Annotated in this window: 63 protein-coding genes and 1 other RNA gene (2 of these 64 cut by a window edge); 9 read left to right on the top strand and 55 right to left on the bottom strand. The window is 40.6% G+C overall.

From position 1 onward, the window contains the following. Positions 1-298, bottom strand: the 5' end (the start) of a protein-coding gene (locus ACTWPM_RS04955) for a gamma-glutamylcyclotransferase (protein WP_443131957.1). The gene continues 575 nt to the left of window position 1, outside the view; the window shows 298 of its 873 coding nt (coding positions 1-298); its start codon is at positions 296-298; the stop codon falls past the left edge of the window. Positions 299-333: 35 nt separating this feature from the next. Then, positions 334-1275, bottom strand: coding sequence for a P1 family peptidase (locus tag ACTWPM_RS04960; RefSeq protein ID WP_443131958.1), 942 nt, complete (start codon positions 1273-1275; stop codon positions 334-336). A gap of 79 nt (positions 1276-1354) precedes the next feature. Here ACTWPM_RS04960 and ACTWPM_RS04965 point away from each other — a divergent pair, with 79 nt between their 5' ends. Continuing rightward, positions 1355-1627 (top strand): acylphosphatase, encoded by a 273-nt coding sequence (locus tag ACTWPM_RS04965; protein WP_443131959.1) that lies wholly within the window; start codon positions 1355-1357, stop codon positions 1625-1627. A 47-nt stretch (positions 1628-1674) separates the two neighbouring features. Here ACTWPM_RS04965 and ACTWPM_RS04970 read toward each other — a convergent pair whose 3' ends face one another. The 7 genes from ACTWPM_RS04970 to ACTWPM_RS05000 all read right to left on the bottom strand — a co-directional run bounded on the left by ACTWPM_RS04970 (position 1675) and on the right by ACTWPM_RS05000 (position 7307). Continuing rightward, positions 1675-2415: an SDR family oxidoreductase gene (locus ACTWPM_RS04970; protein WP_443131960.1), complete on the bottom strand. Its 741-nt coding sequence runs from the start codon at positions 2413-2415 to the stop codon at positions 1675-1677. A gap of 137 nt (positions 2416-2552) precedes the next feature. Continuing rightward, complete coding sequence (locus ACTWPM_RS04975) at positions 2553-2792, bottom strand: indolepyruvate ferredoxin oxidoreductase subunit alpha (protein WP_014643438.1); 240 nt, start codon at positions 2790-2792, stop codon at positions 2553-2555. A gap of 153 nt (positions 2793-2945) precedes the next feature. Then, on the bottom strand, positions 2946-3500 hold the full coding sequence (locus tag ACTWPM_RS04980) for a histidine phosphatase family protein (protein ID WP_443131961.1): 555 nt from the start codon (positions 3498-3500) through the stop codon (positions 2946-2948). Between the two features lie 84 nt (positions 3501-3584). Further along, positions 3585-5180, bottom strand: coding sequence for an amidohydrolase (locus tag ACTWPM_RS04985; RefSeq protein ID WP_443131962.1), 1596 nt, complete (start codon positions 5178-5180; stop codon positions 3585-3587). Between the two features lie 103 nt (positions 5181-5283). Beyond that, on the bottom strand, positions 5284-5487 hold the full coding sequence (locus ACTWPM_RS04990) for a DUF6501 family protein (protein ID WP_443131963.1): 204 nt from the start codon (positions 5485-5487) through the stop codon (positions 5284-5286). An 85-nt stretch (positions 5488-5572) separates the two neighbouring features. Next, positions 5573-6181: an alpha/beta hydrolase gene (locus ACTWPM_RS04995; protein ID WP_443132035.1), complete on the bottom strand. Its 609-nt coding sequence runs from the start codon at positions 6179-6181 to the stop codon at positions 5573-5575. Positions 6182-6278: 97 nt separating this feature from the next. Further along, positions 6279-7307: an AbrB family transcriptional regulator gene (locus tag ACTWPM_RS05000; RefSeq protein WP_443132036.1), complete on the bottom strand. Its 1029-nt coding sequence runs from the start codon at positions 7305-7307 to the stop codon at positions 6279-6281. Positions 7308-7401: 94 nt separating this feature from the next. On the opposite strand from ACTWPM_RS05000, the gene ACTWPM_RS05005 reads away from it, so the two are divergent. Then, positions 7402-8070, top strand: coding sequence for a GNAT family N-acetyltransferase (locus tag ACTWPM_RS05005; RefSeq protein WP_443131964.1), 669 nt, complete (start codon positions 7402-7404; stop codon positions 8068-8070). Between the two features lie 45 nt (positions 8071-8115). Here ACTWPM_RS05005 and ACTWPM_RS05010 read toward each other — a convergent pair whose 3' ends face one another. From ACTWPM_RS05010 to ACTWPM_RS05090, 17 genes are all read right to left on the bottom strand, one after another. Next, a complete protein-coding gene (locus ACTWPM_RS05010) occupies positions 8116-8697 on the bottom strand; it encodes a TetR/AcrR family transcriptional regulator (RefSeq protein WP_443131966.1) in 582 nt (193 codons plus the stop codon). Positions 8698-8805: 108 nt separating this feature from the next. Then, positions 8806-9765, bottom strand: a complete 960-nt coding sequence (gene msrB / locus ACTWPM_RS05015) for a peptide-methionine (R)-S-oxide reductase MsrB (RefSeq protein WP_443131967.1) — start codon at positions 9763-9765, stop codon at positions 8806-8808. 89 nt (positions 9766-9854) lie between these two features. Continuing rightward, the gene (gene vrrA / locus ACTWPM_RS05020; RefSeq protein WP_443131968.1) at positions 9855-10373 is read right to left on the bottom strand and encodes a VrrA/YqfQ family protein; all 519 of its coding nucleotides are present in this window, start codon (positions 10371-10373) and stop codon (positions 9855-9857) included. 63 nt (positions 10374-10436) lie between these two features. Further along, positions 10437-11123: a uracil-DNA glycosylase gene (locus ACTWPM_RS05025; protein WP_443131969.1), complete on the bottom strand. Its 687-nt coding sequence runs from the start codon at positions 11121-11123 to the stop codon at positions 10437-10439. A gap of 131 nt (positions 11124-11254) precedes the next feature. After that, on the bottom strand, positions 11255-11503 hold the full coding sequence (locus ACTWPM_RS05030; RefSeq protein WP_443131970.1) for a DUF2584 domain-containing protein: 249 nt from the start codon (positions 11501-11503) through the stop codon (positions 11255-11257). Between the two features lie 25 nt (positions 11504-11528). Beyond that, on the bottom strand, positions 11529-14645 hold the full coding sequence (locus ACTWPM_RS05035; RefSeq protein ID WP_443131971.1) for an AAA family ATPase: 3117 nt from the start codon (positions 14643-14645) through the stop codon (positions 11529-11531). Between the two features lie 3 nt (positions 14646-14648). After that, a complete protein-coding gene (locus tag ACTWPM_RS05040) occupies positions 14649-15803 on the bottom strand; it encodes an exonuclease SbcCD subunit D (protein ID WP_443131972.1) in 1155 nt (384 codons plus the stop codon). A gap of 39 nt (positions 15804-15842) precedes the next feature. Next, on the bottom strand, positions 15843-16064 hold the full coding sequence (locus ACTWPM_RS05045) for a YozE family protein (RefSeq protein WP_443131973.1): 222 nt from the start codon (positions 16062-16064) through the stop codon (positions 15843-15845). A gap of 116 nt (positions 16065-16180) precedes the next feature. Next, positions 16181-16939: a twin-arginine translocase subunit TatC gene (tatC, locus tag ACTWPM_RS05050; RefSeq protein WP_443131974.1), complete on the bottom strand. Its 759-nt coding sequence runs from the start codon at positions 16937-16939 to the stop codon at positions 16181-16183. An 80-nt stretch (positions 16940-17019) separates the two neighbouring features. Further along, positions 17020-17214 carry a twin-arginine translocase TatA/TatE family subunit gene (gene tatA / locus ACTWPM_RS05055; RefSeq protein WP_014643454.1) on the bottom strand — a complete coding sequence of 65 codons (195 nt, stop codon included), beginning with the start codon at positions 17212-17214 and terminating at the stop codon, positions 17020-17022. A 47-nt stretch (positions 17215-17261) separates the two neighbouring features. Next, the gene (locus ACTWPM_RS05060; RefSeq protein WP_443122193.1) at positions 17262-17447 is read right to left on the bottom strand and encodes a twin-arginine translocase TatA/TatE family subunit; all 186 of its coding nucleotides are present in this window, start codon (positions 17445-17447) and stop codon (positions 17262-17264) included. 129 nt (positions 17448-17576) lie between these two features. Further along, positions 17577-18173, bottom strand: coding sequence for a molybdenum cofactor guanylyltransferase (mobA, locus tag ACTWPM_RS05065; RefSeq protein ID WP_443131975.1), 597 nt, complete (start codon positions 18171-18173; stop codon positions 17577-17579). Then, the gene (locus tag ACTWPM_RS05070) at positions 18170-18664 is read right to left on the bottom strand and encodes a dihydrofolate reductase (protein ID WP_443131976.1); all 495 of its coding nucleotides are present in this window, start codon (positions 18662-18664) and stop codon (positions 18170-18172) included. Before ACTWPM_RS05070 ends, mobA begins: the two co-directional genes overlap by 4 nt. Positions 18665-18684: 20 nt before the next feature. Then, positions 18685-19644: a thymidylate synthase gene (locus ACTWPM_RS05075; RefSeq protein WP_443131977.1), complete on the bottom strand. Its 960-nt coding sequence runs from the start codon at positions 19642-19644 to the stop codon at positions 18685-18687. Further along, complete coding sequence (locus ACTWPM_RS05080; RefSeq protein WP_443131978.1) at positions 19644-20270, bottom strand: HD domain-containing protein; 627 nt, start codon at positions 20268-20270, stop codon at positions 19644-19646. The genes ACTWPM_RS05075 and ACTWPM_RS05080 overlap by 1 nt, the downstream gene beginning before the upstream one ends. Before the next feature lie 8 nt (positions 20271-20278). Then, positions 20279-21133: a DUF72 domain-containing protein gene (locus tag ACTWPM_RS05085; RefSeq protein ID WP_443131979.1), complete on the bottom strand. Its 855-nt coding sequence runs from the start codon at positions 21131-21133 to the stop codon at positions 20279-20281. 317 nt (positions 21134-21450) lie between these two features. Next, positions 21451-23121: a formate--tetrahydrofolate ligase gene (locus ACTWPM_RS05090; RefSeq protein ID WP_443131980.1), complete on the bottom strand. Its 1671-nt coding sequence runs from the start codon at positions 23119-23121 to the stop codon at positions 21451-21453. A 461-nt stretch (positions 23122-23582) separates the two neighbouring features. On the opposite strand from ACTWPM_RS05090, the gene ACTWPM_RS05095 reads away from it, so the two are divergent. The 3 genes from ACTWPM_RS05095 to ACTWPM_RS05105 all read left to right on the top strand — a co-directional run bounded on the left by ACTWPM_RS05095 (position 23583) and on the right by ACTWPM_RS05105 (position 25069). After that, positions 23583-23828 (top strand): cold-shock protein, encoded by a 246-nt coding sequence (locus tag ACTWPM_RS05095; protein ID WP_443131981.1) that lies wholly within the window; start codon positions 23583-23585, stop codon positions 23826-23828. A gap of 144 nt (positions 23829-23972) precedes the next feature. Continuing rightward, on the top strand, positions 23973-24653 hold the full coding sequence (locus ACTWPM_RS05100; RefSeq protein WP_443131982.1) for a queuosine precursor transporter: 681 nt from the start codon (positions 23973-23975) through the stop codon (positions 24651-24653). 14 nt (positions 24654-24667) lie between these two features. Further along, on the top strand, positions 24668-25069 hold the full coding sequence (locus ACTWPM_RS05105) for a ribonuclease HI family protein (protein WP_443131983.1): 402 nt from the start codon (positions 24668-24670) through the stop codon (positions 25067-25069). Positions 25070-25380: 311 nt separating this feature from the next. Here ACTWPM_RS05105 and ACTWPM_RS05110 read toward each other — a convergent pair whose 3' ends face one another. The 4 genes from ACTWPM_RS05110 to ACTWPM_RS05125 form a co-directional block, all read right to left on the bottom strand. Next, on the bottom strand, positions 25381-25668 hold the full coding sequence (locus ACTWPM_RS05110) for a DUF6123 family protein (protein ID WP_443131984.1): 288 nt from the start codon (positions 25666-25668) through the stop codon (positions 25381-25383). A 468-nt stretch (positions 25669-26136) separates the two neighbouring features. Further along, positions 26137-26649 (bottom strand): isoprenylcysteine carboxyl methyltransferase family protein, encoded by a 513-nt coding sequence (locus ACTWPM_RS05115; protein ID WP_443131985.1) that lies wholly within the window; start codon positions 26647-26649, stop codon positions 26137-26139. Continuing rightward, on the bottom strand, positions 26650-27735 hold the full coding sequence (locus ACTWPM_RS05120; RefSeq protein WP_443131986.1) for a type III polyketide synthase: 1086 nt from the start codon (positions 27733-27735) through the stop codon (positions 26650-26652). It abuts the gene before it with no gap. A 235-nt stretch (positions 27736-27970) separates the two neighbouring features. Further along, positions 27971-28738, bottom strand: coding sequence for an SDR family NAD(P)-dependent oxidoreductase (locus ACTWPM_RS05125; RefSeq protein ID WP_443131987.1), 768 nt, complete (start codon positions 28736-28738; stop codon positions 27971-27973). Between the two features lie 115 nt (positions 28739-28853). Here ACTWPM_RS05125 and ACTWPM_RS05130 point away from each other — a divergent pair, with 115 nt between their 5' ends. Next, positions 28854-29414: a hypothetical protein gene (locus ACTWPM_RS05130; protein ID WP_443131988.1), complete on the top strand. Its 561-nt coding sequence runs from the start codon at positions 28854-28856 to the stop codon at positions 29412-29414. Positions 29415-29460: 46 nt separating this feature from the next. On the opposite strand, the gene ACTWPM_RS05135 is transcribed toward ACTWPM_RS05130, so the two are convergent. The 7 genes from ACTWPM_RS05135 to ACTWPM_RS05165 form a co-directional block, all read right to left on the bottom strand. Next, entirely contained in the window at positions 29461-30954 is a 1494-nt protein-coding gene (locus ACTWPM_RS05135) for a carboxypeptidase M32 (RefSeq protein WP_443131989.1), read from the bottom strand. Between the two features lie 85 nt (positions 30955-31039). Then, the gene (locus ACTWPM_RS05140; RefSeq protein ID WP_443131990.1) at positions 31040-32176 is read right to left on the bottom strand and encodes a THUMP domain-containing class I SAM-dependent RNA methyltransferase; all 1137 of its coding nucleotides are present in this window, start codon (positions 32174-32176) and stop codon (positions 31040-31042) included. Positions 32177-32285: 109 nt separating this feature from the next. Further along, an RNA gene (gene rnpB / locus ACTWPM_RS05145) (RNase P RNA component class B) lies at positions 32286-32667 on the bottom strand. 103 nt (positions 32668-32770) lie between these two features. Beyond that, a complete protein-coding gene (gene gpsB / locus ACTWPM_RS05150; RefSeq protein ID WP_443131991.1) occupies positions 32771-33079 on the bottom strand; it encodes a cell division regulator GpsB in 309 nt (102 codons plus the stop codon). Positions 33080-33157: 78 nt separating this feature from the next. Beyond that, positions 33158-33721, bottom strand: a complete 564-nt coding sequence (locus tag ACTWPM_RS05155) for an SLOG family protein (RefSeq protein ID WP_443131992.1) — start codon at positions 33719-33721, stop codon at positions 33158-33160. Between the two features lie 92 nt (positions 33722-33813). Then, a complete protein-coding gene (locus ACTWPM_RS05160) occupies positions 33814-34278 on the bottom strand; it encodes a CotD family spore coat protein (RefSeq protein ID WP_443131993.1) in 465 nt (154 codons plus the stop codon). A gap of 214 nt (positions 34279-34492) precedes the next feature. Beyond that, entirely contained in the window at positions 34493-34891 is a 399-nt protein-coding gene (locus ACTWPM_RS05165; RefSeq protein WP_443131994.1) for a cytidine deaminase, read from the bottom strand. A 196-nt stretch (positions 34892-35087) separates the two neighbouring features. Here ACTWPM_RS05165 and ACTWPM_RS05170 point away from each other — a divergent pair, with 196 nt between their 5' ends. Further along, on the top strand, positions 35088-38162 hold the full coding sequence (locus ACTWPM_RS05170; RefSeq protein ID WP_443131995.1) for an efflux RND transporter permease subunit: 3075 nt from the start codon (positions 35088-35090) through the stop codon (positions 38160-38162). A 286-nt stretch (positions 38163-38448) separates the two neighbouring features. On the opposite strand, the gene ACTWPM_RS05175 is transcribed toward ACTWPM_RS05170, so the two are convergent. After that, on the bottom strand, positions 38449-38805 hold the full coding sequence (locus ACTWPM_RS05175) for a YppE family protein (RefSeq protein ID WP_443131996.1): 357 nt from the start codon (positions 38803-38805) through the stop codon (positions 38449-38451). 56 nt (positions 38806-38861) lie between these two features. Next, the gene (locus ACTWPM_RS05180) at positions 38862-39122 is read right to left on the bottom strand and encodes a hypothetical protein (RefSeq protein ID WP_443131997.1); all 261 of its coding nucleotides are present in this window, start codon (positions 39120-39122) and stop codon (positions 38862-38864) included. 487 nt (positions 39123-39609) lie between these two features. On the opposite strand from ACTWPM_RS05180, the gene recU reads away from it, so the two are divergent. Together recU and ACTWPM_RS05190 are read left to right on the top strand one after the other, a co-directional pair. Next, positions 39610-40221 carry a Holliday junction resolvase RecU gene (gene recU, locus ACTWPM_RS05185; RefSeq protein WP_443131998.1) on the top strand — a complete coding sequence of 204 codons (612 nt, stop codon included), beginning with the start codon at positions 39610-39612 and terminating at the stop codon, positions 40219-40221. After that, on the top strand, positions 40222-42918 hold the full coding sequence (locus tag ACTWPM_RS05190; RefSeq protein ID WP_443131999.1) for a PBP1A family penicillin-binding protein: 2697 nt from the start codon (positions 40222-40224) through the stop codon (positions 42916-42918). A gap of 33 nt (positions 42919-42951) precedes the next feature. On the opposite strand, the gene nth is transcribed toward ACTWPM_RS05190, so the two are convergent. The 16 genes from nth to ACTWPM_RS05270 all read right to left on the bottom strand — a co-directional run. After that, on the bottom strand, positions 42952-43623 hold the full coding sequence (gene nth, locus ACTWPM_RS05195) for an endonuclease III (RefSeq protein WP_443132000.1): 672 nt from the start codon (positions 43621-43623) through the stop codon (positions 42952-42954). 10 nt (positions 43624-43633) lie between these two features. After that, complete coding sequence (locus ACTWPM_RS05200) at positions 43634-44341, bottom strand: DnaD domain-containing protein (protein WP_443132001.1); 708 nt, start codon at positions 44339-44341, stop codon at positions 43634-43636. A gap of 79 nt (positions 44342-44420) precedes the next feature. Beyond that, positions 44421-45713, bottom strand: coding sequence for an asparagine--tRNA ligase (gene asnS, locus ACTWPM_RS05205; RefSeq protein WP_443132002.1), 1293 nt, complete (start codon positions 45711-45713; stop codon positions 44421-44423). Between the two features lie 21 nt (positions 45714-45734). Next, complete coding sequence (locus tag ACTWPM_RS05210; protein WP_443132003.1) at positions 45735-46919, bottom strand: pyridoxal phosphate-dependent aminotransferase; 1185 nt, start codon at positions 46917-46919, stop codon at positions 45735-45737. A gap of 18 nt (positions 46920-46937) precedes the next feature. After that, complete coding sequence (locus ACTWPM_RS05215) at positions 46938-47459, bottom strand: cell wall elongation regulator TseB-like domain-containing protein (RefSeq protein ID WP_443132004.1); 522 nt, start codon at positions 47457-47459, stop codon at positions 46938-46940. Further along, complete coding sequence (locus ACTWPM_RS05220; RefSeq protein ID WP_443132005.1) at positions 47425-47595, bottom strand: YpmA family protein; 171 nt, start codon at positions 47593-47595, stop codon at positions 47425-47427. The genes ACTWPM_RS05215 and ACTWPM_RS05220 overlap by 35 nt, the downstream gene beginning before the upstream one ends. Positions 47596-47698: 103 nt before the next feature. Beyond that, positions 47699-50491 carry an ATP-dependent DNA helicase DinG gene (gene dinG, locus ACTWPM_RS05225; protein WP_443132006.1) on the bottom strand — a complete coding sequence of 931 codons (2793 nt, stop codon included), beginning with the start codon at positions 50489-50491 and terminating at the stop codon, positions 47699-47701. A 106-nt stretch (positions 50492-50597) separates the two neighbouring features. Continuing rightward, positions 50598-50987 carry an aspartate 1-decarboxylase gene (gene panD / locus ACTWPM_RS05230; RefSeq protein ID WP_443132007.1) on the bottom strand — a complete coding sequence of 130 codons (390 nt, stop codon included), beginning with the start codon at positions 50985-50987 and terminating at the stop codon, positions 50598-50600. A 25-nt stretch (positions 50988-51012) separates the two neighbouring features. Then, the gene (panC, locus tag ACTWPM_RS05235; protein WP_443132008.1) at positions 51013-51870 is read right to left on the bottom strand and encodes a pantoate--beta-alanine ligase; all 858 of its coding nucleotides are present in this window, start codon (positions 51868-51870) and stop codon (positions 51013-51015) included. 12 nt (positions 51871-51882) lie between these two features. Next, on the bottom strand, positions 51883-52704 hold the full coding sequence (gene panB, locus ACTWPM_RS05240) for a 3-methyl-2-oxobutanoate hydroxymethyltransferase (protein ID WP_443132009.1): 822 nt from the start codon (positions 52702-52704) through the stop codon (positions 51883-51885). Then, entirely contained in the window at positions 52697-53689 is a 993-nt protein-coding gene (locus ACTWPM_RS05245; protein ID WP_443132010.1) for a biotin--[acetyl-CoA-carboxylase] ligase, read from the bottom strand. Before ACTWPM_RS05245 ends, panB begins: the two co-directional genes overlap by 8 nt. After that, a complete protein-coding gene (locus tag ACTWPM_RS05250; RefSeq protein ID WP_443132011.1) occupies positions 53665-54876 on the bottom strand; it encodes a CCA tRNA nucleotidyltransferase in 1212 nt (403 codons plus the stop codon). The genes ACTWPM_RS05245 and ACTWPM_RS05250 overlap by 25 nt, the downstream gene beginning before the upstream one ends. After that, complete coding sequence (gene bshA, locus ACTWPM_RS05255; protein ID WP_443132012.1) at positions 54869-55996, bottom strand: N-acetyl-alpha-D-glucosaminyl L-malate synthase BshA; 1128 nt, start codon at positions 55994-55996, stop codon at positions 54869-54871. The genes ACTWPM_RS05250 and bshA overlap by 8 nt, the downstream gene beginning before the upstream one ends. 4 nt (positions 55997-56000) lie before the next feature. Next, positions 56001-56417 (bottom strand): methylglyoxal synthase, encoded by a 417-nt coding sequence (locus tag ACTWPM_RS05260; protein WP_443132013.1) that lies wholly within the window; start codon positions 56415-56417, stop codon positions 56001-56003. A gap of 15 nt (positions 56418-56432) precedes the next feature. Continuing rightward, positions 56433-57236 (bottom strand): 4-hydroxy-tetrahydrodipicolinate reductase, encoded by an 804-nt coding sequence (dapB, locus tag ACTWPM_RS05265; RefSeq protein ID WP_443132014.1) that lies wholly within the window; start codon positions 57234-57236, stop codon positions 56433-56435. After that, on the bottom strand, positions 57229-57253 hold the end of the coding sequence (locus ACTWPM_RS05270; protein ID WP_443132015.1) for a nucleotide pyrophosphohydrolase. 317 nt of this gene lie beyond the right edge of the window; 25 of the gene's 342 nt are visible here — the last part of the coding sequence; its start codon lies beyond the right edge, outside the window; its stop codon occupies positions 57229-57231. The genes dapB and ACTWPM_RS05270 overlap by 8 nt, the downstream gene beginning before the upstream one ends.

Here is a 57253-nt window from a genome sequence, read left to right on the forward strand (position 1 = left end):
AAGCAGAATAGCTCTTCTGCTGCGTATGAACATCTGCCGTTTCTCTTCTGAACAAAGAATCTGGATCTTTCTCACGATATCCTTCCAGACGATCTAACTGTTGTAACATTCCTTCATTAATTTCGTACAATTCCCCATAAGCAAGGGAAGCTTCATTTTTTATTAAGAGGGGGTAATAAGAAGACCCTGAATAAAGCTCGCCGCGCGTCCAGGCTTGTTCGGATATAAGTGAAGCTCCTTCGAGGAAATGATGATTCTGTTCATTTTTACGCAATGAACCATAAACAAACGCGTACAAATTACTGCCTCCTTGTTTCTACATTTTATAAAAATTTAAGTATCGTTTATAGCTTGAGCACTTTGAATAGCACGAAGTACAGCCTTCTCGACCACATAAGCAGCTAAACTTGAGAGACCATTCAGATCCACCTCAACTTCATTTGTAGTTAATGTAAATAAAGTATCTCCATCTACAAATGTATGAGAAGGACGGATGGTTCTTGCCAGTCCATCGTGAGCCAGCGCAGCTATTTTATTAGCTTGTGGTTTTGTCAATTTAGCATTAGTTATAACAGAGCCTATCGTTGTATTTCCACTAAAACGGTTTGTTTCTGTACTTTCTATGGATTGAATCAACAAATTCTCCGTTCCTAAGAAGCGTCCATCCTTCTGAACGCCCGCGATAATTTGTCCGGTTTTAGGATCAATGACGTCCCCAAAGCTGTTTACAGCTACGACCGCTCCAATTTTCAATCCGCCCGCCTGCACCGCATAACTGCCTATACCACCTTTCATTGCATAATCAGGCCCCAAAACCTTACCAACCGTTGCACCTGCTCCTGCTCCCTCAGTACCTTCCTTAAAAGGAACATGGTCAAAAGCATTTGTACAGGCTTGATAACCCATATTCCGGTCCGGACGAATCCCCGCTTCACCTCTATGAAGATCAAACAAAATGGCGCCAGGGACGATCGGAACTCTGGCAACCTGCACATCAAAGCCTATGTTATGTTCCTCAAGGTATTGCATAACTCCCGTTCCCACATCAAGCCCGTAAGCACTTCCGCCTGAAAGAAACACCGCATGCACGTCTTCAACCAGATTTTCAGAGCGTAGCAGGTCTGTTTCCCTGGTTCCTGGTGAACCTCCGCGAACGTCTACCCCTCCTTTTGCTCCATTCTCACATATGATAACGGTACACCCTGTACTCGCTTGAGAGTGTTTAGCCTGACCTATCCGGAAACCTTCTATATCCATTAGATCGATCTTTTTCATATCTTTCGCTCCTTTTAGTTTTTATGTAACCAAGATTGGGGAAAACTTCAGTATATACAAATGCAGGAGGTGCTTCTAAATGGAAAGAAATCATTTAATTGTTCATGGCAGAGTTCAGGGAGTAGGATTTCGTGCCTCAGCCAAGCAAATTGCCGACGAGCTTGATATAACAGGCTGGGCTAAAAACAAATCAGATGGAACGGTGGAAATTGATGCTGAGGGTGAAAGCCGCCAGCTGAAACGATTCATAGATAAAATAAATGAAGGCCCTACTCCTTTTGCCAAAGTTGAGGCTTTAGATATTACTGAGAAAGAAGTAACCAATAGTTATGATAGCTTTCGTACTGTATAATAATCTTGACCGCAGGATATCCTGCGGTCAAGAATTTTTATCAACTACTATTTTTTGTGCATCGGACGCACAATAACCTCATTAACATTAACATTAGAAGGCTGGGTTGCCGCATAAGCAACAGCTCGTGCAATGTCATTAGCCTCCAGCGGGTCCATGCTGCTGTCTTTGAACATGTCCAGTACTTCACCGTCTGTTATATGATCTGTCAATTCTGTATCTACCGCTCCCGGAGAAATGTTCGTCACTCGTACTCCAGAACGTGACAATTCTTTTTCCATCCCCATGGATAGAGCACGGACAGCATATTTCGTAGCACTGTAAACCGTACTTGAAGGAAAAACTTCATGACCCGCGACTGAAGATACATTAATTATATGCCCTGCATCCTGTTCAAGCATCACCGGAAGAGAAGCATGGATGCCAAACAGTACTCCTTTAATGTTCACATCGACCATTTGTTCCCACTCACCGACGTGGTCATTTTTCAAGAAAGATAGAAGCATAACGCCGGCATTATTAACAAGGATATCTACACTTCCAAATTGCTCCTTCGTTTCTTTTACCAGCTGCTCTACATCTTCTTTCTTCGTAACGTCAGTCTCCACTACTTTAGCTTCTACATTATAGGATTCTGTGATTTCATTCGCTAGTTCCTGAAGTCTTTCAGCTCGCCGTGCTGCAAGTACCACATTGGCACCCGTATCAGCAAGATGATGGGCAATAGCTTTTCCTATACCGCTGCTCGCCCCTGTAATGATCGCTGATCTATTACTTAGTTTAGTCATAGTGTTCCCTCCTATTAAAAGCTTCTCAGAACTTTTACCCTATTTAATTCAATGTTATTCATATTACGGACGATCGCTAACCCGTGAAACATAGAAAGACCGCCCCTGTAAAATAGAGACGGTCTTAAGTAGGAATGTTATTGTTCTTCAAAGAACTTACGGTTTAACTCGATGTATTTGTTTTCTTCTTCCGGTACTTCATCCTCTATATAAATAGCCTCAACCGGACAGACAGCTTCACAGGCGCCACAGTCGATGCAAATGTCAGGATCAATGTAAAACATATCTTTACCTTCTTCTATACAATCTACAGGACATACATCCACGCATTCCCCAGCTTTTTCATCTTTACAAGGGGATGTAATAACAAATGCCATAGATATTCTCCTCCTTCTAGTTGTTAAATGTGTTTAGTTAACTATTCACCTGAACTAGTTTCGGTAAACACTAAATTCTATGATAACGACTATAGAACAAATTAGCAATTACTTCCGCTAAAATTCCGACGAATTATAGCAAATTATTCGAATCTAATAATTTTCATGCCAAATCCGCTCCACCATGTACTCTCCGCCCTGTTTTTGAACTAAAAACATATCAGGGTTCGATAAACGTTTCCACTCATAAAAACCGATTTCCCTATTATATTTCTGCAGCAGTAAAGCAAGAAGATTTCCATGGGTTACAAGAAGTACATTCCCGCAATCCTTTTGTTCAAGTTCATCGACGAGGGACAGGATCCGATTTTTTGCTTCCTGGGAGGACTCACCACCTGAGAATTTTAATTCAGGATCTTTAAATGTATCATGCAGGACTTCTTCCCAATCATCCAGGGGTTCATGGCTTAAGATTCGCTCCTCTAGGCGCTCATCTGTTTTTATGGACAATCCTTTACTTAAGGCAAAAGGTTTGATCGTTTCTATCGCTCGTAAAAAAGGGCTTGAGATTATATGATCAACTTCATAACCAGATTGATCAAGAAAATTGGCCAGTACTTGAGCCTGACGGATCCCTGTTTTCGTTAGCGGGGAATCCTCATGCTGCCCTTCAGTTTCGCTATGACGCACTAAAATCAGTTTGTCCATTTTTCTCCATCCTCCCCTTAAATTAACCTTATCCTTATTATCGCTGATGGGAACAGTGTTGACAAGGAAGCCAAGGAGAAAATGTTACTTTTTATACACTCGTTTCCCTCTATGCCAAGTTTCAATAACCTCAATAGTAGTAAGTTCTTCTACGGGAACTTCTTTAGGATGCCGATCTAATAGTACAAAGTCAGCCTGGTAATCAGCATCTATTTTGCCCTTTACATCCTCCTTATATTCAAGTTCCGCAGGAGTATTGTAAAACCCTGAGAATGAGGCGTCCACCGAAAGTTTCTCCTGTGGCATCCACCCGCCAGGCGGCTGACCCTCTAAGTCCATCCGGTTCACAGCCGTGTAAATGGACACCAGCGGATTTATAGCGCCGATTGGAAGGTCGGAGCTTAGAGTAATTGGAATTTGTGCCTTATAAAGACTTTGGAAAGCATCACAATAAGGAACAAGCTCCTCAGGAGACCACTTGTCTTTTTTATCCCACTCTCCTAACAGGAAAGAAGGCTGGGTTTCAATATAAGGTTTTAAATCTGTTAATCGACTGAGCAGATCCGGAGCAAGCGTCTGGGCATGAATGATACGATGCCTTCGATTACTTGTATCCACTCCGCCCTGCTCAAGAGCTTCAATGGCTTGCTCGACTGCCCGGTCACCTATGGCGTGCATAGCTACCTGCATATTGTTCTGCGAAGCTGTTCTGACCATCTCGTTTAACTCCGACTGAGAATAAATTAACGTCCCTTGTGTCTCCGGCGCTTCAGGATACGGATTTCTCATGGCTGCTGTGAACAAACGCTGGGTGCCGTCAAGAAAGATTTTTACAGCCCCGACTTTTACCTGATCTGTTCCATCTCCCGTTCGCATACTGCTTCTATTTAGATAATTTTGAAGATCATCTATATTAAAAATGTAATGGTGAAGCTGAGCATCAATCGGAAGCTTACCTTCCTGTTCTAATTCTGTATAGGCCTGCCAAAGCTTCTCATAAGAACCAATAAAATTAATATCGTCACTGTGAACGGAAGTGATGCCTACTTCACTTAAGTAAGGGACCGCAGCTGAAATTGCCTCTTTAGCATCCTCTACTGAACGCCCCCAAAAATGGTGCTTAATGTAATGGACGGCGGTATCTTTAAAACGGCCTGTCCAGTTCCCTTGCTCATCTTTTTCCTTAAATTCTTCCGGCTCTTTCTCAAACCCTTTATCATTTCTAAGTAAGTCCATAGCCTGCTCACTGATAACACACTCATGTCCATCCTGATGCATGAAATAAATATAGGAGTTAACCTGTATCTCGCTTAAGTCCTTTGCTGTTAGTAAATAATCAATGTCATCGAATTGGGAATCATTAAAACCTTTCCCGAAAATCCAATCGTATTCTTCCATTTCATCATAATGGTTTTCCACCAGATTCTTCATTTCTTTCCAGCTTGTTACTTCCGTTAGATCCAGTTCCTTTTTTAAAAGACCAAATCTCAACAAATGCATATGACTGTCATTAAATGATGGGGCCAATACCTTGCCTTCTCCATCTATGACTTTTTTATCTCCTTCATAGGGGCTTTTATAAATGGAGATGATTTGATCTTTTTCTACCTCTACAGCATATAGGCGATCTTCATCGTATTGGGATGATGGCTGGTAAATCCGAACATTATCAATAACCATATTAATTACTCCTTTGTACCTAATATTCTATATCCATACCTTCCCCGTTTCGTGGGTACTAAACATTAAAAAACCGACAGCGCAAAAGCACTGCCGGTAGAATTTATACCTCTTTAAAGTAATCTTTGTAAAAGCCGCCCATACGACCTGAATTATCGATAACGAAATAAAATTCTTCACTTTCATTCTTTACGTCATACCTCTTTCCAGGGGTCAAAACATTTTCTACAACAAATTTAGCCGCATCATTATGGACGCATTCAATCTGTTTAATGGTCGGGTTGTTTTCCCAATTTTTATGAATCATGTCTTTCATCCTCCTTGTTCTTCTGTGTCCCTATCATACCTTGTACGAAACGAGGACTCAATAATCACAAAAACTTTCGTTCGTTTTAGGTTAAATGAGCTTCATACCAGCTCTTTCCTGCCTTTACTTCTGATTCTGTCAGCTGATGCCCGGAGCTTTCCCAGTGATCGGTCACCTGTGCGCCCGCTTCTTCAAGCAATTGTTTTAAATCAACCGTTTCTTGTGCTGGGCATATTGGATCGTTTTCACCGGCTCCAATAAACACTGGCAAATCTTTCTGGAAAGCCAGCTCTATGCCTCGCCTTGGAACCATCGGATGGAAGAGTAGTGCACCTTTCAAACTCTTTTCATAATGAAATAACAGACTTCCAGCGATATTAGCTCCGTTCGAATAACCAATGGCCACTACATTATTGCGATTAAAATTATACGTATCCGCTGCTTCACTAAGAAATTCATTCAACTCTTTTGTTTGTTTGATCAGGTCTTCTTCATCAAAAACCCCTTCACGCAGACGTTTAAAGAAACGAGGCATGCCATTTTCTAAAACGTTGCCTCTAACGGATAACACGGCAGCGTCTGGATCAATCATTGAAGCGATAGGAAGTAAGTCTTTTTCTGTCCCCCCTGTTCCATGCAACAGTAACAGTACGCGTTCATTTCCAGGCTTTCCCTGCTGAAATATATGTTTCATATTCATAGTGAATCGCTCCTCCTATACATGATTTTTTACCTAGTTTATGATCGATTACCAGTTTATCTTTAATTCGAGATATAGTCAAAAAGGAGACTCACATTTTTTCTCTCAAGATTTTTTGATAGAAAATCGGCAGGATAATTACAATGGTAAGCAAACGTATCATCTGCAAAGAGCTTACAATGGCCGGCTGTCCGCCTGCCGCCTGAGCTGTAAGAGCCATTTCCACCAATCCTCCTGGAGCAAGACTCAGGACTGCAGTCACAAGATCCATCCCGGTCCATCCGGAAAGCAGAAAACCAAGAGCGATACCAACTGCTATGATAATAACAGCCAGTCCAAAATATAGAAAGCAGTATTTACCTGCCTGGAGGACATCTCTTAGGGAAACTGAATGACCAAGATGAACCCCAATCATAATTTGAGCAGCAATAAAAAACAGTGCCGGCAATTCATAAAGAGGAGTACCAATGGATTGAAGCAGTCCTATAATCAACATAGGAACAATTACTAAAGCTGCCGGGATCCGCTCTTTGAGTATATTTCCAATTAAGAATACTGCCCCGTAGATGGCTATCGTCCATAATTCCTCTTCTTGCTTAGTGGAACTCATCAAGGTAGTAGAAGATTGATAGAACCAATGGGTTGCTGCGAATGGAATAATAAATAATACACAAATTAAGCGGATCGTGTGAATGATGGTCACTAGAACTGTATTTGCTTTTAATGATTCGCTGACTGCCATCATTGCAGAAAGCCCTCCAGGTGCACTTCCAATCAGGCTGGTCGAGATATCGATTGCTGTTTTTCTTGAGATAAGATAGGCTAAAAACAGGCTTAGAGATATGAGTGCAAGTGACAGTACTGTGTAAGGAATAAAATAAGGAACGACTACGGCAAACGTCTGAGTTGTAAAAGTGAGGCCAATTTGGATGCCGAGCAGTGCAAATGCTGCGTTTCTCATCGATACATGACTGGTTGTTTCAAAATTGCCCCAGTATTTAAACAGGACCAGTCCGGCTACTGGTCCAAGAATCCAGGGAAGTGGAAGCTGTAGCAGCCAGAATACCATTCCAGCGATTATGGCTATTGTATAAGTAGGAATATATTTTGAAATAGAAATATACGGTACCTCCTCACTTCACTCGTGGTTTTCCGCAAGTTGTACACGAAATTACCCTACATAAAAAATAAGTATGGAAAGGAGTCTCATTAAAATGGATAAATGGATTTACGGTTACGACCGCGCTCGCTCTCGTTTTAATCATCTGCACCTTCGTAACTATTACGAAAGTGACTTTGAAGATTTAATTCAAATTCAAAAAAAAGCTTTTCCTCCTCCTTTTCCACCTGAGTTATGGTGGAACAAAGAGCAACTGGCTAATCACTTGGAAATCTTCCCTCAGGGTTGTATTTGCATAGAGGTAGATGGGGTTGTGGCAGGATCAATGACCACAATGATTACTCATATGAAGAATGAAACCATGGATCATTCATGGGACTCGATGACGGGTGAAGGTACCATGAGTACACATGATCCTGAGGGTAATACCCTTTATGTAATTGACCTCTGTGTAGACCCCGATTACCGCGGTCTGGGGCTCGGCCGGCAGTTAACTCAAGCCATGTACGAAAATGTCGTTCACCTGAACCTTGAACGTCTCGTAGGTGGGGCAAGGATGCCTCTCTATCACAAATATCAACAGGAACTTACACCTGAAGAATATGTAAATCTTGTTATACGTGCAGAGATAAGGGACCCGGTAATAACATTTTTATTGAAATCTGGTCGTTCTCCCATCAAACCAATGGTTGATTATATTAAAGATGAAGAGTCCTGTCATTACGGATTAATAACGGAATGGCGCAACCCATTTTTAGGTTAATTGCAGGAAAAAGCCGCTCCCAGTAACACACTGGTGCGGCTTCTTTTATTGACCGGGCTTATGGGCAACCCCATGTTCGATCATCCCGAAAAGCTGAGAAGCTAACCCGTCTACTCCTAGTCTCTTTCGGTTAGGGAATAGAATAGAATGAAAAATCAAGTCACCGATCAACCCAGAATCTGCTTCTTTATTCCAAATACCTGCTTCTTGGGCATCGGAAATCCAGTTCATCATAAGATCATAAGTTTTCATTAGATCTGCATCGAGTTCATTTTTATAGTAAATCGCCGCATTTTTATCACTAGACTGTAGATCCTGAATCATTTTATCTATTTGATAAATTTGAGCATGCTCTAAAATAATTTGAAGCAATTGAAACAATTTATGATTCGGGGGATCAGTGGAAGGAATTCGATCAACTTTTTCATTCATTTCCTCCATCATGCTCTTCATATAGGCAAGGAGCAACTCATCTTTATTCTTGAAATATTCATAGAGTGTACTTCGTCCAACTTCAAGCAGATCAGCTATCTTCTTAAAGTGCACGCCATGTAATCCTTCTGCTTGCAATACTTCTCCGGTTACCTCTAATACATCCTGTCTTGTTAAGGCTTTCTTTCGTCCCACAAAGAACCCCTCCCCTCATTTCTTATTATAGCATTTTTCATCCAGAGGAGAGGGAAGGAGGATAAGCGTCTTACCCTATGGCTTGAGGGAAAAGTCTCTTTTTACTATTTATTGAAATAAATGAGTTAAATATCCATATCCCTTTTCTTCCATGTCCTGTTTAGGTACAAATTCTAAGGCTGCTGAGTTAATACAATAACGGAGCCCACCCTGATCTTTCGGTCCGTCATCAAACACATGTCCGAGATGAGAATCTGCATGCTCACTTCGAACCTCCGTTCGGATCATTCCATGAGAAGTGTCCACTTTTTCATTTACTTCCTGGGTTTCAATCGGCTTTGTAAAACTCGGCCACCCACAGCCTGCGTCATATTTATCCTTCGAACTGAACAAAGGTTTTTTCGATACAACGTCTACATAAATTCCTTCTTCATCATAGTCATGATATTCATTTTGAAAAGGTTTTTCCGTGGCATCTTCCTGGGTAACTTTGTACTGGATATCGCTAAGGCGATTCTTCAACTCTTCTTGATTCTTTTTATAGCCCCAGTGGTCTTTAATAAAACCTGCACGTCCGGAGCCTTTTTTATACCGATTATAATGGAAAGCATTTTTCTTGTAGTAATCCTGGTGTTTATCTTCTGCTTTATAAAATGTTTCCGCGGGAAGAATAGGAGTTACGATTGGCTGTTTGAATATTCCTGACTCCTTTAACTGTTGTTTGCTTGCTTCAGCAATTTTCCGCTGCTCTTCATCGTGATAATAAATCGCTGTTGTATATGATTCACCGCGATCTGCAAATTGGCCGCTATCATCCGTTGGATCAATTTGCTGCCAGAAAAGTTCGACCAGTCGTTCATAAGGAAAGATTGAAGGGTCATAGGTAATTTGGACCGCTTCCTTGTGACCAGTCTGCTCTGTGATCACATCCATATAGGTAGGATTTTCAGTATGACCACCTGTATATCCGGAAACGATGGAATCAATTCCTGGTCTTTCATCAAATGGCTCAACCATGCACCAGAAACATCCACCTGCAAATGTAGCTATTTTCAATTTGTTATTCATCAATAAAACCTCCAATACGTAGGTTCTTACATGTAAGCATGTCCTTATTCTTGCTAATATACGAAAAAAAATCAAGCCACACGCACAGCCTAAATGTAAAGCTTAGGCTGTGATGTGCCTTGACGTCTTCTTTTAGGAGAAGAAGCGCTGCCAGTGGAAGGACTAGAGGAATCATAATTGGCGCTTGTTAATGATTCAGTTTCGAGACTTTCCCCTGTCTCTTCCCCTTCTTCTTCATCTGGTTCATTCATAATTTTCATCATATTAATCATGGCAGGTATATTCTTGATCATCGGGCCATACTGCTGCACCATTGGCGCTGCACTTTGCATGGCTTTCAAAGCTGTCTGCATATGTCCAAGCCATCCTGCTCCGCCGGCTTTAGCTGCATTTCCAGCCGCTCCTAAAGCTTGTGTCCCTAAACCAGCACCACCAAATCCTGGTGCACCGAACCCTGTGGCGCCAAACCCAGGGAAGCCTCCAGCACTTCTGGCTCCTTGATTCAAAAAGGGCGCTATCGATCTCATCATCCCTTGTGGTGCCATGTACTGCTGAGGTCCGGGAAACATACCCATAGGAGGGAAAGGCGGTTGACCTGTCGGAAACATTCATAACCCCTCCGTAACTTAAGATACTGTAGCATATGCCCGATGCCGTTAGTTGGTATGGGCTTATGATTGCTCCGGATCAGTCGGGAGTGCCCAGTTGATGGGCTCCTCGCCGATTTCCTCAAGAAACTGGTTTGTTTGAGAGAATGGACGGCTGCCAAAAAAGCCACGATGAGCGGCTAACGGGCTTGGATGAGGGGCAGTAAGGACTTTGTGTTTGGAGCGATCGATGGATGCACCTTTCTTTTGGGCATGTTTTCCCCAAAGAATGAATACAAGAGGTCTCTCCCGCTGATTTAATATCCGGATCACTTCGTCAGTGAACTTTTCCCATCCCATTCCCTGATGAGAGTGTGCCTGGTGAGCTCTAACGGTTAATACGTTGTTGAGTAAAAGTACGCCTTCTTTAGCCCAGGAAACCAAATGACCATGAGGGGGCGGTTCAATTCCAAGGTCTTCTCTCAGTTCTTTATAAATATTTTTCAGTGAAGGAGGAATCGTCACTCCTGGTTTAACTGAAAAACTGAATCCATGTGCCTGTTCAGGTCCATGGTAAGGATCCTGCCCTAAAATAACGACTTTTGCATTTTCATAAGACGTATATTGCATCGCGGAGAAGATTTCATACATATCTGGAAACACTTGATAAGTTCCGTATTCTTTTTTTAACCTTTCCCGAAGATCTAAGTAATAAGGTTTGTGAAATTCTTCTTCCAGAAGGGATCCCCAATCATTGTTCAGGACTTTCATGGAAATAACCTCTCTTTCTAGCAGAATGTTTATTGAGTGAAAGTGAAAAAGTGAAATTATTTACTTTATCACCGATCTACTATTTCCCGGGGAAGCGCATAATGCGACATCTCCCCCTTCATATTAGCTCACTAATTGACGGAATAAAGCGAAACTAACCGATATTTACAATAAGTAAAGTGATCTTTAAAGGTTAATTCCTCGATGATACCCGCTCCCAGCTGTTCTGACTTTAACGTTCTTTTAATTTCAAGCCTTTCATTTAAAGGAAATATTCTATAACCTTCAAAAACGATCTCAAACAAATTATCTTCTTTGTTAACTCTCCGTTCTTTCCCACCCGTAATCAGAATCCATTCCATAGATAGAGGTGTAGCCATCTCCTCTCTCCTTTCTTTCATTTTCTTATTGAAAGACAAATTCGACTGAAGAGCCAGCAGGTCCTGTTTGTATTTGTAATTTAGCAGGAATTTCTTCTTTTAACTGCGGAACATGAGAAATGATGCCTAACATTCGATTGCCATCCTGAAGACTTCTTAGACAGTCAATGGCCTGCTCCAGTGATACCTCATCCAAAGTGCCGAATCCTTCGTCGATAAATAACGTATCAAGCTGCACTCCCCCCGCATGGGACTGGACTACGTCGGCCATGCCAAGAGCCAAACTAAGGGAAGCTTTAAACCCTTCCCCTCCGGACAAAGTACGTACGGACCGTTTTTGCCCCGTATGATGATCAATGACCTCAAGGTCTAAACCGCTTTGAGCCCCTCGCTTAGCGAGCGCATCGCTCCGCACAAGCTGGTACCTATGGTCTGTCATCTGATCAAGCCTTACATTGGCCTGAACGATTATTTCATCAAGAAAGGCAGCTAAAACATATCGTTCGAGTGACAAACGGAGATGATTATCTCCCCTGGAAAGCTGAGCAAGTTCTGCCATATCATAGTATGCTTGTGCTAGATCACCTTGCTCTGCTAACAAAGCGGCCATATTGGTATGAACTTGTTTATTTTGCGACAAGGCCAGTTCCAGTTCATTTACGAGTTGCTGCTGTTTAATGAGTTTTTGTTTTTCCTCTTCCCACTCCGTATGAAGAGCGTCTAAATCCGGCTTTTGTTTTTTATCAAGCTTTTCATTTAAACTATGCAGTCGTTCCTGGATAATTGCTTTTTGCTGCTTATACTGCTCGACCATTTCTTGTTTTTCTTCAATAGCTTCCTTAGACAATAAAGAGTTTTGATAACTTTCGACACTTGAAAACTGAAATTGAACGAGCGTTTGATTAAATTTCTCTTTCCGAACTTTTTCTGCTTGTTGAGCCTGCTTTACATATTTATTCCCTTCTTCTTCAGACACTTTAGCCTGCTGCAACTGGTCACGAAGCTTAGAATATTGGGATTGGATGTTTTCCCATTTTTTCATCTCTTCTTTATAAGAAGCTTCTGCTTGTTCAGTTACTTTTCTTAATTGTTGAGGGTCTTTAGTTTCAAAAGAGTAGTTCTCCTGAAAGGATTCTTTTTGAGTTTGTAAACGCGTTTGTTCTTGATAGCTGATATTCAAGTCATGCTTCGCTTTTTCAAGTTTCCTATTCAACTCTTCTTCACGCTTTTCTATATTTTCAAGCTTTTTCACGGAATGTTCCATCTCTTTAGCTTGCCTGTTGAGATCTTCCAATAACTCATTTTTGGAATTTAAACTCTGTTCATTCTGCTTAACTGCGCTTTGGATAGATGATTGATCCATTGAACCTACCACCGTCTTATACTCTTCAAAAAGAGCATCAGTCATTTGGCGCTGTGTTTCTCCTTTTGATTTAACCTGCACAGCCTCTTCCTGCATCCTCTGGAAAGCCTTATGCTTTTCAGCTGCATCTTGCTTTAAATGCGTAAGACGGTCCTGACTAACCACCTGAGCAGGCTGAATGGCCGGTTGAGGATGGTGAGAGTTTCCACAGACCGGGCAAGGTGACCCTTCTTCCAATTGCAGAGACAATGTATAAGCATGGTGCTCTCGAATATCTTCAAGAGCTGATTCGTAATGGCTTTTAGCAGCATGATGTTCTTTTTCCACTTGTTTGAAATCTTTCATAAACTGCTGATAGGAGGTTCTCATCTCGATCAATACATCCCATTCTTTAGATAAACGTTTTAAATCCTTTAACTGCTTCGTCAAATGTTCAACTTGGTTTTTGGTTTTATAAATTTGGTCGGTAATTTCCCGTTCATTTTTAATGATATCTTTTAAATGATTCCGTTCGGTCTTTAGTTGCTTTAGCTCTTGTTCCAAAGTTACTACTTGTTCTTTACTTTTAGTAAGTTTCTGATTTATCTCCGTTAACTGGCTGTCCAGGGTAAGAAAATCAATTAATTTCTTTCTTTCTTCCTCTTTTTGTTCCCATTCTTTCTTTAAAGCCTGACGTTTATCTTCCTTTTCTTCTAATTCTCTGTATTCTTTTTCTACATTAGAGAATTCAGCTTCTGTACGTATCCTATGCTGGGCTTTTGATTCCTGGTCTATTTCCGCTGTTTTTCTTTCCTCTTCTCGATCCTTCCACTGTTGTTCAAACCCTTTCACTTCATCTGCCTGTCGAGCCCATTTAAGCTCTTCTTGAACAGTATTAATTGTAGATTCCCTCGATTTTAAAACCTTATCTTCTTCTAAGAGTCTTTGCTGCTCATTAAATTGTTCTTGAAGCTGTTTCGCTTCATGAAGCTGAGACTGTAATTTATCAGCACTTGAAGTCAACTGATTTAAATGACTTTGCTCCTGATTAATCAGATTATTTTGTTGATCCATCCGCTTGCTTAACCGGTCTAAAATCTTTTGCGGTTCTTCTTCCTTCAACGAAACTTCCTCTTCTGTTCCCCAGTGGATTTTGCTGACTTCCTGTTCTATTTTCCATTGAAATTGCTCGATTTCTTTCTCTAGTGTCTTGGACTGATTTTTTAAGTAGTCGGTTAATTCGGAATAAAACTGAGTTTTAAATATTTTCTGCAGAATATCTTCCCGCTCTTTACTGTTCTCTGAAATCAGCTTTCTAAATTCCCCTTGAGGGATCATGATCATTTTCCGAAATTGGTCATAATCCAGTCCCAACACTTCTTCAATATAATCATTAACTTCTTTTACTTTGGTAGCTAGCAGTTTTTCATTCTCTAAGTGCGTCATATAAAGCTCTGCTCTAGCTGGTTCTTCTTTCCACCCTTCCCCACGTTCCTTTCTCCTCACTTGCTTAGGCATGCGGACAATTCGATAAAATTTCCCCCTTAGTTCAAAAAGAAAGTCCACATAGGTAGGCTCTCCTTCCTGCGCAAAATGACTGCGCATAGAGTCTTGATCGCGATCGCTTCCGCTTGCACGTCCGTACAAAGCAAAACACATGGCATCAAATATCGTCGTTTTTCCAGCACCTGTCGGACCCGTAATTAAGAAGATTGCTTCCTCTCCGAGGGAGGAAAAATCGATGATCTGTTGCTCACGATAGGGTCCGAAAGCTTGGACAGTTAATGTAATGGCTCTCATAGGTCACTGCCCCCTTTCTTCTTCTCTTAGAGCGTCAATTGCCTGGCTGATTAAGTTCTTTCTATGTTCAGAGATCGAATCACCTTTAATATCTTCATAAAACGAGCGAAATAATTCTTCATGAGAGAGCCTCTGCCGCTCTTTCACCTTGTTCAATTCATCTATCTGAGTATTTACAGATGGCCGTCGTCTCTCCAGGTGTAATATGTTTGGATATACCTTTCTCAGTTTCCCCATGGGATCAATGAGCTGCCCGTCATCCATTAATCTAATGTGAAGATAATTGTCAGGACTGGCGGGTGCTTCCCCCACTAGTAAATCTTCAAAATATCCTTCTACTACTTCAAAATCACGAATAGGATGAAACGGTATTTTTTCAAAAGTAAATTCATCCTTTTCCTGTAAGTCTATAACAGTCACTGATTTCTGATGGCGAGCCTCTGAAAAAGAGTATTTAAGAATTGACCCGCTATAACGAATATGATCATAAGCTACCCTTTGCGGCTGATGAAGATGGCCTAAGGCTACATAGGAAAAATCTTTAAAAAGTTGGGCATCTATGTAGGGACTTCCACCAATCATAGATAATCGCTCCTCTGATTCACTTTCCATTCCACCTGCTAAGAAGGCGTGTCCGATCCACACATGCCTCTCTGTCATATCAAATCTATCCCGGATATCCTCTATTAATCTAGAAGCAGCCTCCTGATGACTCTTAATCTCTGCATCTTCAAACACAGCAGCTACTTCTGCGGGTTCCACATACGGAATAAGATGAAAATGGACAGGGCCTTGCGAATCATATAAAGTGACCGGCTCGCGTGATGGTTTTAGCTTTGTATCCAGAAACAATCCTTGCCTTCGAAACAATTGGGATCCAAACTCCAGGCGATCAGGACTATCATGATTACCTGAAATCGCAAGCACAGGTATTTGAAAATCATTAATTAATTTGGTTAGCACTTGGTTTAGTAAGTCAACGGCCTGCTTTGGAGGGATCGAACGATCATAAAGGTCACCAGCAATGATAATAACATCGGGTTGTTCTTCCTCTACAATCTCTATAAATCTATCCAAAATATACGCCTGGTCGTCAGTCATATGGACATAGTTTACAATTTTCCCTAAATGCCAGTCCGCCGTATGCAGTATTTTCATGTGAGCTATACCCCTTCCCCGCTGATCATTTCTGAACTCTTAATTTTCTTCCTCAATCAAATAGGTGTCATACAAACGATCAAACACCGATAAAGCACTTGGAAAAGGAACATTCCATTCTAAGTATCGGCTGATTTCATCGTACGTTTTGGCTTGCTTAGGAAAGCTGTGATCTTGGAACATCCAATCCGCAAGCTTCTTCTCATCATTCTCTATCCGGTTTCCACGGTAGCGCATCATATAGTGATAAAAGGATCTCATTGATTTTCTTCCTCCTGAATTTTTGTATCTTAGTTTTATCATGGACACACCATAACTGCAAAACGATACCTATAAAAAAGAATCCTCATTAAGTTTTTCAGAGGATTCTTACTTTGCTATTCTTCTTCTTTTTCCATGTATTCCTGATGGTTTTTTAATTTATTACGATAAACTATACGGGATAATAAAATACTTACTTCATATAGGATAATCAATGGAACAGCAACGACCAGCTGAAGAATAAAGTCAGGCGGAGAGATAATGGTCCCAATGATCACTAAAACAAAATAAGCGTATTTCCGGACTTTTACTAACAACACCGGGTTTACAATACCAAGACTCGTCAAAAACATCGTTAGTATCGGTATTTCAAAAAGAACCGCAAATGGAATGGTTACACGGAATAAAAAACGAAAATATCTTTCTACCGTAAAGATTTCATTAAACATTCCATCGTTTAATGATAAAAGGAACGGTAGTATAAACTGAACAAAAACCAAATAACCAAAAGCTAAACCACCTATGAACAACAGGAAGATAGCTGGGATGTAGGATAGTGACACCCGTCTTTCCTTCGGGGTAAGCGCTGGTTTAACAAACAACCAGAGTTGTAAGGTTAAAATAGGCAGCGTTCCTACAATTGCAACAAGACTGGCAATCGTAAAAACAATCCACACAATCTCTCCAGGACTTGTCATGTGAAGTTCAAAAGGAAGGTCGTTCACAAAGAATCCTTGAATCGGCCTGATATAGTACAATCCTGCTGCAAAAAACGCGATAAAGAATACTAGCGTCCAAATAATCCGTTTTCTTAATTCGGTTAAGTGATCCGTTACATTCATTTCAATATCTTGACTAATTTTTTTAGCTGACAAATCTTCCACCTCCAGGCCTTAAGACGCAGCCTGACAAAAAGAAGATGTAAGGATCGGGCCCTTACACCTTCTTTATTCATTTATTCGTCTTTATTTTTGTTTTCAGATTTATTACTGCTGTCTCCATCGGACATGATGTCCCCTGTCGCTTTTTTAAACTCTTTCAGAGAACTCCCAAATGCTTTACCGATTTCCGGAAGCTTTGAAGGTCCAAAGACAACCAGCGCAATAATTAATATCAGGATGAGTCCTGGCACACCAATGCTAGATAACATGGTTCATCCCTCCAATTCTTATGTTCTTTCAGCTTGTAACTTAAGTATTAGTTATTTTTTTGGTCGGACGGCTTATCTTTTCCTTCATCTGTTAAGTCACGAGCGGAATTCTTGAATTCCTTTAGAGTCTCTCCAGCTGCTTTGCCAATTTCCGGAAGTTTTTTAGGTCCAAAAATAACAAGTGCAATGGTTAGAATTAATATCAAGCCTGGGATTCCAATACTTGAGAGCATATCTTTCACCGCCTTTTAATAGTAAACCTCGTTAATCCATTATTTTATAGATGGAAAAAACTACACATAGATTCGTCATATATCGGCTCTTTTCCTATCATATCACGATCTTGTCCAAATGTCTTGGTTTCATAAAATTTTGCAAATCTCCTGAGCTTTCAGGTAATCGTCCGGAGTATTCATATTAAAAAAGTGACGATTGACAACTTCGCGTGAAAGAGGCCGAAAATCACTTACATAAACCGAATTAACCTGCTCGAGTAAAAAAATAACCTTTCTCTCTCCATTATCAAGCAATTTCTCTACAATGGGAAGACAGGACTTACGGTAAATACCAGATAGCGGTTGAAGACGGCCCTCATATTCAGGAATCACGGCATCAGATGTTTCATTCGCGAAAGAGGATAAGTAATCATAGACGCTTTTGTGAATAAACGGCGTATCACAGGCTGATAAGAAAAACCATTCTTCTTCTCTTCTTTTCATGACAGTGTGAAGACCACCCAGAGGACCGGCATCTCGATAGATGTCCTGGATGGAGGGAATGGGTAAATCTGTTTCGTCATTCTGATTCATCACTACAGTTGATACAGTCTTTTGCAGTTCATTTAATATACGGACCACTACGGGCTGCCCGCCCAAATTCAGCCAGGCTTTATCTTTTCCCATCCTCGTGGAGCCTCCGCCAGCAAGGATTACACCGCAAGCATTTAACCCTTCACTCATACTTTTTTCCGATCGTAAGTTCTGAAATAATAATCATACGTATTTTTCTCATCTTTTTTCCCTTTGTATTCATCAATGAGATTCCAATCCTCTATATTAAATGGTGGAAAATACGTATCGCCTTCGAACTCGGCATCAATATATGTTAAGTACATCCGGTCAGCATAAGGATACATTTTCTCAAAAAGAACACTTCCTCCGATGACAAACCATTCTTTCTCCGGATGTTCTTTTTCCAGCTTTATTATTTCCTCAATCGAATGAATAACTTCACAACCTTCACGAGAATAATTTTCATTACTCGTTATTACAATGTGCTTCCTCTCAGGGAGAGGTTTGCCAAATGATTCAAACGTTTTTCTTCCCATTATAATTGTCTTTCCCCAGGTCTTGTCTTTAAAGAATTTAAAGTCGTTTGGAATATGCCATGGAAGATCGTTTTCTTTTCCGATCAACCGATTTTTATCCATTGCAAAAATAAATGATATCATTTCCTTCACCTCGTTCGAGTTTATACAGCTACGGGAGCTTTGATTCCAGGATATGGATCATAACCTTCTATGGTAATGTCTTCCATCTCGAAATCAAATACGCTTTCTTTATCTGGGTTTAATGAAATTTCAGGGAGTGGTTTTGGTGTTCTGTTTAATTGCTTGTGTACTTGTTCCATGTGATTACTGTAAATATGGGCGTCACCCAGCGTATGAACAAATTCACCCGGTTCGAGACCACACTCCCGTGCGATTAAATGAGTAAGCAAGGCATAACTTGCAATATTAAACGGCACCCCTAAAAATATGTCACCACTTCTTTGATACAATTGACAGGAAAGTTTTCCATCAGCTACATAAAACTGAAAAAGCGCATGGCAGGGTGGCAAAGCCATGTTCGATGGTACATCCTCAGGGTTCCACGCTGTTACCATATGCCTCCTGGAATCCGGATTTCTTTTAATATTTTCAATAACGTTCTTTAACTGGTCGATCGTCTCGCCTTGAGAAGTTTTCCACGCACGCCACTGCTTCCCATAAACATTTCCCAAATCACCGAATCGCTCAGCAAATGAATCATCTGTAAGAATTTTCTCTTTAAAACGTGCCATTTGCTCGTCATATTGTTCTTTAAACGCTTCGTCCTGCAAGCTTCGTCGACCAAAATCCGTCATATCAGGTCCGTCGTAATGATCACTTTCCACCCACGCTTGAAATGCCCATTCATTCCATATGTTGTTATTATGCTGAAGGAGGTATCGTATGTTCGTATCTCCTTTAATAAACCAGAGCAGCTCACTCGCAATTAACCGAAAGGGAATTTTTTTTGTTGTCAAAAGCGGGAACCCTTCCTGAAGATTGAACCTGAGCTGATGGCCAAATACAGAGAAAGTCCCTGTTCCTGTTCGATCACCTTTTTCATGTCCAGCATCAAGAACGTGCCGGCATAAATCTAAATAAGCTTCTTCGTTTTTAAGCACTATGCTTCCTCCTCTAGATGAATATCCTGATCGATTTGCTTTTCTCTATTAAATTCGTGCAAGTAAGTTTCCATGAAACGATGCCTCCGATCAGCTTCCCGTCTACCACTTTCTGTATTCATCATCGCAGAAAGCTTTAATAATTTATCGTGAAAGTGCTGAATAGCAGAGGGAGTATCCGCTTCTTCGCTATCGATTTTCTGGCCCTTTGCCCCTCCATAAGTGAACGCACGGGCAATACCAATAGCACCGATGGCATCCAACCGATCTGCGTCCTGGACAACAGCCCCTAAATAGGATGAAGGCTTTTTACCTCTTCGAAAGGAAACGGTCTCCATAGCTTTCTCCAGCTCATTCCTTTGAAAAAGGGTAAAACCCAGTTCCTGAAGCAAATGATTCCTGCCTTCTAAAGCCTCATCTGGGTTATTAAATAATTTCTCATCCCCTATATCATGAAGCCATCCTGCTGCCTCTGCAAGTAACGGATCGACTTCCTCTTCAACGGCGAGCTTACGGGACCAAAGTGCCACACGTTTCATATGGTCAAAGCCATGACCTGTCGTATCATGCTCGAACTGTTCTTTTACATAAATTTCAATACTTTTGAGTCGATGGTCTTTTTCCATAACTCCTCCTAAAATTGAAAGAGGTCCATTTGCCTGGGATTCAAGTCATCATAAGTGATCCCTAAAATGTCCTGCATTTGTTTGGCGTTATCTGCGGCGTCTCCGCCTGAATTGTTGTTAAACAGTAATGTAATCTCCGGAGTTTGCTTTTTAAGTTCATGGATTCTTTCTGCCCATTCCCTTAGCTCTTCCTCATTATATCTATAAAGGAAACGAACCTTTCTCCAGTCTTCCCTGCCGTTCTTATTCCATCCGTGGACATTGCGTCCATGAAAACGGACCAGTGACTTGCTAGGGTGGGTGGGCTCTAAAACACGGGGCACCGACCCTTCTCCAGCCTGAGGCTCATCGCAGATTGTATGAATCCATTTTTGATCTTTCATGAATGATAAAGTTTGTTCTTTATACTGAGACTGGAACCAAGTTTGATTTCGAAATTCTAGAGCCAACGGGTAATCAGCAAGCCACTCTCTTATAAAGCGCAATTTTTGTATATTTTGCTTCTTCACATCAAACCATGGAGGAAATTGAAATAATAGTGCATCGATTTTGCCTTTCTCCCAGGCAGGCTGTATGGATTCCTCATACTGCTTCAGCAATTCTTTTGCTTCTTGTTTGGTACGCTCTTGTCTATCGTGCCCTGTCAGATGACTAAAAGCTTTTATAACAAACCTAAATGATTCAGGGGTTTGCTTAATCCACTTCTCGTAATGAGACTGGGGCTGTATGGCGTAAAATGCGGTATCTACTTCTACCACAGGAAAGTGAGAAGCATATTCAGATAATTTCTCGCTTCCTTTTGTCTGATGTGAGTATAGAGAAGCATGATCTCCCCAACCGGTCACACCGATTTGAATAGTCAATCCTCTTCCTCCTTATCCACGTATGTAATTAAAATCATTGTAGCAAAAAAAACATCTCCCTGACTACAAAAAGCCAGGGGCTCTCACTTCCCATTAAAATTGCTCTGTTAAATCTCCTTGCTAATCTAACAGTTAACCTCCCGATTTGCGTAAGGCTCAGTTTCAAATTAAATGGGTTCTTTATGCTCAAGGAACTAAGGCTTGGAAATAACTCGCTTTCCTGCAGCCCCGCAGAACCTCACGAAAGTGAGTCTTAAAGATAACGTTCTGATAGTGAAAGAGTCCTTGAAAGATTAACAGTAAAGTTAAACATAGCCTTAAAATAAACCTTTAATCGTTCCATCCGCCGTAACATCCATTTGAAGAGCCGCAGGTTTCTTTGGCAGGCCGGGCATAGTCATCACATCACCCGTTAAAGCAACAATGAAGCCGGCTCCTACCGAAAGCCTGAACTCTCGAACGGTAATATGGAAATCCCTCGGACGTCCAAGTCGAGAAGGGTCATCCGATAGTGAATACTGTGTTTTGGCCATACAAATGGGCAGGTGTCCATATCCTAACTGCTTTATTTGATTTAATTGCTTTTTTCCCTGAGCGGAAAACTGAACCCCTTCCGCTCCGTACACTTTATCGGCGATTTTCAAAATCTTTTCCTCTATAGTGTCGGATAAATCATAAGTATAAGCTAGAGACGAGGATTTATTTTCACAGATCTTTGCAACTTTCTCGGCAAGGTCAATACCTCCTCCCCCTCCTTTCGTAAATACATCGATGACCGCTACGGGCGCGCCCTGCTCCTCACACCATTTGCGTAAGTAGTCAAGTTCTTTCTGAGTGTCCGAGGAAAATTGATTGACAGCCACTATGAATGGAAGATTGAATTGGCGAATTGTCTCCATGTGTTTTTCAAGATTCTCCATCCCTTTTTCAAGGGCCTGTAGGTCTTCCTGCTGCAAATCCTTTTTATTTAAACCGCCATGCATTTTCAAAGCTCTGATTGTAGCTACAATAACCACAGCATCAGGTTCGAAATCTCCCGCTCGAGTTTTTATGTCTATAAATTTTTCTGCACCTAAATCAGCCCCAAACCCAGCTTCCGTTACCACATAGTCACCTAACTTCGCAGCGATCTTTGTCGCCATTACACTGTTGCATCCGTGAGCAATATTTGCGAAAGGTCCACCATGGATAATCGCTGGTGTATTTTCTAAGGTTTGAACAAGGTTAGGTTTCATGGCATCTTTCAGTAATAAAGTTAAAGCACCTTGAAAGCCCAACTGCTTCACAGTAACCGGCTCTTGTTGGTATGTATAGCCAATAATTATTCTGGAAAGCCTCTTTTTTAAGTCTTGTAAATTCGAAGCCAGACAAAGCACAGCCATAATTTCAGAAGCCACAGTGATCGTAAATTCGTCTTCTCTCGGAACTCCTCTAACAGCGCCGCCTAACCCGACTACGACTTGGCGCAAGGAGCGGTCATTAATATCTAAAGCACGCTTCCACGTGATTCTTCTTGGATCAATGTTTAGCTGATTACCTTGGTGTATATGGTTATCTATAAATGCGGATAACGCATTGTTCGCAGTCGTGATCGCATGGATATCACCAGTAAAATGCAGATTAATCTCTTCCATTGGAACAACCTGGGAATATCCACCCCCGCAAGCACCGCCTTTTAGACCCATCGTTGGCCCCAGGGAAGGCTCTCTTAATGCTACTATCGCTTTTTTATCCAACTGATTTAACGCCTGCCCAAGTCCAACCGTTACAGTGGATTTGCCTTCACCGGCAGGCGTAGGGTTGATAGATGTTGTCAGGATAATTTTACCATTTGGTCGATCAGCCAGTTTGTTGAGCAGCTGATCGGATAGCTTAGCTTTAGAATGACCAAATGGTTCCCAATCCTCTTCTGTCAGCCCCAACCTCTTGGCAATGGAGGAAATTGGATCCATTTTCGCTTCAAGCGCAATTTCAATGTCTGTCTTCATGAAGTCACTCCTTTCACAACCTATCTTACCTTTATTTTACATCATTTCAAATAGATTAGACCGTTTCCTTCATTCAAATTACTTCTATTTAGCTATAAAAGGATTATCTACCATTATTTTCACTTGGATAAGTGCAGTTAATGGTGGAAAAAGAGTCTGTGACACGAGTCAAAGAACAGGTTTTCCCACTGCCAACTACCATTTCGGCCTAAGGAAAGCTGAAAATATGGTTTTAATCCTTACCCTCACAAAAAATCATATTCAGGTTGTTGACGTTACTTTATGGATACGTTATATTGTAGTTAAGCAAATAAGGTGAACGGAAACATAAATGCAAGGTAGTTCCCATAGAAGTACTCCGGAGTTTATTGTTCCGAGTTTCTATGGATTTTTTGTGTCTTCATCATTATTTGTAATTTATCACGTATTACGTGTAAGAAGTTTTTAGGAGGATTCATATCATGCAAAACGGTACAGTAAAATGGTTTAACGCGGAAAAAGGTTACGGCTTCATTCAAGTAGAAGGTGGAAACGATGTATTCGTACACTTCTCTGCTATTCAAGAAGAAGGTGGAAACGATGTATTCGTACACTTCTCTGCTATTCAAGAAGAAGGTTTCAAATCTCTAGAAGAAGGTCAAACCGTTTCTTTTGAAATTGTTGAAGGCGATCGCGGACCACAAGCAGCTAATGTAGAAAAACAATAAATAAAATCCAAAGCAGCCTCTATAGAGGCTGCTTTTTTTATGTTTTCCTTGAAAAACCAGGGCCTCCCTCGTATAATTAACGGCTGTTAGTCTTGCAACGCGGTTCGCAAACTCCCGCGATATCAAAACTAAGGAGGTCATTATATGAGTAATGAATGGTTATGGATATTATTCGCTCTAATTAATTTCAGTTTATTAATCGTGGTTTACCGTATCTTTGGTAAACCCGGTCTTTTCGTATGGATTGGAATGTCGACGGTAATTGCCAATATTCAGGTAGTCAAAACAATTGAACTATTTGGTTTGAATGCTACTCTTGGAAATATCATTTATGGTACAGCCTTTCTAGCCACAGATATCCTGAATGAAAAGTACGGAAAGAGAGATGCCAGAAGAGCAGTTTGGATGGGCTTTTCTACGCTGATCGCTTTGACCATAATGATGCAAATGGCAATTCAGTTTACCCCAGGCGAAAATGATGTGGCTCAGTCTGCACTCGAAAATTTGTTCGGTATCGTGCCCCGCATCGCTCTTGGCAGCCTGACAGCTTACATCATCAGTCAGTATTTTGACGTATGGTTATACGCACGCTTAAAGAAATTATTCTCAAGTGATGGTACGCTATGGATAAGAAACAATGGAAGCACAATGATTAGTCAGCTCTTAGATAGCGCTATCTTCTGTGCCATTGCATTTTTGGGAATCTATCCTTTCGAAGTTTGGCTGGAAATATTCTTGACAACTTACATTATCAAATTTATTGTAGCTGCTATTGATACTCCATTTTTATATGTAGCTAAAAAGTTTAAACACGCTGAATACTGAAGGAGCTGTTTGAATTGATTGAAGTTTATACAGATGCCGCGGCAAGCGGTGATCCTGGCCCTAGTGCTGCTGGAGTTATTATCAAACAAGGAGCCACACTTATAGAACACAGTTTCTATCTAAATGAAAGAAGTAACCATGAAGCTGAATTTCTAGCCGTAATAAAAGCTCTTGAAGTATGCAGGGAAGATTTTCCTGATGAAATCATATCTATTCGATCTGATGCAAAGATCGTCGTTGATACCATTGAAAAAGGTTACACCAAGAATGAGAAGTTTTTATCCTTCCTTAAAACCATCCAGGAATTGGAACAATTCTTTCCTTATGTATTCTATAAGTGGATACCCGAAAAGCAAAATAAAAACGCCGATCGAGTAGCCCGAGCCGCGCTTTTAAAACACACGAAACTCAGCTGAAAACACAGTTAAAGCTTGTAGAGAAACCCACGTTTTTCTACAAGCTTTTTTGTGTAAACACTTTCTTTTCGATAAACTCAAATAAGGTTGTCGAAACTATATCGACAACCTAAGAAAAGAATGATTGATGTTTGTAAAAGAAGGTGGTTAATCAGGTCAGCTTTGCATCCGCATTTAACGGCTGCATTGCAGTAATATGAGGGAAGAGCAAGAAGAGAAGGAAAAATTCCGCTAAAATGGTATTTATAAATGACCTGTCGCATATGAGGGATCTGTTTCCTTTCAATTTGTACCAAAAGGTTAACAGATCCTTAGTTTAAAGAAATTTTAGAAGAAACGCGTTCTTCTATAGACTGATAAGCCTGACGTTTGGACTTAATATGCGGCTTAGCGATGTGTTCCAATACACTTATAAAAAAACTGGGGTCAAAAGACTGTTGGAATTTTAATGTAATCTTGACCGCAATAATCGTTTTCCACTCCGAAGCATTTGTTGAATTCTTTCCGAAATAAATAAACCTTACATCTTCATCACTCAATTTAAATCCCCTCGTCCACAAATCCTCTAAAAAGTAGGCTAATGCATGGTTTTTTTTCATAAGTCACTCCTTACATTTTTCTGCCTTTTAATTCAGTGCCTTCTGATTACCTATGTTTAATCCTATCAACGCTTCAATACAGTAACACGAATGAAGATTGAGCAACTATATGTACAGGAGTTCTAATTGGCTACATAGAAATCAGCTTTCGACATTTTTCCTTCTTTTTCTCTATTATAGCAAAAATAAAAGCCAGGTGCGTTCACCTGGCTGAAATCGTACGTTCATATGATTTTCTATTTTGTGAGGGAGTTGGTTTTACATTCCGTTTTACCATATCTATTACCGAGCGCGCAGGTACCGAACCAACCTTTGCCAAAATCCAGACCATCAAGCTACTATAAACAGCGACAACCAAGAAGATGATCAACATCATGAATGTTCCCGCACCCTTCTAAATGATAATGATTTTCAGTACTAATTAGATTATAGCAGACCTCTTCTGCAAAAAGCAATTGTTAATAAGCCTTAAGCTCTCTCTTCCAAAGCCTTTTCTTCTGCAGGAATACGCACCTTAAGAACAAGCAAATGCAAAAATGGAAACACAAGAGCTGTTATATAGGCTTGAAATAAGAGTGGAATAAATAGTAATTCCAAAAAAACGATGACGTAATTGGGATGGGGAATAAATTGGTAGGGACCTTTCTTTAAAGGCTGTTCATCTGGTAAAACAAGAATACGGGTATTCCATCTTCTCCCTAAACTCGAGATACACCATATCCGTAAAACCTGGAGAACGATAAACATACTAAGTGAAACGTAAAAAATACTGCTTGTGTGCTGGTAAGAGGTTAAAGTAAACTCTAAAAGAAGTGATACAAAGAATAAACTGTGAAGTATAATAAATAAAATGTAATGATTTTCTCCTGATTCTATTGCTCCTCTGTTCAGCATCCATTTTCGATTTGACCTCGCTAGCCCCAACTCTCCTAACCTTTGGATAACCAAAAATGCAAATAAAATCCATAAAAACCCTTCCATCTACACCCACTCCAAACTTACAATTTCTGAACTAAAACCAGGTCCGAGAGACGTCATATAGGATCTTGTACCTTTTTCAGGTTCACTCGCCATTGCCTCGTATAATACAAAATGTACCGTAGGGGAAGACATATTCCCGTGCTCCCTCAACACATTCTCAGAAAATTTTAAAGTATCATTGGACAATTCAAATACTTCCTTGTATCCTTCCAGTACCTTTCTTCCACCGGGATGGGCAACGATAAATGGTAAATCATCGCTTTCCCAATAGTTTTCAGCTAACATATCCTTCATATGAAGACTCCAGAATGTTTTTACTAATTTTGGGATGCTCTTATTAAAAATAACTTCAAATCCCGTATCCACTACTCTCCAGCCCATAACATCTGTACTGTCAGGCTTAAGTCTAGAACTTGAATTTAATACCTTAGCCGTGGGCAGGCAAGCCATTTCTCGAAGTGGTGAGCGTTCTCCGCACATAAGTACTGCCGATGCGCCGTCTCCGAACAGGGCAGTTCCCACAAAGTTACTCACGCGTTGATCTGTTAGTTGGAAGGTCAAACTGCAAAGTTCTACACATACTACTAACACATTTTTTTCAGGATGGCCTTGAAGCCATTCAAACGCACGCGCCACTCCGCTTGTACCTCCTGCGCACCCTAATCCGAACATAGGTGTTCTTTTCACAGATTCCTTGAATTTTAAATCATTAATAAAATAAGTATCGAGTGTAGGAGTATTAATTCCTGTGGAAGATACGAAGATAATGTGATCAATATTGGAAGCACTTACTTCTTGTTTTAAGAACTGATGATCTGTCAAGCACGATTGAATAGCACCCTTCGCATATTTCAACGCCTTTTCATGAAATAGTTCATTTCTCTCTTTTAACCCATGAGGATGTTCAAACCAATCTGTAGGTGCCGCAAACTGTCTTTTATTAATTTGGGCGTGTTCAAAGATTGGCAGAAGACGTTTCTTTTCATGAGATTTAAGAGGGAAAAGGTTATAAATAAGTGATTGTACCGTGTCTTGAGAATATTCGTACTCTGCTTCCTGCAGGCCGGTTGAAAGTATATAAGCCATTTCACAACCTCCTTTTTTTTAATATGCTCCAAATACTGCTGGATTATGAGCTTAAAGGAGGGCATCCTTCGTTTATTAAAATTAAGGTTCTTTTCGGCGTAGGTGAACCTTATTTCCTTTATGAAAACTTAAAAAAATGCATAAATTACAAAAGGAGACCCCGCTGAACAAGATGATCAGCGGGGTCTCTTTTTAAATAATTTAGCGGGGTTTTGTCACAGCCACTACTTTTTACCTAAAACCCATAGATAGTCATTCCGCCATCTACAAACAGGGTTTGTCCTGTCATATAATTACCTGCGTCTGAAGCTAGGAATACTGCTGCTCCCGACAGTTCTTCAAGCTTTCCTATGCGATTTAAAGGTGTCCTTTCAAGAATGGACTGGACATATTCTTCATCCTGTAACAACTGTTCCGTTAAAGACGTTGGAAAGTACCAGGGACCAATAGCATTCACATTAATTTGATACTTCCCCCATTCCAGTGCAAGATTCTTTGTCATTTGAATAAGCGCACTCTTCGTCATAGCATATACGACTCCTGTTCTCAAAGCCGTATGACCGCCTACAGAAGATATGTTTATAATTTTCCCTTGCTTATGTTGTTTCATAACCCTCCCAGCGTATTGAGATAAGAAAAATGCACTTTTCATGTTGGTGGAAACAATCTGCTCCCATTCTTCCTCACTTACATGTTCAGCTTCAGAGCGTATATTCATCCCTGCATTATTAACCCAAATATCTATTGGACGATCACCCCGAATTTTTTCCACTTCTTCTTTAATCGCCTTATAATGCTGGATATCTTTACATATCGTATAGGCTTGTTGTCCTAGGGACTCAACAGTGTCTCTCATATTATTGAGCTGCTTTTCATTACGAGCGATTAGAATTACATCGGCTCCTGATTCTGCGTAGGCAAGGGCAATAGCTTTTCCAATACCTTTGGTCCCTCCCGTAATAACGGCGAGTTTACCATCTAGTCTAAAATTTGGTAAATACATTGAAGTCCTCCTTAAACAAAATTTTCTGTATATTATAACATTTTTGCAATTTCTTTACATTCCTTCCAGCCTCACCTAGAATAAACGTGGTACATAACACTAAGGGGGAATATTTATGAAGAAATGGTTACTTACACTAGGTATCGCAGGTACGCTAGTTATCGCCGGATGTAATAATGATTCTTCTGCCGACTCAAGCAGTGATTCTGAAAATCAAACGGAAGAACAATCGTCAAATGAAGAACAAAGCAATAAAGATGACCAAGCAATGAAGAAAAAAATCATGAGTGCTCAAATGAATATGCAGGATACCTTCCAACCATATCAAACGAAAATTGCCGCTTATGAAGAAGCAGTAGCTGCCGAAGAGCCTGATCCAGAAGCCATTCAGTCTGCTGGAGAAGAAGCTCAGAAAGCCGCTGCTGAAGCTGCCGATGCCGCAGCAGATTATTCGATAGAAGCCGATTTACCTGAAGACGTAATCTCAACCTATGAAGAAGCGCTCCCTTCTCTTCAATCTTACTATGAAGAGGTTGCCAGTGCACTAGAATCTAACGTTGAAGAGGCAGATTTATCAGCAGCTGATGAGAAATTCGCTGAGTTCACCGAGCAGTTAGCTCCTGTTTATGAAGACGCCGGATTATTAAAACCAGAATTGAAAAAAGAATTTTCTTAACAAGTAAAACCCAGCTGCCTTTCAAGACAGCTGGGTTTTACTACTATTAGAATTTATAAATATGTTTATACTTATTGGATAGATAGTCGACTAAATACTCAGGGTTCAACTCTTCACCAGTCACATCCTCCAGAAGTTCAAGTGGTTTTTTCATCTTCCCGTACTGATGGATACGAGAAGTCAGCCATTCTTTAACCTGTTTAAAATCGCCCTGCTCGATCACGCGGTTAATATCAATTTCTTTACTCATTTGATTTTCTATTTGAGCTGCATACATGTATCCAAGCGCATAAGACGGAAAGTAACCGAAGTCTCCACCTGCCCAGTGTATATCCTGAAGCACGCCTTCAGAGTCCATTTCAGGCTTCACACCCAAATAATCTTCCATTTTTTTATTCCATAACTCCGGTAAGTCCTTCACTTCTATTTCTCCGCCTATTAAAGCTTTTTCAAGCTCGTAACGAACCATTATATGAAGACAGTAAGTTAATTCATCAGCTTCAATCCGAATAAGTGACGGCTTTACTTCGTTAATTGCCCGGTAGAATTGATCCAGCGGCAGCGATTCGAACTTTTCCGGTGCATACATTTTAAATAACTCGTAATGGTTCTGCCAAAAGGATTCCCTTCTGGATATAAAATTCTCCCAGAACAGAGACTGTGACTCATGAATACCCATGGACGTTCCTGTTGCAAGAGGTGTAAAAGTGAGTTTTGGATCAATGTTCTGTTCGTATAGAGCATGACCCCCCTCATGAATGGTACCAAATACAGCGGTTCTAAAATCTTTTTCATCGTATTTTGTAGTAACACGAACATCATTCCTATTTAGACCTATGGCAAAAGGATGAACCGTCTCATCTAAACGGCCGGCTTCAAAATCGTACCCCATCCGCTTAAGTATTTCTTCACTGAATTTTTCCTGCTGAGCTTTAGGAAAGTGCCCTTCAAGTACGGAAGGGTCTGGCTGGTTAGGAGCCTTCTTAATTTGATCTAACAAATCAGTTAACGCCTTACGCACTCTAGGGAAAACTTCTTCTAGTTTTGATACGGTAATTCCAGGTTCATAGTTATGAAGGAGTGCGTCGTAGCGATGTTCTTTATAGCCCCAATAATCAGCAAACCGCTTATTGAATTCAACCAGCTGTTCTAAATAAGGACGAAAACTTTCAAAGTCATTCTTATCTTTCGATTCTGTCCACATGGACTCCGCTTTGGATTGGAGAGTTACGTATTCTCGATATTCTTTTCCAGGAATTTTAGCCGTTTTATTATAAGTCTCTTCCGCTTCTTCCAGCGACTTAACAAGTACTGGGTCTTCCGCTTGCCCTTTTAATTCATCGATATAAGACTTCATTTCCTCAGATGTTTGTATTTCATGAACTTTTTCTGATAGTACCCCTAAAACTTCGGAACGGTTATCCATTCCCTTTTTTGGTGCTTTCGTGCGCATATCCCATGCCATTAAACCAATGGCTTCTTCATAAGATGATTGTTCTTTCAGTAAATCGAGAAATTTTTCTTTTACCGTTTGAGTCACCGTGGTCACTTCTCCTTTAACTGGAGTGTTGAATTCATTTCACAATTGCTATGGCAGTAACTTTAGTAGAGTCCACTCCATACTTTTAACGTATCTTTTTTCCAAAATATTGGTAATAATCAGTCTTAATAAATCCATTAAATAGCTTACGTTTCTTCGTAGCTTCTCGACCATAGAGCTTTTCAAATCCTTCATGTGAAGTAAGAATATAGACGCTCCAGGAGGGGTGATCTCTCATGATGACGCCTAAATCACGATACATCTCTTCCACTTCTGGCCGTTCACCCATCCGCTCACCGTAAGGAGGGTTGGAGATCAGATAACCATTCTCCTGCTTGGGCTTGAAATCCCTCATCTGCATTTGCTTCCAAGTAATTAGATCGCCAAGACCTGCTTCCATAGCATTGTTTTTAGCAATTTCGATTAAATCCGGATCGATATCTGATCCTGTTATGTTTAAAGGCTGATCATAATTTGCACTGTCTTCTGCCTCTTGAAAAGCTTCATCCCAGGTCTTCTGAGGAATAAACGACCAGTCCTCTGAAGCGAATTCACGATTAAAACCCGGCGCAATGTTCTGTCCAATTAAGGCAGCTTCAATCGCTATTGTACCTGACCCGCAAAAGGGATCCACAAAAGGTTCATTCGGATGCCAGTTCGTTACTTGAACGAGGGCAGCAGCAAGGGTTTCCTTTAATGGGGCTTCCCCTTGTCCTACTCTGTATCCCCGCTTATGAAGACCACTGCCTGATGTATCAATAGTCAGAAGTGCTTCGTCCTTATGAAGAGCAATTTCCACTCGATAAAACGCCCCTGTTTCTTTTAACCAAGAAGCCACGCCGTATTTTTTCTTCAAACGTTCAACTATTGCCTTTTTTACAATGGATTGGCAATCAGGTACACTGTACAGCTTTGATTTTACAGACTTACCTACTACAGGAAATTCACCGTCTTCTGTAATAAAATTCTCCCAAGGCAAAGCTTTCGTCTGCTCAAATAGGTCATCAAATGTATCAGCTTTAAATTTACCAACCAGCAATTTCACACGATCTGCTGTTCTTAACCAGAGATTCGCCCTTGGAATGGCTGATACATCTGCTGTAAATACAACCCGGCCGTTCTCTACTTGAACGTCTTTATATCCAAGTTCTTTTACTTCTTTGCTGACAATCGATTCAAGACCCATGGCAGCGGTAGCAATCAAAGTAACCTGTTGAACCATGTTCATCATCTCCTCCACTATGTATTCATAAAAAAACCCTTCTAAAAAGCAATGTTGGCTTTTCAGAAGGGTGTGTGCTGTAGTTAATAATTAAAGTGACCTTTGAATACTCTGTAAGCCATGTTCTGTTCCATTGTACTGCAAACGGCGGTCAACCTCGTACTCCGGTGGCAATCATCTATCTGCCGACTATACGCCGGCCTCTCTGTTGGTTCATTTTCCAGTTAGAGAGTGCCCCTACCTTTATTTGGGTTGCTCACTCGCGGGGTTTACCTCGTTCCACCCAAAATATTTCTATTTTGGCTTCGTCACTGTGGCACTTTCAAAGTATTCATTCCATATCGTTAAAGACTTAGGAATTTTCCTTGCCGTTAGCTTACGTAAGCTACCCTGACTTATGATTTCGTCAGGCACGAACACTACAGTCATCTCAGACTGTGCGAGCATGGACTTTCCTCTGTATGAACATCATACAGCGATTACCCGAGTATTCAAAAATTGTATATTATCCATTACATTCGTCAACGCCTGATGAGACGCACTAAACTAGTGTACCAAATATTCTACACGATGTCACGTGGAAATCAATGGGTATCAGTCAGCAAATTTATTTCCGAATACGGCTTTTTCAAGATTTGAAACTCGTTTTAAAATATCATAGTTTACCTGATGATTATTACTAGCAGGTTGTTTTACACGTTGTGTCGTTTCTCTGGTTGACATACGTTTCAATCGATCATTCTCTTGTTGTAACCTTTCCAGCTCTTGCTGCATATGGTCATAATCCTGGATAATTAAATCTAAATATTCATCAACTTCTTCTTGATTGTAGCCCCTCATGGACGTTTTAAAATCTTTTTCAAGAATTTCTTTACTTGTTAAGTGGATATTTTCTAAGTTCATTACCTTCACCTCTGTTCAGCACATTACGTTTATTTTTTCAAAAGCTGACGGAAATGTCAATTTAGTATTCAGAAAAAATTATTGATTCCAGTAATCAGGATTAGACATTTTTAGTTCTTCTACTGTTTCATCTAAATCTAATGGAGTTATGTAGAGAATAGGATAGGTGTGAACAGCCGCGTAATTGTTAGCCGCTTTCAAAAAGAAATCAGGGCTGCCCTTTGTATCCTCATCATACAATATCAGGCATCCATCAGAATGTTCCACCAAAAACTGGTCTTTCGCTCGAAACTGATACGGGCCTTCATACCCTTTATTATATACCGGCTTGTAGAAATCCGCCATCATAGTTACCTCTTCATATACTAATTGATAGGCTTCTTTCCATCTTTCCTGCTGATTTTCAAATGGTGGAATAATACCCAAATTAATCGAATACTCTTCTTTCAAATCGAGTACAACTTCCGCGGTCCACAGTTCTACACCCATTTGACCTGAAACCAGCACCCATTCCAGACCTTCATCCATTAAAGACATAATCCTTTTCTTAATAGCCTCTTTAATAAAGATTACTTTATCATCCTCAGGGTTAAAAATTCCTAATTCCATAGGTTTGTAGCCTGTTACAACAATCGTTTTCATGGTTCGTCCCCTTTTATTTGATTAGTTACGAAAAAGAAGGCTGTAAATTTTTCTATATGAAAAATAAGCCACAATTAGTGGCTTATTTTTTATTATTCCATGGATCCCATTGACCCTTGCGGCATCATTGGCATTTGCCCTTGGCCCATTCCCATTTGACCTTGAGGCATCATTTGCATCTGGCCCTGGCCCATCTGACCTTGAGGCATCATAGGCATCTGACCCATTCCCATCTGGTCCTGAGCCATCATTTGCATTTGATCCTGACCCATTCCCATCTGGCCCTGAGACATGTAATCCATCCAATTATAATCAGGTGAAGATCCTTGCGGGAAAGAGTAATCCTGAGTTTGGAAAGAATTAGCCTCGGAAGTCATATAAGGGAAATAATGAAAATTATTTAGTAAATGATGGTTTTGAACTAATATATGAGTCGGATGAATATAATCTTGATTTTCTACAAAGTAATTGTCTACTACACATTGCTGTACCGGGCAAACGATCGGACGCCTATTGCAGGAATGAGCGCCTTGACCTTGCATTGAATGGTGATGCATACAACTTTCACTCCTTATTCGTCTATTCCTTATCAGCGTATGTCATGCATCAGCAAGATGTACTGGGCGAAATTATCATATTACTGATGATTTCCCGCCGATGGTGACAAAATAAAGATAAGAAAGTCCTCAAAGATCAAATCCGAAACTCCAGCTTAAGAAAAGAAAAAGGAAGGATTATCTCCCTCCTTTTATGTAAATCTACTTATGAAGATTACTCCGGCAAATCAGCGGATGAAAAAGAAAAAGGCAGTAATTCATCCATAGTCATCGTCTTGTAATCTCCCGACAGATTAGAAGCATGAACCTTCACGGTGGAGTCAAAAAACTCACTCATTACTTGACGGCAGGAACCACAAGGTGGCACAGGACGTTTCGTATCTGCTACTACAGCCAGCTCCTGAAATTTAACGTGCCCCTCTGAAATTGCCTTGAAAATTGCCACTCTCTCTGCACAGCACACAACCGGATATGCTGCATTTTCAATATTACATCCTGTGTACAGAGTGCCATCTGCGGTTAACAGCGCTGCTCCTACAGGAAATTTAGAATAGGGAGTATAAGCACTTCCTCGACTATCCTTAGCATGTTGAATTAACTGCTCTTGGTTCATATTATACCCTCCCTTTTATTGGGAAGATTATTATAAAACAATTCTATGTATATGTAAAGCGATTACAAAATGATGAGAATCTCTTCCAATAACACATCCAGGACATTAATATTTGACACATGTGTCAAAAAAAAGTTTATACTTGATATACGCAATAAATAGTTGTTCAATTTTAATTTCATAAGGAGGAATAGAGATGTCCAAAATACTGCAATACAATAAGATTATCTGGGTCTTCATAATTTTGCTGATCTTTACAGGTATTTTTACTTATCTTCAGCTCCCCAAAAGAGAAATCCCGGAAATCAATGTTAACGTAGCTTCAATATCTACTGTATTTCCAGGTGCCACTCCTCAAGAAGTAGAACGAACCGTTATTAATCCATTGGAAACAGAATTATTAAACATTCAAGGGGTCGACCAAGTCACTTCAGCATCGACTACTGGTTTTGGTTCAATTACCACTACACTTACAGGAGACGCTGATCGGAATACGGTAAATTCAAAGATTCGACAGGTAGTTTCTGACGTTTCACGCGGGTTCCCCGAAGAGGTACAGGACCCCGACGTAAATACAGACCTTAACTCATCTTCTGTCGCCTCCTATAACTTATTGGGAGATAATTATGAAGATCTCTATAATCTTAAAGATGAATTAGAAACTTGGCGAACCGAATTAACTGAGATTGCGGGCGTGGAATCTATCCTTATCAAAGGAATGCCCGAACAAAAAGTATCCGTAAGTTTAGATAATAATCAGCTTGAAGAAAATCAATTATCTCCTTCGCAGGTGATCTCTTCCATCCAAAACGAAATTGCGCCTGCAGCAATAGGAACGGAACAAGAAGATAATAAAATCTACCAGCTTATTCTGGATAAATACTCAAATATTGATGAATTATCTCAATTAACAGTAGGTCAAAATAATCAAGGGGAGAGTCTGACCCTTGAGGATATAGGATCGATCGATGTAATTAATGAAAAAGCCGATGACCTCATTTCTTATGATGGAAAAGCTGCCTTATCCGTGACGATACTCGCAAAGGAAGGAGTTAATATATCAGCTTTACAGGATAGCATCAGCACTAAAATTAATTCACTATCTGGTGAATTGCCCTCTTCTATTGAGGTTGATCAATTCTATACTCAAAGCACAATCATAGAAGAAGTTTTCACCAATTTAATTACTTCTTTCTCCATTTCATTTTTTGCAGTAATTGTGATTATGGTGTTAGGTTTACCTATTTCTTCTGCTATTCTGGTAGCTTTGTCTATTCCAATTTCCATAATTATCGGACTTATTCCGCTCCCTTATGTAGGAGTAGATTTAAATCAGATATCTATTATCGGAATGATTATTGCTATCGGAATACTCGTGGATGATGCCATTGTGGTTAATGATAATATTCAGCGAAGGTTCCAGCTTGGAGATAGTCCTTTAGAAGGGACCATACGCGGAATTAAAGAGGTAAGAAAATCGATTGTTACCTCTACTCTTATGATCATTTTCAGCTTTTTCCCATTAACATTTTTATCCGGATCAAACGGGGACTTTATAAGGGCTTTGCCTACCGTGTTAATTTTCACCATTCTGGCTTCAACGATTATTGCTTTAACCTTTGTGCCCACAGTACAGTATGCAAGAAAACGCAGACAGAAAAAGCAGAACAAATCAAAAGCAGGTCTCCTTGGTGGATTCTTTAATTGGATCGAACGAGTATATGCCGATTCCATTCTGCCTAAGACTACCAGGAAACCGTGGCTCACTGCCCTTTCAGGTTTAATTCTTTGTGCCTTGCTTGCCACACTGGTTGTTCGCATTCCTTTTGAGTTCTTTCCTTCTGCCGATCGTCCTGAAGTCACTATTTCTGTAGAATACCCTCAGGGAACACCGATTGAAGAGACTCAAGACCAGCTCGAAGCAATGAAAGAATTTTTAACAGAGCAGGAAGAAAACATTACTGAATCCGCTATTTATACGGGTACAGGTCTCCCTAACATTTTTAATTCTTCTCTGACTCGCTCTGGTGAAAATACAGGACAGCTGTTAGTAAGAGTAGACCGCGATGAAACCAGCGCTTCTTCTTTCATTAATAATTGGGAAGAGCCACTAAGAAAAGAATTTTCCAATGCAGAAGTCTTTCTTGAAACCATTGTTTCAGGGCCGCCGCCGTCCCCACCGGTTCAAGTAAAGATACAAGGTCCTGAATTAGAGCCGCTCATTCAGGAAGCTAGAAATGCAAGGGATCGTCTGGCCGATGTCGATGAAGCGGAAATTGCTACAATTAATGCAGGATCTGGGCAGCCATTTACTCAATTTAATCCAGACCGTGATAAGTTAGCTGAAAATAATATTCCGATCAGTCAAATCACCTCGCAGCTTCAGCTTGCTAACACAGGGGTTCCTCTAGGAACGTTTGACAACGGTGTAGAGCGTCTTCCTCTAGAAATCATCCTGGATGATGGAGATCCAAATGGAGTTAATCTAGAGAATTTATCAGTAGTCAGCCAGCAAAATCCAAGCGAAGGTCAACCGCCTGCTTCCTTTTCCTTAGATGAATTAATCAGTCAGGAAGAAGTTGAACAAGTCGGTGCCATTCCTCATTTAAATGGCAAGCGTACAATTACCGTCGAAGCTTATCCTAAAGAGGGCTCCGAGGAAGCATTTACAAGTAAGTCTAATGAGATAGTATCTTCAATTAAGCAAGACTTACCGGAAGGCTATTCTCTTGTAGAAAGCGGGGAAACAGACGCTCAGACGGAGTTCTTTGTGGAAGTTGCTAAACTGTTTGTCATTGTATTATTCCTGATCTATCTGACTATCGCGATTCAATTTAACTCTTTATTAATGCCTGTATTAATAACCGGAACCGTATTCCTGGCAGTTACAGGAGCCATCATTGGTCTTTTCGTCTCCGGGCAGCCGCTAAGTTTCTTAGCAGTGCTAGGAATTGTCTCATTATCAGGTATTGTTGTTCGTAATTCTGTCATATTAATTGAATTTATCGAGCAAAATAAAGAAACCTATTCATCTAAGATCGAAGCTGTAATAGAAGCAGGACGAGCAAGAGTCCGACCAATAGTATTAACTTCTTTAACTTCAATTGCAGCCCTGACGCCGATTATATTTACAGGGGATGTATTATTTAAGCCACTCGCTGTATCCATTGTGTCAGGATTGTTATTCTCAACTATACTCACCCTGTTACTCGTGCCTGCATTTTATTTGATTATCGATAAAATTACGGGAAATCGTTCAACATCTGAGTAATGCTTTTTCTAATCCGAATGAAACAGCCTTGTAACATCATTCCCTGACTTTAAGTAGTAAGAACTAGGGGCTGTTAGAAAAACAGAAGATTTCTACACAGAGGAGCTGCCGGATTTCTCCGGCAGCTTTTTTTTTGTCAGTAGTGGTTCTATCTTGTTCAACATAAGTAAAGGTCCCCTCACTTCTATATTCTCAGAAGTGCTTACAGGTCGCTTCTCCTATCCTAATAATGCAAAAAAACAAAACAATAACCCCAGTGCAGCGACTGAGGTTTTTACTTTTACTTTTATTCGTTTTTCATATCGTTTAATATCATATCTAAAACATAATGGACGGATTGATATAATTCTTTAAACCTTTTTCGATGGACATCCACATAATAGCTGTGCAGAATAATCATCTCTATATTTTCATTTGTAGATTTAATCTGATTCGGATGAACACTGGCCCTCCGGTTTTTTACATACTCTTCAGCTTCTTCACTCCATCGGCTGTTAAGCTCAAACATGGGAGAGGTTTCTTCCTTTACCTTTTTAAAAAAAGCGTGATTTTTTTTATCGACCGGACCTTCTGTTTCCAAAAATTGAATATGCAGTTGATCGATCAGTTGTTTCAAATCTTTTGTATGTTGTTCTAACCCCAAAATGTTCACACCTTTTTTATTTACCTTACCATGATTATAACCTTTATATCAACGATTCATATAGCTGAAACCTGGTCCTTTGGAAGAGGGTATTTCTTTATAGCATGAGCTTCCTGGTCGTTTCTCACTTCATCAATCTGCTCCTTCAACTGAAATAATCCATCAAAAAGGTCATCCATTTCTTTTCTGTGGGCTACAGCCATACTGAATACAGTTTCATCCGCTTTTAATGATACCTGCTTTTCTAAACGTGACATTTTGTCTTTCAATTTAAGCAGCTGCTCCTCGAATTCTGAAGAAGTGCGATATATTTGCACATTCATCTCCTCCTCTACCCTGATACCCTTTTAATTCTTCTTACGATGTATAACTCCTTCCTCAATGACAAGACTAGAACTAATGCTACAAAACAAGTCAAATTGAACAAATACCTTCGACAGTAAAGGAGGAATTTTTATGCCAAAAAAGAAAGATCAAAAACCTAAAAAACCTGAACCGGCAAAAACGGATAACCCGAAACTTGCTGGTGAAAACCGTCCATCCACTTAGTAAGAGGGCTGCTGCTGAATAAATTTAGCAGCAGCTTTTTTAATCCCCCTTAAACAGAAACTTTTTTTCGAATACAATAATTAGTTCGCAAAAATAAATGGTATAATTGTCCATGGTTTGAATTAATTGTCGAATACTTTCAAATAAATGAAACCTTTTAGTTGTCCATACGTCTAAAAAATTGAAGCCTTAATATATATCCTTGGTATTCATTTTTTGGTATGATACTCTCATGGCTGCAGGGAGGTATGAGCAATGAATTATCCCAATGGAAAACGGTCGGTTAAGGCTAAGAACGTTTCCACACCTAAAGAACAAAAAAAGACTACATTTAGTAACCGTGGAATGACGTTGGAAGAAGATATTAGTGTTACGAACGAATACTACTTAGAGTCTCAAATCGCAGTAGTTCATAAGAAACCGACCCCCGTCCAAATTGTAAATGTGGATTATCCAAAAAGAAGTGCTGCTGTAATAAAGGAAGCCTATTTTAAGCAAGCTTCTACCACAGATTTTAATGGGGTTTATCGCGGTAAGTATATTGATTTCGAAGCAAAAGAAACAAGAAACAAGACATCATTTCCACTAAGCAACGTCCATCAGCACCAGATTGACCATATGAAAGCAGTGGATCAGCAAGGCGGAATCTGTTTTATGATTATCAAGTTTACTCCGCTGGAGGAAGTATACTTACTTCCTTCCAAGCAACTATTTATATTTTGGGATGAGCAGTGGAAAGGTGGAAGAAAATCAATTCCCTATGCTTTCATTAAAAAGGAAGGTTACCAAATTCCTTTCCATTTCCAGGCAAGAGTTGATTACGCTGCTGCTCTGGATAAGCTTATTTCTGAATTGGAGGAGAAGTAAATGGCAAACGAAGGCCAATCACGTACAGCAAGAAGAAATCAGATGAAGGCTTCTAAGAAAAAGAAAGGAAAGCCGCTATTTAAGAAAATATTATTAACCATCTTCATCGTCGGTCTTGTATTAATGATCGGTACCGGTGGATTATTCGCTTATTATATTTCAAGTGCACCTAAATTAGATGAATCGCAATTATCCACTCCTTTTTCTTCAAAAGTTTACGATATGAACGATAAATTAATTACCGATTTGGCAGGTGCCGAACGAAGAACTAAAGTAACTTACGACGACCTTCCTCCAGTGCTTAAAGACGCAGTGATCGCTACTGAGGATTCAAGATTTTACGACCACATCGGCATTGACTTCAGGCGAATAGTGGCAGCAGTCGGAGCCAATATTACAAGCGGATTTGGAGCTGAAGGTGCAAGTACCATTACTCAGCAGGTCGTCAAGAGGTCGTTCCTTACAAGCAAAAAAACTATTGAGAGAAAAGTACAGGAACAATATTTAGCTATTAAGCTTGATCAGGAGTATTCTAAAGAAAAAATACTTGAAATGTATATGAATAAAATTTATTACGGTGCAGGAGCTTATGGAGTATCAGAAGCCGCCAAAACGTATTTCGGAAAAGAAGACTTGAGTGAGTTAACTTTACCACAGGCAGCTCTGTTAGCTGGTCTGCCTCAGCGCCCTTCCGCCTATAATCCATTTGAAAATCCGGATTTGGCCAAGGATCGCATAAATACCGTGCTTAATCTTATGGTAATGCATGGAAAAATCACAGAACAAGAAGCCGAAGAAGCTAAAAAAACAGATGTAAAAGATATGTTAGACAAAACAGAAACTGAAAAAGAAACACCTTACGACGCATTTATAAAAAAAGTAAAAGAAGAAGTTAAAGCTAAAATGGACGGAGCTGATATTCACAGAGATGGATTAAAAATCTATACTACCCTTGATCCCAAAGCCCAAGAATCTGTTCAGGAGCTCTTAAGCAGCGATGGTCCTATATCGTGGCCAGATGAGGAGATCCAGACAGGGGTAGCTGTCACAGATACAAAAACTGGTGCTGTCCGTGCCATCGGAGGCGGCCGCGATTACCAGGGCAGTAATTTAAATTATGCGACAGATATCACTAGGCAGGCTGGATCAACATTTAAACCTATCATGGCTTATGGTCCGGCGATTGAATACAATAAAATCTCCACCTATCATCAAATTAAAGATGAAGAATATGAAGTTAATGGAAAAGATATCAACAACTTTGATAACCGATTTAGAGGCTGGGTCTCAGCAAGATATGCGTTAAGCCGATCCCTCAACGTCCCAGCTATTAAAACTTTACAGGATGTGGGCATGGACCAGGCAGTAGAATTTGCATCAGGGCTGGGGATAGACATTGAGAATCCTCAACCTGTAGAGGCATATGGCGGTGGTGCAACTGGAGTAAACCCACTGCAAATGGCCGGTGCATTCGCTGCTTTTGGAAATGAGGGCGTTTATAATGAGCCCTACACGGTGAGAAAAATTGAAGTACCAGGCGAAGATACACTGGATACTAAACCCGAACCTAAATCCGCAATGAACAGCTACACGGCGTACATGATCAGTGACATGCTGCAAACTACTATGTCGGAAGGATCTGGGCAAGCGGCTAATATCTCCGGACTACCTGAAGCAGGAAAAACCGGAACGACAAACCGCGAAGACACTGCACCGGATTCCTGGTTTAATGGATATACAACCAACTATTCTATATCCATATGGACCGGCTATAATGATATGAGCGGTTTATCTCAGGCCGGAAAAGATATTCCGAAGCAGATTTTCAAACCGCTGATGACGCAATTATCAGAAGGTAAAGAAACAGCTGACTTTAATAAACCGGAGTCCGTTGTTCAACTTGAAGTTGAAGAAGGGTCACGTCCGGCTAAGCTTCCTAGTTCTAATACACCGCAGAGCCGCGTTGTAACTGAGCTTTTCCACGTGGACAATCAGCCATCAAAAGTATCTAAGAAATTTAAACAGCTGGATCCAGTAAGCTCCATGACGGGAGAATATAGCGAAGAATCAAATTCCATTGAATTAAACTGGTCCTATGGCGATACAGAGGATGTTTCGTTCCAGGTCTCCGTATCGATTGATGGCGGGGAGTATAGAGAGTTGACAACGACAAAAGATAAAAGTGCCAGCGTCTCTAATGTGCAGCAAGGCTCAACTTATCAGTTTGCCGTCAAAGCTATAAGCGACAGTGGTGAAGCCGAAAGCAGTGAGTCCACAGGAGAAAGAGTCCAAGTACCTGGAGTTCAAGGGAATCCATTAGAAACCCCTGAAGAAGAATCTCCTGAAGAAGAGCCATCTACTGAAGAACCTTCTGAGGAGGAAGAACAAGCTCCAGAAGAAAATAACGAAGATACCCCTGATAATGAAGAAGACACACCACCTGACGAAGGTACGGATGAAGAACCTCCTGCCCCTGAAGAAGGCAGCGGTGAAGGAAATGAAAATAATCAGGATGATAATAGTGGAGAAGGAAACGATCAAGGAAATGAAAATCAGAACTCCGAGAATTCGGGGAATAACGGTGAAAGCGGGGAAAGTGAAGGTTCTGAAGACAGCACTAATGAAGAATCACCAGAAGAACCTGCTCCCGAACAGCCAAATACAGACGAACAGGAATCTACAGACGAAGCTGCTTAAAAAAAGCGAACTCCATTCGGAGTTCGCTTTTTTTCAATCATTTAATTGGTCATTTGTTTCTTGTTTTTTCATTCGCTTTTTTCCTTCTCTGCACAAGACCAGGAGAGGACACTCTTCACAGTTTGGTCTTCTAGCCTTACAGTGATAGCGGCCAAAGAAAATCATTCGATGATGAGTAACGCTCCACTCTTCTTTTGGAATTTTTCTCATAAGCGTTTTTTCTACTTCGAGAACAGAGTCTTTCCAGCGGCATATGCCTAATCGTTTGGACACACGTTCGACATGAGTATCCACAGCAATTGCGGGTTCGTTAAATGCTACAGATGCTACAACATTGGCAGTTTTCCTTCCAACTCCTGCAAGACTTTCTAATTCTTCTTTAGTAGGCGGAACTTGTCCATCAAACTGATCCACTAACGTTTGAGAGAGCTTTTTAATATTTTTTGCCTTATTACGATAAAGACCAATTCTCTTTATATCATCTTGTAATTCTTCAAGAGGTACTTCAATATAATCCAGTGGCGTCTTATATTTCTGAAACAATTCAGGGGTAACTTTATTAACAAGTGAGTCCGTCGCTTGAGCGGAGAGCACCACTGCTACCAGCAATTCAAAAGGGTTTGAATGGTTCAATTCACACTCTGCCTCTGGAAACATCTGTTCAAAAGCGTCTAAACAATAACGTACTTCTGTTTTATTCAGCATAGTAGGCTTTTTATGAATCCTCCTCTAACCAATTATAATATAAAGAAACATCTCTTTTTTTCTTTTGATTATTTTCCTCTTCTTTCTTTCTTGAGGTGTTGTTTCCTCCCTGGCGGAATTGTTTTCCCTGCTCACGTGCCTGCTCCACCGTATGGACACCTTTCCTCTTCCACTCCCTTAAAATGCGGTCAATGTATTTGAAATTTAGTTTGCTCATTAATACCGCTTCCCGTAAGGCGGCTTTTATTAAAGCAGGGGACTGATGTTCCTCATCGAGCCATATATTAATATTTTCGATCTCAAAAGGGGATAAAGGCCTACCGAATTCCTGCTCAAACAATGGAAAAATATTCTCATTAAATTCCTGGGCTTCTTCTCTCCGCTTTGGGGTGTAGCTGAATAGCTTATCCCATAAAGGTTCAAGGGAGTAACATTCCGTCAACACCTGCTGTTCGTTCTGCTGCTGTTCAATTTGCAGCAGCTGTTTTTGAATTAAGCTGCGCAGAATACGTGAGCACTCTTGACTGGAGACAGATAAAAATTCAGCTAGTTCCTCTGGGGTAGGGAATAAATTTCCGTCTACCCTGAAACGGTGAAGCTGAAGAAGCAAGAGTAATTCTCTTTCTCCTATATTTAATTTTTGATAATCCGTTAGCAGTTGCTTCGGTATCGTCAGTTGATTGTCTATGATCGTTTGAAAACTTTGATACTTAGCCATACGATTCACTCCCGATTATGATTTCAAAGAAAAACACCGATAACGCCGAGAGGCGGGTAATCGGTGTTTTTTCCCATACTTAAGGATACAGTCGATTCAACAATCTAGGGAATGGAATAGTTTCACGCACATGCTCAACGCCCGCGATCCAGGCTACTGTTCGTTCCAGTCCAAGCCCAAAACCGGAGTGAGGTACACTTCCATATTCTCGAAGCTGCAAGTACCAATTATAAGCATCACCAGTCAAACCATGGTCCTCGTAGCGTTGTTTCATAAGTTCTAAATCATCGATTCGCTGTGATCCTCCGATTATTTCACCATAACCTTCAGGGGCAATTAAATCAGCACACAGAACGACTTCAGGTCTAGCTGGGTCAGGCTTCATGTAAAAGGCTTTAATCTCAGCCGGATAGTTAGTAATAAACACAGGCTTATCATAGCTTTCAGCTATAGCTGTCTCATGGGGTGCTCCGAAATCCTCTCCCCATTCAATGTCCTCAAATCCTTTTTCCTTCACAAGCTGTATGGCTTCATCATAACTTATACGAGGAAATGGAGCTTTGATCTTTTCTAACTGTTCGGTATCGCGCCCCAGCGCTTCCAACTCAATTTTACAGTTTTTAAGTACAGATTGCACAACGTGAGACACGTACTGCTCCTGAACTTCAAGACTGTCTTCGTGATCCATAAAAGCCATTTCAGGCTCGATCATCCAGAATTCAATTAAATGACGTCTAGTCTTTGATTTTTCGGCTCGGAATGTAGGTCCAAAGCTGAACACCTTACCAAAGGCCATCGCTGCAGCTTCCATATATAATTGACCGCTTTGAGACAAATAGGCATCCTCTTCAAAGTATTTGGTATGGAAAAGTTCTGTTGTTCCTTCAGCAGAAGATCCGGTTAAAATTGGGGGATCAATTTTTACATACCCATTTTCATTGAAAAACTCATAGGTTGCTCGAATAATTTCATTACGGATTTTCATAACTCCATGTTGACGTTTTGAACGTAACCACAGATGTCTGTGATCCATTAGAAATTCAGTGCCGTGTTCTTTAGGTGTGATTGGGTAATCCACAGCTTCGTGAATGATTTCAAAATCTGTCACCTGCATTTCATATCCCAATGGAGACCTTGTATCTTCTACAATTGTTCCTGTTACATACATGGAGGATTCTTGAGTAAGTGCTTTTGCTTCCTGGAATTTATCCTCCCCTATATCGGCCTTCACTACGATCCCCTGCATAAATCCGGTTCCATCCCGCAACTGAAGAAAAGCAATTTTTCCGCTTGAACGCTTATTAGCAAGCCAAGCTCCTATAGTAACTTCTTCATTAAGATGTTTTGAAACTTGAGAAATTGTTGTTTTCACGCTTATACCTCCAGCTTAACTTTATGATTGATGATTGTTAACAAATTGTTTGATTCTATCTGCTGCCTTTTCAAGCTGCTCCAGTGATGTTGCGTAAGATAAACGAACATTTTGCGGGGATCCAAATCCTGAACCAGGGACTAAAGCTACTTTTTCCTGCTCAAGAAGTGCTGTTACCCATTCGTCTACATCTGAAAAGCCACCTGATTCGGCCGCTTTTTGAACATTTGGAAACAGGTAGAAGGCACCGGACGGCTTCACACATTCTACTCCAGGAATAGATGTAAGTTTATCGTAAAGAACTTCCAGGCGTTCTTTAAATGCCTCTCTCATTTTAGTTACATCCTCATCACTCCCGATGTAGGCGGCAAGCGCCGCATATTGAGCGATGGAAGTAGGGTTCGAAGTAGAGTGAGATGCCATGTTGGACATAGCTTTTATAATAGTTTTATTACCGGCAGCAAATCCGATTCTCCATCCTGTCATAGAATGAGATTTAGAAACCCCATTAATGATTACGGTCTGGTTATACAGTTCTTCTGATAATTGGGCCATAGAAATATGTTCTTCTGATGTGTACACCAGCTTTTCATAAATTTCATCTGAAATTATTAATATATCGTTATCAAGGCAAACTTGACCAAGGGCTTGTAATTCTTCTTCTGAGTACATCATACCCGTGGGGTTACTTGGGGAATTGATCACAACCGCTTTTGTGTGCTCAGAGATCGATGCCTTCAATTGTTCAGGAGTAATCTTAAAGTTATTCGACTCATCAGCCGTTGCAATGACAGGTTTTCCTTCAGCCAATTTGATCTGTTCAGGATAACTAACCCAGTAAGGAGCGGGAACGATAACCTCGTCGCCCTTATTCAATAATACCTGGAAAAGGGTGAAAAGAGCATGCTTGGCCCCGGTAGTAACAATGATTTGTTCATTCGTATAAGTTAAATTTTGATCTCGATTTAGTTTTGCACTTATAGCATTCTTTAACTCAGGTATTCCACCTGCAGGTGTATACTTTGTCAATCCTTCATCCATAGCTCTTTTTGCTGCGTCTAAGATATGGGCAGGTGTATTGAAGTCCGGTTCCCCTGCTCCTAGACCTATCACATCATGGCCCTCTGCTTTTAAAGCCTTAGCCTGTGCTGTAATCGCCAGGGTGCTGGATGGGGTAAGTGATTGTACACGGTTAGCTAATTCCATTATCATCCACTCCTTCGTTTAATTTTGTTTAAAAGCAAATCGCAGCTCAAATCTCTCTCCATTTAGATTAAAGTAATCAAACACATATCGGTTTTGTGAGTCTACATACGTTAATTCATATACCGGCTGTTCTTCTTCGTAACCTAGTTGAATATTTTTAAATACACAATTTTGACAATCCGCTCTCCAGCTTTGCTTCAACTGTTGCTCAGCTACGATATCCAGGTCCATTTGTTTATTCAAGATTTTACGCTCGGACAAATCAATGAAAATAAGTCCTTCTGTGCCTTCTTGAGTTTTTCCTTTTACAATATGTACCTTTTTCTTCCCGTGATAGGAGCTTACATTTTCAACTTTAGCGAGCTCAGTGCGGTTAAGCGCCAGCTCCTGGGCTGCTTCTTCCCCGGCATGGAGATCCTGATTAATACTCAAGTACATCCATACAGCTAAAGCCCCGCTGAGAATGAAGAGAGCTCCTATAATTATAAAGCTCCACTTCAGCCAGCTAGGTACGGTAAATGGTGAACACTGCGGTTTCATCGTCCTCATCATCAAGAGCCAATCCAAACATTAGATTTTTGTCTTTCAAAGTACGGTTCAGAGTATCCACAATTTTATATAGGTCATCAGATTTTTGAATACGGACCGTTGAAAGGGTTTCTACTTTATTTTCCACATGATTCCCTCCATGATTCAGAAATTATAATTTTTTATCTTTTTATCAAGCCATTCTAGTATAACAGTTTAGAAGGCCCGTGTTGATTGAAATTACATTGGGGTTATAACCATTGTTCCATTTGATTGATAAGCTCCCGGGTAGATCGATAGGTGACAGGAACTTCTGGAATTGAATTTAAAAAGTACTTCCCATACCTTGCTTCCATTAGACGATGATCACATATGAATACAACCCCTCGGTCCGTGCTGGACCGAATGAGTCTTCCAAAACCTTGTTTAAACCTGATAATCGCTTGTGGAAGCGACCTGTCCATAAAAGAATTCCGGCCATGTTCTTTCATTTGAGCGTCTCTCTTGGACTGTACAGGCTGGCCCGGCGGCTGAAATGGCAAACGCACCATGACCAAACAGGAAAGGTCCTCACCCGGAATGTCCACTCCCTCCCAGAAAGAACTGGTCCCTAATAAAATGGATTGCTCAAAGGACTGAAAATTTTTCTTCAATCGATCTCTGCTTCCGCTCGAGACCCCTTGAGCGAATATCATGAATTCTTCAGGATCAATGATCTCCTTAAGGAGGCTGTAAGTTTTTCTTAGCATATCATAAGAAGTAAACAGTACAAGCATTCTTCCTTTTGTTACTTCGGCAATGGAATAGATCGCTTCACTAATGGCATCGATATATTCGTCTGGATTTAATTTAATATCAGGAAAATCATTCGGAACCATTACCTGAACCTGTTGATCATAGGAATACGGTGAAGGAATACTTGATTCAATCAAGTTCTCCCCATCTATACCCAATAGTTCTTTCATATAAGAGAAAGAACCATTGGTAGATAGAGTCGCGCTCGTAAGCACTACACTTTCTTTCGCATGGAATAATTCCTCTCTTAATAAATCTGCTACGTTCAGGGGTTCACTGAATAGGTAAATAGAATTATTTGCCCCTTCGCCCTCTATTTCTATCCACTTAACATGATCTTCAGCAACAGAGCCGAAGTAATCCTTTAATTGCATCCGGATCTGATTACAAAGTTCAATTTGTCTATCAAGTCTAGTGATTAGAATTGGTAACGAGTGGTCCTCAGCCATATTGGAAGCCAGGCGCATTTGTTCACGCATATGATCCATTCCTGTAATTAATTTGAATAGTAAAGCGGTAAACCGACGTGACATCTCCCTGGCCGTTGACTGGAAGCCTGGAGACTCTTCTGTTTTTAATGCATACTGAATGCGGCCAACATCACTTTTTTTCCTGTCCCCTTTGCTTTCCCTTTTAATGCTTTGAAAAATGTACTTCGACAGTTGATTGAGTTCTTCCTTTGCTTCATCCACTGTTGCCTGACACTTTTTCATTTCTCTATAAAAGGATTCACGAAAGACCCATTGGCGGTAGGTACTCTTTTTAAACATGTCGCTAAACTGACTGAGCTGTCTCTGTAGTTCCTTATAATTCATCCTTATTCCAAAATAACGACTGGCAACAGGTTCAAGATGATGAGCTTCATCTACAATTACACGGTCATAACTCGGAAGTCTAGGTTCTTTACTCACTAAATCCATACAGAATAAAGCATGGTTCGTAATTAGAAGATCCGCATGAGAGGCTTTTTCTTGAGCCCAATGGTAAAAAGAATCCTCTCCTATATCTAAATCTACTGTCTTTGTTGATTGTTCGGCTGAAACCTTGTGCCAGAACTGCCTGCCATTAGAAGGCAGTTGAATTTCATCCACATCTCCAGTGGCTGTTTCAGTAAGCCAGACCAGGATAATTGCTTTTGTAAGAGCAATGTCATAGTTGTCCTGCTGGGATTGATCCAGTTCATAACTAAAGTGGATCAAACTGATATAATGACTTCTTCCTTTATAAAGAACTGTCCGAATCGGGCGTTTAAATAAATGCTCTAAACTTGGAATCTCCTCTTCAAGGAGCTGTTGCTGTAAGCTTGTGGTATGAGTTGTAACAAGCACACGCTGACCACTTTGGACGGCGTAATATAAGGAAGCTAGCAAATAAGCGATCGACTTTCCAGTCCCAGCTCCTGCTTCAATCAGGGCATGTTTTGAACTGTCTAGTGAGTTAAACACTAGCTCCGTCATTTCCCTTTGACCAGAACGGGATTCATAATTCTGAACTACCTTCTTCATGCCTTCCTCATTTTCATAAGCATTATCGACCCATTCACTGAATGGAGGCAGTTTGGAGTGTTTTTCCGCCTGTGGATATTTAGATTTTTTTACGGGAATTCCGTGCAGTAAATCGTAGTCATCTTCTTTCTCAAGTGAATAACGTTTTTCATCCCTTATTTTTTGAATGAAAGGTCGCAGTTCACTTTTAAGTTTATCTTCTATCTTCAATAGGTGAAACAAGGTGCGATCAGGAAGACGGTTCAGTCGATTAAGCAAATGAATAAGCAGATCTCTTGTCACCTGGGCGTCCGATAAAGCTCTATGAGGACGATCATGTCCCATACCTAATAGATCAGCCAGCTGTCCCAGTTTGAAAGTAGGGGAAGTAGGTATTAAAATTCGGGCGAGTTCTACGGTATCAATAACAGGATTATGTAATGGTTTGTAACCGCATAGTTTAAATTCATCGTTAAGAAACCCAAGGTCAAATTCAATATTATGGGCAACAATATAGCAATCCTTAATAAGATGGTAAACTTCATCTACAATTTCCGAAAAAAAGGGAGCATCTAATACATCTTCTTCCTCTATCCCAGTTAAAGAGGTAATAAATGGCGGGATTCCTCGGTCAGGATAAATAAGAGAAGAGAATTCTTTTATGACGACCCCAGTCTCTTTCGTAATCACGATCCCTATTTCAATGATCCGATCTTCTTTAGCGTTTCCTGTTGTTTCTAAATCCACAATAGCAAATGTAGTCATCATTATCCCTCTTTCAAACTTCACTTAATAGCAAAAAGAAAGGGTCCCGCCTTATATGAAGCCCTGGCAAAGATCCCCTCTGTACTAATGCAGCTCTATATACTTACTAAAAAGGTAAAGCTGTAAGCGGCGGTTCTTCTTCAAGCAATTCTGTAATCTGATTATTATCATTCATTAACGCAATTTTAGGTTTAAAAACCGTCAATTCTTCTTCGCTTACCATAGCATAAGACACTATAATAACAATATCATCAGGTTGTACAAGCCTTGCCGCAGCACCGTTTAAGCATACTACACCGCTTCCTCTTTCTCCAGCTATTACGTAAGTCTCTAATCTTGCTCCATTATTGTTATTAACAATCTGGACTTTTTCATGAGGAAGAATTTCTACTTCGTCCAGTAAATTTTGATCAATGGTAATGCTTCCGACATAGTTTAAATTAGCCTCTGTTACACGAGCGCGATGAATTTTTGACTTCATCATCGTACGGAACATATCCAGTCCTCCTCGAACCTTTTCCTTAAGATATATCTCCTGGGGCGAAAACCGTGTTATCTATTAATCGTGCATTCTCATAATAAACAGCAGCCGCGAGAATTACTTGCCGATCAATGACTTCTACTGGCTCCAGCTCAGGATATGACAGTAACTCAATATAATCTATTTTACCACGAGTTTCCCTTTCAATAAACTGCCGTGTTTCTTTTATAATCTCTTTGATCTCAAGGTTTTGAGTCTTCGCCAGACTTTTCCCTTTTTGCAAACCTTTCTGGATCGCAGGTGCTTCTAATCTTTCCTGAGGAGATAAATTAATATTCCGGCTGCTTTTAGCCAGACCATCTTCTTCTCTCACAGTTGGTACAGAGACCAATTGGATAGGGAAATTGAAATCCTGAATAAGAGCGTCAACTACAGCAACCTGCTGGGCATCCTTTTGGCCGAAGTATGTCCTTGTAGGATGACATATGTTAAATAACTTGGTCAGAACAGTCACTACGCCTTCAAAATGCCCGGGACGGCTTCGTCCGCATAAGACGTTTGCTCTTTTGCTGACGACCATTTCTATGGATAATGGAGACGGGTACATCGTTTTATTTTCAGGTAGAAAAATGAAGTCTACATCATTTTTTCTTGCTACAGAGAGGTCATGCTCAATATTTCTAGGATAATGATCCAAGTCCTCATGTTCTCCAAATTGAAGAGGGTTTACATAGATACTTAAAACTACAAAATCGTTTTCTTTTCGAGCTTCCTCGAGCAAACGTTCATGTCCTTCATGTAGATAACCCATCGTTGGTACAAAACCGATCGTTTTCCCTGCCTGGATAAGATCGGCAGCGGCTTTTTGCATTTCATTTATCTCTTTTATAACCTTCATTTCCAATACCCCTTAAACGTCAGGCAGACTGTCCGTATCCATCGTGAACGTATGTTTATCTTCCGGGAACTCTCCTGATTTCACTTCATTCACGTATGATTGAACAGCTTCTCCCAGTATGTGATTACTATCAATATAAGGTTTTACAAATTTCGGCAAGCGGTCAACTCCGTATTTTAATATATCGTGATACACAAGCACTTGTCCATCACATTCAGCCCCTGCTCCTATACCAATAGCAGGTATAACTAACTCTTTTGATATAACCTCAGCTAATTGTCTAGGGATACACTCCAGAACAATAGCAATCGCTCCCGCCGCTTCAATCGCTTTTGCTTCTTGAAGTAAACGGGCTGCTGTCGCTTTATCTTTCCCCTGAACTCTGTAACCTCCTAAAACATGAACGGATTGTGGTGTTAAACCTATATGTCCCACAACTGGAATACCTGCGTGCACCAGTTTTTCCATCGTCTGGATGACGTCTCCACTGCCTTCCAGCTTTAAAGCCTGGGCTCCTGTTTCTTGAAATAGTTTCTTTGCGTTGTGTAAAGAATCCTGGGTAGAAATGTGATAGGACATAAATGGCATATCTACAACCGTAAACGTATCAGGAGCTCCTCTCCTCACGGCTTTGCCGTGATGAATCATATCATCAATCGTAACAGGAATGGTCGACTCATACCCAAGGACTGTCATTCCCAGGCTATCCCCCACTAAAATCATATCTGCTTTCGCTTGCTCAGCTAATTTAGCCGATGGATAATCATAGCTTGTAATCATGGCTATTTTATCTTTTTTCTGCTTCATTTTTATAAATTGATTCTTATTAAGCATGGTAACCTCCTTCACCCCAATGGATCTCGGCTGAATATAGTTTTTCTTCATTCCCATCCTTGTCTCTGGCTCGTAGTGCCCCATCTGGTTCTATCCCCACAAGCGTAGCCTGCCACTTCCTTCTCATCGTCGATATCGTGACCTTTTCTCCAATTCGGTAACCGTAATACTCCCATTCCTTTTTTACTTGTTCAAACCCTTGCTCTACATAAGTATCATATGTATTTTCAAACAAACGCAGGATGGATTGTATCGTTTGTTGAATGTCCCATTCCTGGCCTGATTCAATCTTTAAAGAGGAGGCCTTATGGCGGATATCTTGCGGAATTTCATTCAACTTCTGGTTCACGTTCATGCCGATTCCTAAAACGACATATTGGATTTGGTCATGTTCGGCTTGCATTTCTGTAAGGATCCCTGAAACCTTTTTATGATCAATCAGTAAATCATTGGGCCATTTTATCTGGGGATAGAGATAAGTATTCTCTCTTATCATTCTGGCTAACACCGTGGCGGCAAGCAACGTAAGTTGAGGCGCTCTCATTGGCGGAAGGTCAGGACGTAGTAGGATACTCATCCATATACCCTTCCCTTTTGGAGAATGCCAGTTCCTTGCCATCCTTCCTCTTCCCCTTCCTTGAGCATCCGCTATCACAACCGTCCCATGCGGCTTTCCCTGGCTGGCTAGCTGGTGCCCAATTTCCTGAGTAGATTCTACTTGATCGAAGTGAATGAGCTGCTGGCCCAGCCAGTCGGTTTCAAGTCCCCACTGAAGCGTATTTCCGCTAATCTTATCAGGAGAAGAAAGAATTTTATATCCTTTCCTTCGAACTGCTTCAATTTGGTAGCCATCTTTTTTTAACTCATTCATATGCTTCCAGACAGCAGTACGAGAGATATTTAATGATTCTGATAACTGCTGTCCAGATATATAGCCTTTTTCCTTTTCCAACAAATCAATCAGTTGTTTTCGGGTGGATTCCACTGTAATACCCACTCCTTTATTTTTTCATATTCATTGGATAATTGTTCTTCAACGACTTGGTACTCTATTTGCTTCATATATTCAGAAATCCAGGGCCCTTTATGGTGATGGGGGTATAAAAAAATGAGATCCTGCGGCTGAAATTCAAGATCCCTGTTCGAGTGAATGGGTAATCTCTCGTAGCCCTCGCCTATTTGAAAAAGTATAGACTCATCTGCCAGACCTCTCGCCTGTAACACTCTACTGAAGGCATGGTGTAAGGATTCAGGCAGCACATACAGAATCCAGGAAGTAAGACGATTTTCGACGAGATATTCGTGAAGAGCAATATTCAGGTTTTCTGTTTCACGTCTTTCTTTGTTGGAGAGCTTCCACCCTTTCATCCATTCTTTGATAGAATATGAAGGAGCATAAGCCAGGTAATAAGTGATCAGTTCTGGCCAGGAGAATAACCGCACAAGCGGTACAGTGTTTAAAAAGGACGTCATCGTATTAAAGATTGGCAAGTAAGCAATAAGGTTAGTATGCCACACCAGGGAAACAGCTTTCTTGTATCCTCGACCTCGATAAAGTTTTAACGTTTCCACTGCAATCCTTTCCATGGAAATGTGACCAAGCAGGTCGGACTTAGCTAAAATCGCCCTCCTCGTCTCTTTTTCTACTTCAAATTCTAACTGGCTTGCAAACCTGGCTGCCCTCATCATTCGTAAAGGATCTTCCGTAAAGCGGTCAAAAGGATCACCTACAGCTTTTACTTGGCGGTTTTCAATCGCTGCTCGTCCACTGTAAGGATCTATTATGTTTCCGTGTCGATCCATAGCCATTGCATTGATCGTAAAGTCACGCCTTGCAAGATCTTCCTTTATGTCACGTACAAATGTAACTTCATCAGGATGACGGTAGTCTTCGTATCCTTCTTCTGTACGGAATGTAGTTACTTCATAGGATACTGAGCGATACCGGACTATTACGGTTCCGTGTTCAATGCCTACAGGTATTACTTTGTCAAACACTCGCTGTATATGTTCGGGAGGCTCAGAGGTAGCAATATCTATATCTCCAAGTGGCCGGCCGGAAAGATAGTCTCTCACTGCTCCACCTACAATATAAGCTTCTCCTCCCTCATCTTCTATCTTTTTTATTAGTTCAAAGGCTGTTACCAATTTTGCTTCATTGGTTTCAGTCATTATTCAGCACCCGTTCATAAAGTTTTTCGTATTGGTTAAGAATCGTTTCCGAGGCAAATTTTGTTTCTACCACCTGTTTTGCATTAGCAGAGAGCTTGTTCATTAATTCTTCATCGGTCAGCATCTTCAGGGCAAAATAAGCGACTTGATCTACGTTTCCCAATTCGGTAATATAGCCAGTCTCCCCGTGATCAACAACCTCAGGAATTCCTCCGATGTTAGAGCCTATACATGGAACCCCGCAGGCCATAGCTTCCAGAAGAACCAGACCAAAACTCTCTTTTTCAGACAATAATAATTTTAAATCAGAGATGGATAGTAGGTCGCTGACATTCTCCTGTTTTCCAAGAAAAAGCACTCGGCCTTCGAGCTCGAGATCATTTACAAGCTGATGCACATCGGAATACTCAGGCCCGTCTCCTACAAGCAGAAGCTTCGCAGGCACTTCAGCAGCAATTTTAGCAAAAGCACGCACGACTTCAGGAACTCTTTTTACTTTGCGAAAATTTGATATATGAATAACTACTTTCTCGTCTTCTTTAATACAGTAATCTTCCCTCAATGAGTTAGAGGGCTTTTGATAATATTCTCTCTCGTCTACAAAATTATAGATCACATCGATCTGTTTATCAGTTGAAAGCTGATCCTGAGTCTGATGAACTAAACTTTCAGAAACAGCTGTAACTTTGTCAGATTGTTCAATTCCAAATTTAATCATTTGCTTTAAGCTCGAATCAATTCCCAATACTGTAATATCAGTACCGTGAAGAGTTGTAATGATTTTCACATCACGATTAGCCATTTGTTTGGCTAAAATGGCACAAATGGCGTGAGGCATTGCATAGTGCACATGGAGAATATCAAGTTCTTCCCTGTTAATGACCTCTGCCATCTTATTAGCTAAGGCAAGATCATAAGGAGGATGCTGAAAAACAGGGTAATTACTGACTTCAACCTCATGATAATAAATATTTGGATAAACACGATTTAACCGAAAAGGAACCTGGGAGGCTACAAAATGGATCTCATGCCCCTTCTCTGCAAGAAGCTTGCCAAGTTCTGTTGCGATTACGCCTGACCCCCCTACCGTTGGGTAGCAGGTAATTCCTATTTTAGCCATAAGTTCACTCCTGCTCTTTCTTCTTTTCTCTTATTATATTCCGCCACTCCAAATCACCGCGGTCAAGAGCATGAATAAGTACTTCAGCTCCAGCCAGGTTAGTAGCAAGTGGAATCTGATGTACATCACACAGGCGAAGCAGGGCACTTATATCCGGCTCATGAGGCTGAGCTGTTAAAGGATCACGAAAGAAAATAACCATATCCATTTCTTCTTCAGCAATCTTTGCTCCTATTTGCTGATCTCCGCCTAAAGGACCTGATAAAAATCTGGTAATGGTAAGACCTGAGGCATCAGCAATGCGTTTACCCGTTGTACCTGTAGCAAATAGCTTGTGGTTCTCTAATGTGTCTTTGTAAGCTATAGCAAACTGTATAATATCCGCTTTTTTCTTATCATGAGCGATTAACGCAATATTCATCGTTCCGTCTCCCTTTTAGTCTAATAAATGTTCAAGACCATACACCAGGACTTCCAGGTGCATTACTTTTTCAACGGCTAGTTTAACCCCACTCATAAATGACTCACGATGATGAGAATCGTGTTTAATTGTAAGCGTCTGTCCTAGCCCTCCGAATACAACTTCCTGGTGAGCAATTAATCCAGGCAGGCGCATACTGTGTATTTTCATTCCATCAGAGTCAGCGCCTCGGGCTCCCGCCATATTTTCCGTTTCATTCGGGTGTCCTTGATGATGCTTTTCTCTGACCTCTTTAATGAGTTCAGCCGTTTTTACAGCTGTACCAGAAGGGGCATCCAGTTTCTGATCATGATGTTTTTCTATGATTTCGACGTCTGGAAAATGTTTAGCAGCCCATTTAGAAAATTGCATCATGAGTACAGCCCCTACCGCAAAATTAGGAGCGATTACAGCTCCAATCTGTTTTCCTTCCGCGATCTGTTTCAGTTCCTCTAATTGCTCAGGTGTAAATCCCGTTGTTCCTACAACAGGACGTACGCCATGTTCCAAGGCAAGTTTTGTGTGCTTATAACCATTTTCAGGAGTTGTTAAATCAATAAGCACATCAGCTTCTATTTCACTCAGACACTTCTCCGGATCCTGGTAAATAGGTGCATCCAGTTTCGGCAGGTTCTCTATTTCAGTGACATTCTTTCCTCCGTTTTTACGATCTAAACAGGCAACGAGCGTTAAGTTCATTTCTTTCTCAATCATTTTAAGCGCCTCAGAGCCCATTTTACCTCGCGGGCCGGCCACAATCACTTTAATATTACTACTCATTTGAACTCTCTCCTTCT

Origin of the sequence: Halobacillus sp. K22, from assembly GCF_052246795.1 — a bacterium.
GTDB lineage: Bacteria > Bacillota > Bacilli > Bacillales > Halobacillaceae > Halobacillus.

Bases quoted from the DNA above. Each gene is read 5' to 3' on its own strand.
- ACTWPM_RS04960 (WP_443131958.1), bottom strand. From the start codon at position 1,275: ATGAAAAAGATCGATCTAATGGATATAGAAGGTTTCCGGATAGGTCAG.
- ACTWPM_RS04965 (WP_443131959.1), top strand. From the start codon at position 1,355: ATGGAAAGAAATCATTTAATTGTTCATGGCAGAGTTCAGGGAGTAGGA.
- ACTWPM_RS04970 (WP_443131960.1), bottom strand. From the start codon at position 2,415: ATGACTAAACTAAGTAATAGATCAGCGATCATTACAGGGGCGAGCAGC.
- ACTWPM_RS04975 (WP_014643438.1), bottom strand. From the start codon at position 2,792: ATGGCATTTGTTATTACATCCCCTTGTAAAGATGAAAAAGCTGGGGAA.
- ACTWPM_RS04980 (WP_443131961.1), bottom strand. From the start codon at position 3,500: ATGGACAAACTGATTTTAGTGCGTCATAGCGAAACTGAAGGGCAGCAT.
- ACTWPM_RS04985 (WP_443131962.1), bottom strand. From the start codon at position 5,180: ATGGTTATTGATAATGTTCGGATTTACCAGCCATCATCCCAATACGAT.
- ACTWPM_RS04990 (WP_443131963.1), bottom strand. From the start codon at position 5,487: ATGATTCATAAAAATTGGGAAAACAACCCGACCATTAAACAGATTGAA.
- ACTWPM_RS04995 (WP_443132035.1), bottom strand. From the start codon at position 6,181: ATGAAACATATATTTCAGCAGGGAAAGCCTGGAAATGAACGCGTACTG.
- ACTWPM_RS05005 (WP_443131964.1), top strand. From the start codon at position 7,402: ATGGATAAATGGATTTACGGTTACGACCGCGCTCGCTCTCGTTTTAAT.
- msrB (WP_443131967.1), bottom strand. From the start codon at position 9,765: ATGAATAACAAATTGAAAATAGCTACATTTGCAGGTGGATGTTTCTGG.
- vrrA (WP_443131968.1), bottom strand. From the start codon at position 10,373: ATGTTTCCGACAGGTCAACCGCCTTTCCCTCCTATGGGTATGTTTCCC.
- ACTWPM_RS05025 (WP_443131969.1), bottom strand. From the start codon at position 11,123: ATGAAAGTCCTGAACAATGATTGGGGATCCCTTCTGGAAGAAGAATTT.
- ACTWPM_RS05030 (WP_443131970.1), bottom strand. From the start codon at position 11,503: ATGGCTACACCTCTATCTATGGAATGGATTCTGATTACGGGTGGGAAA.
- ACTWPM_RS05035 (WP_443131971.1), bottom strand. From the start codon at position 14,645: ATGAGAGCCATTACATTAACTGTCCAAGCTTTCGGACCCTATCGTGAG.
- ACTWPM_RS05040 (WP_443131972.1), bottom strand. From the start codon at position 15,803: ATGAAAATACTGCATACGGCGGACTGGCATTTAGGGAAAATTGTAAAC.
- ACTWPM_RS05045 (WP_443131973.1), bottom strand. From the start codon at position 16,064: ATGAGATCCTTTTATCACTATATGATGCGCTACCGTGGAAACCGGATA.
- tatA (WP_014643454.1), bottom strand. From the start codon at position 17,214: ATGTTATCTAGCATTGGTGTGCCAGGACTCATCCTGATATTAATTATT.
- ACTWPM_RS05060 (WP_443122193.1), bottom strand. From the start codon at position 17,447: ATGCTCTCAAGTATTGGAATCCCAGGCTTGATATTAATTCTAACCATT.
- mobA (WP_443131975.1), bottom strand. From the start codon at position 18,173: ATGAGTGAAGGGTTAAATGCTTGCGGTGTAATCCTTGCTGGCGGAGGC.
- ACTWPM_RS05070 (WP_443131976.1), bottom strand. From the start codon at position 18,664: ATGATATCATTTATTTTTGCAATGGATAAAAATCGGTTGATCGGAAAA.
- ACTWPM_RS05080 (WP_443131978.1), bottom strand. From the start codon at position 20,270: ATGGAAAAAGACCATCGACTCAAAAGTATTGAAATTTATGTAAAAGAA.
- ACTWPM_RS05090 (WP_443131980.1), bottom strand. From the start codon at position 23,121: ATGAAGACAGACATTGAAATTGCGCTTGAAGCGAAAATGGATCCAATT.
- ACTWPM_RS05095 (WP_443131981.1), top strand. From the start codon at position 23,583: ATGCAAAACGGTACAGTAAAATGGTTTAACGCGGAAAAAGGTTACGGC.
- ACTWPM_RS05100 (WP_443131982.1), top strand. From the start codon at position 23,973: ATGAGTAATGAATGGTTATGGATATTATTCGCTCTAATTAATTTCAGT.
- ACTWPM_RS05110 (WP_443131984.1), bottom strand. From the start codon at position 25,668: ATGAAAAAAAACCATGCATTAGCCTACTTTTTAGAGGATTTGTGGACG.
- ACTWPM_RS05115 (WP_443131985.1), bottom strand. From the start codon at position 26,649: ATGGAAGGGTTTTTATGGATTTTATTTGCATTTTTGGTTATCCAAAGG.
- ACTWPM_RS05120 (WP_443131986.1), bottom strand. From the start codon at position 27,735: ATGGCTTATATACTTTCAACCGGCCTGCAGGAAGCAGAGTACGAATAT.
- ACTWPM_RS05125 (WP_443131987.1), bottom strand. From the start codon at position 28,738: ATGTATTTACCAAATTTTAGACTAGATGGTAAACTCGCCGTTATTACG.
- ACTWPM_RS05130 (WP_443131988.1), top strand. From the start codon at position 28,854: ATGAAGAAATGGTTACTTACACTAGGTATCGCAGGTACGCTAGTTATC.
- ACTWPM_RS05140 (WP_443131990.1), bottom strand. From the start codon at position 32,176: ATGGTTCAACAGGTTACTTTGATTGCTACCGCTGCCATGGGTCTTGAA.
- gpsB (WP_443131991.1), bottom strand. From the start codon at position 33,079: ATGAACTTAGAAAATATCCACTTAACAAGTAAAGAAATTCTTGAAAAA.
- ACTWPM_RS05155 (WP_443131992.1), bottom strand. From the start codon at position 33,721: ATGAAAACGATTGTTGTAACAGGCTACAAACCTATGGAATTAGGAATT.
- ACTWPM_RS05160 (WP_443131993.1), bottom strand. From the start codon at position 34,278: ATGCATCACCATTCAATGCAAGGTCAAGGCGCTCATTCCTGCAATAGG.
- ACTWPM_RS05165 (WP_443131994.1), bottom strand. From the start codon at position 34,891: ATGAACCAAGAGCAGTTAATTCAACATGCTAAGGATAGTCGAGGAAGT.
- ACTWPM_RS05170 (WP_443131995.1), top strand. From the start codon at position 35,088: ATGTCCAAAATACTGCAATACAATAAGATTATCTGGGTCTTCATAATT.
- recU (WP_443131998.1), top strand. From the start codon at position 39,610: ATGAATTATCCCAATGGAAAACGGTCGGTTAAGGCTAAGAACGTTTCC.
- ACTWPM_RS05190 (WP_443131999.1), top strand. From the start codon at position 40,222: ATGGCAAACGAAGGCCAATCACGTACAGCAAGAAGAAATCAGATGAAG.
- nth (WP_443132000.1), bottom strand. From the start codon at position 43,623: ATGCTGAATAAAACAGAAGTACGTTATTGTTTAGACGCTTTTGAACAG.
- ACTWPM_RS05200 (WP_443132001.1), bottom strand. From the start codon at position 44,341: ATGGCTAAGTATCAAAGTTTTCAAACGATCATAGACAATCAACTGACG.
- ACTWPM_RS05210 (WP_443132003.1), bottom strand. From the start codon at position 46,919: ATGGAATTAGCTAACCGTGTACAATCACTTACCCCATCCAGCACCCTG.
- ACTWPM_RS05215 (WP_443132004.1), bottom strand. From the start codon at position 47,459: ATGAAACCGCAGTGTTCACCATTTACCGTACCTAGCTGGCTGAAGTGG.
- dinG (WP_443132006.1), bottom strand. From the start codon at position 50,491: ATGACTACATTTGCTATTGTGGATTTAGAAACAACAGGAAACGCTAAA.
- panD (WP_443132007.1), bottom strand. From the start codon at position 50,987: ATGTTCCGTACGATGATGAAGTCAAAAATTCATCGCGCTCGTGTAACA.
- panC (WP_443132008.1), bottom strand. From the start codon at position 51,870: ATGAAGGTTATAAAAGAGATAAATGAAATGCAAAAAGCCGCTGCCGAT.
- panB (WP_443132009.1), bottom strand. From the start codon at position 52,704: ATGCTTAATAAGAATCAATTTATAAAAATGAAGCAGAAAAAAGATAAA.
- ACTWPM_RS05250 (WP_443132011.1), bottom strand. From the start codon at position 54,876: ATGACTGAAACCAATGAAGCAAAATTGGTAACAGCCTTTGAACTAATA.
- bshA (WP_443132012.1), bottom strand. From the start codon at position 55,996: ATGGCTAAAATAGGAATTACCTGCTACCCAACGGTAGGGGGGTCAGGC.
- ACTWPM_RS05260 (WP_443132013.1), bottom strand. From the start codon at position 56,417: ATGAATATTGCGTTAATCGCTCATGATAAGAAAAAAGCGGATATTATA.
- dapB (WP_443132014.1), bottom strand. From the start codon at position 57,236: ATGAGTAGTAATATTAAAGTGATTGTGGCCGGCCCGCGAGGTAAAATG.